The organism is Leptothoe kymatousa TAU-MAC 1615 (assembly GCF_018739865.1).
GTDB classification, from domain to species: domain Bacteria; phylum Cyanobacteriota; class Cyanobacteriia; order Phormidesmidales; family Phormidesmidaceae; genus Leptothoe; species Leptothoe kymatousa.
In genome coordinates this window covers 57672-114940 of record NZ_JADOER010000007.1, presented here as the reverse complement: position 1 = coordinate 114940, position 57269 = coordinate 57672, and the positions used below count along the sequence as shown (strand labels likewise).

60 protein-coding genes (2 of these 60 cut by a window edge) are annotated in these 57269 nt (G+C 48.5%); 28 read left to right on the top strand and 32 right to left on the bottom strand.

What is annotated here, in order from left to right:
* Together IXB28_RS09080 and IXB28_RS09075 are read left to right on the top strand one after the other, a co-directional pair.
* A protein-coding gene (locus IXB28_RS09080; protein WP_215618254.1) for a 5-formyltetrahydrofolate cyclo-ligase crosses the window boundary here: on the top strand, nucleotides 1-647 show its 3' portion. 100 nt of this gene lie to the left of the window's left edge; 647 of the gene's 747 nt are visible here — the last part of the coding sequence; its start codon lies beyond the left edge, outside the window; it ends in the stop codon at nucleotides 645-647.
* 43 nt (nucleotides 648-690) lie between these two features.
* Complete coding sequence (locus tag IXB28_RS09075; protein ID WP_215618253.1) at nucleotides 691-1671, top strand: glutathione S-transferase family protein; 981 nt, start codon at nucleotides 691-693, stop codon at nucleotides 1669-1671.
* Nucleotides 1672-1761: 90 nt separating this feature from the next.
* Here IXB28_RS09075 and IXB28_RS09070 read toward each other — a convergent pair whose 3' ends face one another.
* Nucleotides 1762-2280 (bottom strand): LabA-like NYN domain-containing protein, encoded by a 519-nt coding sequence (locus tag IXB28_RS09070; protein WP_215618252.1) that lies wholly within the window; start codon nucleotides 2278-2280, stop codon nucleotides 1762-1764.
* An 878-nt stretch (nucleotides 2281-3158) separates the two neighbouring features.
* On the opposite strand from IXB28_RS09070, the gene IXB28_RS09065 reads away from it, so the two are divergent.
* Nucleotides 3159-5591: a serine/threonine-protein kinase gene (locus IXB28_RS09065; protein ID WP_215618251.1), complete on the top strand. Its 2433-nt coding sequence runs from the start codon at nucleotides 3159-3161 to the stop codon at nucleotides 5589-5591.
* A gap of 67 nt (nucleotides 5592-5658) precedes the next feature.
* On the opposite strand, the gene IXB28_RS09060 is transcribed toward IXB28_RS09065, so the two are convergent.
* Nucleotides 5659-7152 carry a FecR family protein gene (locus IXB28_RS09060; protein WP_215618250.1) on the bottom strand — a complete coding sequence of 498 codons (1494 nt, stop codon included), beginning with the start codon at nucleotides 7150-7152 and terminating at the stop codon, nucleotides 5659-5661.
* A 540-nt stretch (nucleotides 7153-7692) separates the two neighbouring features.
* Between IXB28_RS09060 and IXB28_RS09055 the strand changes: the two genes are divergently transcribed.
* A complete protein-coding gene (locus IXB28_RS09055) occupies nucleotides 7693-8910 on the top strand; it encodes a hypothetical protein (protein WP_215618249.1) in 1218 nt (405 codons plus the stop codon).
* A gap of 278 nt (nucleotides 8911-9188) precedes the next feature.
* On the opposite strand, the gene IXB28_RS09050 is transcribed toward IXB28_RS09055, so the two are convergent.
* The 4 genes from IXB28_RS09050 to IXB28_RS09035 all read right to left on the bottom strand — a co-directional run bounded on the left by IXB28_RS09050 (nucleotide 9189) and on the right by IXB28_RS09035 (nucleotide 11750).
* Nucleotides 9189-10259 (bottom strand): 3-deoxy-7-phosphoheptulonate synthase, encoded by a 1071-nt coding sequence (locus IXB28_RS09050; RefSeq protein WP_215618248.1) that lies wholly within the window; start codon nucleotides 10257-10259, stop codon nucleotides 9189-9191.
* Between the two features lie 126 nt (nucleotides 10260-10385).
* Nucleotides 10386-10676, bottom strand: coding sequence for a DUF7734 family protein (locus tag IXB28_RS09045; protein WP_215618247.1), 291 nt, complete (start codon nucleotides 10674-10676; stop codon nucleotides 10386-10388).
* Between the two features lie 23 nt (nucleotides 10677-10699).
* The gene (locus tag IXB28_RS09040) at nucleotides 10700-11296 is read right to left on the bottom strand and encodes a DUF3177 family protein (RefSeq protein WP_215618246.1); all 597 of its coding nucleotides are present in this window, start codon (nucleotides 11294-11296) and stop codon (nucleotides 10700-10702) included.
* A gap of 229 nt (nucleotides 11297-11525) precedes the next feature.
* Nucleotides 11526-11750, bottom strand: a complete 225-nt coding sequence (locus IXB28_RS09035; RefSeq protein WP_215618245.1) for a Calvin cycle protein CP12 — start codon at nucleotides 11748-11750, stop codon at nucleotides 11526-11528.
* Between the two features lie 457 nt (nucleotides 11751-12207).
* Here IXB28_RS09035 and IXB28_RS09030 point away from each other — a divergent pair, with 457 nt between their 5' ends.
* Nucleotides 12208-13455, top strand: a complete 1248-nt coding sequence (locus tag IXB28_RS09030; protein WP_215618244.1) for an FIST signal transduction protein — start codon at nucleotides 12208-12210, stop codon at nucleotides 13453-13455.
* Nucleotides 13456-13466: 11 nt separating this feature from the next.
* Here the strand turns inward: IXB28_RS09030 and IXB28_RS09025 are convergent, their stop codons facing one another.
* Nucleotides 13467-13901, bottom strand: a complete 435-nt coding sequence (locus IXB28_RS09025) for an anti-sigma factor family protein (RefSeq protein WP_215618243.1) — start codon at nucleotides 13899-13901, stop codon at nucleotides 13467-13469.
* Between the two features lie 744 nt (nucleotides 13902-14645).
* On the opposite strand from IXB28_RS09025, the gene IXB28_RS09020 reads away from it, so the two are divergent.
* Nucleotides 14646-14975, top strand: coding sequence for a hypothetical protein (locus tag IXB28_RS09020; RefSeq protein ID WP_246559711.1), 330 nt, complete (start codon nucleotides 14646-14648; stop codon nucleotides 14973-14975).
* A gap of 61 nt (nucleotides 14976-15036) precedes the next feature.
* Here IXB28_RS09020 and IXB28_RS09015 read toward each other — a convergent pair whose 3' ends face one another.
* The gene (locus tag IXB28_RS09015; RefSeq protein ID WP_215618241.1) at nucleotides 15037-16965 is read right to left on the bottom strand and encodes an ABC1 kinase family protein; all 1929 of its coding nucleotides are present in this window, start codon (nucleotides 16963-16965) and stop codon (nucleotides 15037-15039) included.
* 419 nt (nucleotides 16966-17384) lie between these two features.
* Between IXB28_RS09015 and recN the strand changes: the two genes are divergently transcribed.
* Both recN and IXB28_RS09005 read left to right on the top strand, forming a co-directional pair.
* Nucleotides 17385-19103 (top strand): DNA repair protein RecN, encoded by a 1719-nt coding sequence (recN, locus tag IXB28_RS09010; protein WP_215618240.1) that lies wholly within the window; start codon nucleotides 17385-17387, stop codon nucleotides 19101-19103.
* Between the two features lie 407 nt (nucleotides 19104-19510).
* Nucleotides 19511-21364, top strand: coding sequence for an EAL domain-containing protein (locus IXB28_RS09005; protein WP_246559710.1), 1854 nt, complete (start codon nucleotides 19511-19513; stop codon nucleotides 21362-21364).
* A gap of 39 nt (nucleotides 21365-21403) precedes the next feature.
* Here IXB28_RS09005 and IXB28_RS09000 read toward each other — a convergent pair whose 3' ends face one another.
* Nucleotides 21404-23416, bottom strand: coding sequence for a mechanosensitive ion channel domain-containing protein (locus IXB28_RS09000; protein ID WP_215618239.1), 2013 nt, complete (start codon nucleotides 23414-23416; stop codon nucleotides 21404-21406).
* Between the two features lie 293 nt (nucleotides 23417-23709).
* On the opposite strand from IXB28_RS09000, the gene IXB28_RS08995 reads away from it, so the two are divergent.
* Nucleotides 23710-25788 carry an NAD(P)H-quinone oxidoreductase subunit 5 gene (locus tag IXB28_RS08995; RefSeq protein ID WP_215618238.1) on the top strand — a complete coding sequence of 693 codons (2079 nt, stop codon included), beginning with the start codon at nucleotides 23710-23712 and terminating at the stop codon, nucleotides 25786-25788.
* 138 nt (nucleotides 25789-25926) lie between these two features.
* Here IXB28_RS08995 and IXB28_RS08990 read toward each other — a convergent pair whose 3' ends face one another.
* Entirely contained in the window at nucleotides 25927-26886 is a 960-nt protein-coding gene (locus IXB28_RS08990) for a LysR family transcriptional regulator (protein WP_215618237.1), read from the bottom strand.
* 96 nt (nucleotides 26887-26982) lie between these two features.
* On the opposite strand from IXB28_RS08990, the gene chrA reads away from it, so the two are divergent.
* Nucleotides 26983-28158 carry a chromate efflux transporter gene (chrA, locus tag IXB28_RS08985; RefSeq protein ID WP_215618236.1) on the top strand — a complete coding sequence of 392 codons (1176 nt, stop codon included), beginning with the start codon at nucleotides 26983-26985 and terminating at the stop codon, nucleotides 28156-28158.
* A 152-nt stretch (nucleotides 28159-28310) separates the two neighbouring features.
* Nucleotides 28311-29369 (top strand): DUF1611 domain-containing protein, encoded by a 1059-nt coding sequence (locus IXB28_RS08980; protein WP_215618235.1) that lies wholly within the window; start codon nucleotides 28311-28313, stop codon nucleotides 29367-29369.
* Nucleotides 29370-29408: 39 nt separating this feature from the next.
* Here the strand turns inward: IXB28_RS08980 and infA are convergent, their stop codons facing one another.
* From infA to rplC, 21 genes are all read right to left on the bottom strand, one after another.
* Nucleotides 29409-29633 (bottom strand): translation initiation factor IF-1, encoded by a 225-nt coding sequence (gene infA, locus IXB28_RS08975; protein WP_006276978.1) that lies wholly within the window; start codon nucleotides 29631-29633, stop codon nucleotides 29409-29411.
* A 149-nt stretch (nucleotides 29634-29782) separates the two neighbouring features.
* Entirely contained in the window at nucleotides 29783-30337 is a 555-nt protein-coding gene (locus IXB28_RS08970; protein WP_215618234.1) for an adenylate kinase, read from the bottom strand.
* Nucleotides 30337-31659: a preprotein translocase subunit SecY gene (gene secY, locus IXB28_RS08965; RefSeq protein WP_215618233.1), complete on the bottom strand. Its 1323-nt coding sequence runs from the start codon at nucleotides 31657-31659 to the stop codon at nucleotides 30337-30339. Before secY ends, IXB28_RS08970 begins: the two co-directional genes overlap by 1 nt.
* An 83-nt stretch (nucleotides 31660-31742) precedes the next feature.
* A complete protein-coding gene (gene rplO / locus IXB28_RS08960; protein ID WP_215618232.1) occupies nucleotides 31743-32189 on the bottom strand; it encodes a 50S ribosomal protein L15 in 447 nt (148 codons plus the stop codon).
* A 34-nt stretch (nucleotides 32190-32223) separates the two neighbouring features.
* A complete protein-coding gene (gene rpsE, locus IXB28_RS08955; protein WP_215618231.1) occupies nucleotides 32224-32748 on the bottom strand; it encodes a 30S ribosomal protein S5 in 525 nt (174 codons plus the stop codon).
* 22 nt (nucleotides 32749-32770) lie between these two features.
* Nucleotides 32771-33130, bottom strand: coding sequence for a 50S ribosomal protein L18 (rplR, locus tag IXB28_RS08950; protein ID WP_215618230.1), 360 nt, complete (start codon nucleotides 33128-33130; stop codon nucleotides 32771-32773).
* 5 nt (nucleotides 33131-33135) lie between these two features.
* Nucleotides 33136-33672, bottom strand: a complete 537-nt coding sequence (gene rplF / locus IXB28_RS08945) for a 50S ribosomal protein L6 (RefSeq protein ID WP_215618229.1) — start codon at nucleotides 33670-33672, stop codon at nucleotides 33136-33138.
* Nucleotides 33673-33734: 62 nt separating this feature from the next.
* Nucleotides 33735-34136 carry a 30S ribosomal protein S8 gene (rpsH, locus tag IXB28_RS08940; protein ID WP_215618228.1) on the bottom strand — a complete coding sequence of 134 codons (402 nt, stop codon included), beginning with the start codon at nucleotides 34134-34136 and terminating at the stop codon, nucleotides 33735-33737.
* A 20-nt stretch (nucleotides 34137-34156) separates the two neighbouring features.
* On the bottom strand, nucleotides 34157-34702 hold the full coding sequence (rplE, locus tag IXB28_RS08935; protein ID WP_215618227.1) for a 50S ribosomal protein L5: 546 nt from the start codon (nucleotides 34700-34702) through the stop codon (nucleotides 34157-34159).
* Nucleotides 34703-34746: 44 nt separating this feature from the next.
* Nucleotides 34747-35058, bottom strand: coding sequence for a 50S ribosomal protein L24 (gene rplX, locus IXB28_RS08930; protein WP_215618295.1), 312 nt, complete (start codon nucleotides 35056-35058; stop codon nucleotides 34747-34749).
* Between the two features lie 33 nt (nucleotides 35059-35091).
* Nucleotides 35092-35457, bottom strand: a complete 366-nt coding sequence (rplN, locus tag IXB28_RS08925; RefSeq protein ID WP_215618226.1) for a 50S ribosomal protein L14 — start codon at nucleotides 35455-35457, stop codon at nucleotides 35092-35094.
* Between the two features lie 12 nt (nucleotides 35458-35469).
* Nucleotides 35470-35721: a 30S ribosomal protein S17 gene (rpsQ, locus tag IXB28_RS08920; protein WP_215618225.1), complete on the bottom strand. Its 252-nt coding sequence runs from the start codon at nucleotides 35719-35721 to the stop codon at nucleotides 35470-35472.
* A 9-nt stretch (nucleotides 35722-35730) separates the two neighbouring features.
* Nucleotides 35731-35982, bottom strand: coding sequence for a 50S ribosomal protein L29 (gene rpmC / locus IXB28_RS08915; RefSeq protein ID WP_215618224.1), 252 nt, complete (start codon nucleotides 35980-35982; stop codon nucleotides 35731-35733).
* Nucleotides 35983-35985: 3 nt separating this feature from the next.
* Entirely contained in the window at nucleotides 35986-36405 is a 420-nt protein-coding gene (gene rplP, locus IXB28_RS08910) for a 50S ribosomal protein L16 (protein WP_215618223.1), read from the bottom strand.
* A 39-nt stretch (nucleotides 36406-36444) separates the two neighbouring features.
* Nucleotides 36445-37176, bottom strand: a complete 732-nt coding sequence (gene rpsC / locus IXB28_RS08905; protein ID WP_215618222.1) for a 30S ribosomal protein S3 — start codon at nucleotides 37174-37176, stop codon at nucleotides 36445-36447.
* Between the two features lie 42 nt (nucleotides 37177-37218).
* Nucleotides 37219-37581, bottom strand: coding sequence for a 50S ribosomal protein L22 (rplV, locus tag IXB28_RS08900; RefSeq protein WP_215618221.1), 363 nt, complete (start codon nucleotides 37579-37581; stop codon nucleotides 37219-37221).
* An 11-nt stretch (nucleotides 37582-37592) separates the two neighbouring features.
* Entirely contained in the window at nucleotides 37593-37871 is a 279-nt protein-coding gene (gene rpsS, locus IXB28_RS08895; RefSeq protein WP_163661956.1) for a 30S ribosomal protein S19, read from the bottom strand.
* A 71-nt stretch (nucleotides 37872-37942) separates the two neighbouring features.
* Nucleotides 37943-38806: a 50S ribosomal protein L2 gene (gene rplB, locus IXB28_RS08890; protein WP_215618220.1), complete on the bottom strand. Its 864-nt coding sequence runs from the start codon at nucleotides 38804-38806 to the stop codon at nucleotides 37943-37945.
* A 40-nt stretch (nucleotides 38807-38846) separates the two neighbouring features.
* Nucleotides 38847-39152, bottom strand: coding sequence for a 50S ribosomal protein L23 (locus tag IXB28_RS08885; RefSeq protein ID WP_215618219.1), 306 nt, complete (start codon nucleotides 39150-39152; stop codon nucleotides 38847-38849).
* On the bottom strand, nucleotides 39145-39777 hold the full coding sequence (gene rplD, locus IXB28_RS08880; protein WP_215618218.1) for a 50S ribosomal protein L4: 633 nt from the start codon (nucleotides 39775-39777) through the stop codon (nucleotides 39145-39147). Before rplD ends, IXB28_RS08885 begins: the two co-directional genes overlap by 8 nt.
* 18 nt (nucleotides 39778-39795) lie before the next feature.
* Nucleotides 39796-40440, bottom strand: a complete 645-nt coding sequence (gene rplC, locus IXB28_RS08875; RefSeq protein WP_215618217.1) for a 50S ribosomal protein L3 — start codon at nucleotides 40438-40440, stop codon at nucleotides 39796-39798.
* A gap of 589 nt (nucleotides 40441-41029) precedes the next feature.
* Between rplC and ndhN the strand changes: the two genes are divergently transcribed.
* From ndhN to IXB28_RS08790, 17 genes are all read left to right on the top strand, one after another.
* Entirely contained in the window at nucleotides 41030-41503 is a 474-nt protein-coding gene (gene ndhN, locus IXB28_RS08870; RefSeq protein WP_215618216.1) for an NAD(P)H-quinone oxidoreductase subunit N, read from the top strand.
* 87 nt (nucleotides 41504-41590) lie between these two features.
* Nucleotides 41591-42721 (top strand): circadian clock protein LdpA, encoded by a 1131-nt coding sequence (gene ldpA / locus IXB28_RS08865; protein ID WP_215618215.1) that lies wholly within the window; start codon nucleotides 41591-41593, stop codon nucleotides 42719-42721.
* 97 nt (nucleotides 42722-42818) lie between these two features.
* A complete protein-coding gene (locus IXB28_RS08860; protein WP_215618214.1) occupies nucleotides 42819-44618 on the top strand; it encodes a R3H domain-containing nucleic acid-binding protein in 1800 nt (599 codons plus the stop codon).
* 130 nt (nucleotides 44619-44748) lie between these two features.
* Entirely contained in the window at nucleotides 44749-45156 is a 408-nt protein-coding gene (psb27, locus tag IXB28_RS08855) for a photosystem II protein Psb27 (RefSeq protein ID WP_215618213.1), read from the top strand.
* A 239-nt stretch (nucleotides 45157-45395) separates the two neighbouring features.
* Entirely contained in the window at nucleotides 45396-45509 is a 114-nt protein-coding gene (gene rpmJ, locus IXB28_RS08850) for a 50S ribosomal protein L36 (protein WP_006515920.1), read from the top strand.
* 105 nt (nucleotides 45510-45614) lie between these two features.
* Nucleotides 45615-45995 carry a 30S ribosomal protein S13 gene (rpsM, locus tag IXB28_RS08845; protein ID WP_215618212.1) on the top strand — a complete coding sequence of 127 codons (381 nt, stop codon included), beginning with the start codon at nucleotides 45615-45617 and terminating at the stop codon, nucleotides 45993-45995.
* Nucleotides 45996-46153: 158 nt separating this feature from the next.
* Nucleotides 46154-46546, top strand: coding sequence for a 30S ribosomal protein S11 (gene rpsK / locus IXB28_RS08840; protein WP_215618211.1), 393 nt, complete (start codon nucleotides 46154-46156; stop codon nucleotides 46544-46546).
* Between the two features lie 66 nt (nucleotides 46547-46612).
* Entirely contained in the window at nucleotides 46613-47560 is a 948-nt protein-coding gene (locus IXB28_RS08835; RefSeq protein WP_215618210.1) for a DNA-directed RNA polymerase subunit alpha, read from the top strand.
* A 90-nt stretch (nucleotides 47561-47650) separates the two neighbouring features.
* The gene (rplQ, locus tag IXB28_RS08830) at nucleotides 47651-48001 is read left to right on the top strand and encodes a 50S ribosomal protein L17 (protein WP_215618209.1); all 351 of its coding nucleotides are present in this window, start codon (nucleotides 47651-47653) and stop codon (nucleotides 47999-48001) included.
* 8 nt (nucleotides 48002-48009) lie between these two features.
* Nucleotides 48010-48888: a tRNA pseudouridine(38-40) synthase TruA gene (gene truA, locus IXB28_RS08825; RefSeq protein ID WP_215618208.1), complete on the top strand. Its 879-nt coding sequence runs from the start codon at nucleotides 48010-48012 to the stop codon at nucleotides 48886-48888.
* A gap of 87 nt (nucleotides 48889-48975) precedes the next feature.
* Complete coding sequence (gene rplM, locus IXB28_RS08820) at nucleotides 48976-49407, top strand: 50S ribosomal protein L13 (protein WP_215618207.1); 432 nt, start codon at nucleotides 48976-48978, stop codon at nucleotides 49405-49407.
* A gap of 34 nt (nucleotides 49408-49441) precedes the next feature.
* Nucleotides 49442-49852 carry a 30S ribosomal protein S9 gene (gene rpsI, locus IXB28_RS08815; protein ID WP_215618206.1) on the top strand — a complete coding sequence of 137 codons (411 nt, stop codon included), beginning with the start codon at nucleotides 49442-49444 and terminating at the stop codon, nucleotides 49850-49852.
* A 51-nt stretch (nucleotides 49853-49903) separates the two neighbouring features.
* Complete coding sequence (gene rpmE, locus IXB28_RS08810) at nucleotides 49904-50137, top strand: 50S ribosomal protein L31 (RefSeq protein ID WP_215618205.1); 234 nt, start codon at nucleotides 49904-49906, stop codon at nucleotides 50135-50137.
* A 105-nt stretch (nucleotides 50138-50242) separates the two neighbouring features.
* On the top strand, nucleotides 50243-51346 hold the full coding sequence (gene prfA, locus IXB28_RS08805) for a peptide chain release factor 1 (RefSeq protein WP_215618204.1): 1104 nt from the start codon (nucleotides 50243-50245) through the stop codon (nucleotides 51344-51346).
* Nucleotides 51347-51509: 163 nt separating this feature from the next.
* Entirely contained in the window at nucleotides 51510-52784 is a 1275-nt protein-coding gene (locus tag IXB28_RS08800) for a metallophosphoesterase family protein (protein ID WP_215618203.1), read from the top strand.
* A gap of 61 nt (nucleotides 52785-52845) precedes the next feature.
* Nucleotides 52846-55359 carry a M48 family metallopeptidase gene (locus tag IXB28_RS08795; RefSeq protein WP_215618202.1) on the top strand — a complete coding sequence of 838 codons (2514 nt, stop codon included), beginning with the start codon at nucleotides 52846-52848 and terminating at the stop codon, nucleotides 55357-55359.
* A gap of 880 nt (nucleotides 55360-56239) precedes the next feature.
* Entirely contained in the window at nucleotides 56240-56692 is a 453-nt protein-coding gene (locus tag IXB28_RS08790) for an RNA recognition motif domain-containing protein (protein ID WP_215618201.1), read from the top strand.
* 121 nt (nucleotides 56693-56813) lie between these two features.
* Here IXB28_RS08790 and crtB read toward each other — a convergent pair whose 3' ends face one another.
* Nucleotides 56814-57269: the 3' end of a 15-cis-phytoene synthase CrtB gene (gene crtB / locus IXB28_RS08785; protein WP_215618200.1), read on the bottom strand. It continues 474 nt past the right edge of the window; only the last 456 of its 930 coding nucleotides appear in the window; its start codon lies beyond the right edge, outside the window — the gene reads right to left on this strand; the stop codon is at nucleotides 56814-56816.

Sequence of the window (57269 nt, the reverse complement as noted above, 5' to 3'; positions counted from 1 at the left end):
CGGTCGGGCATATTCCCAACTTTGTGGGGGCAGAACGGGCGGCGGAGCGGTTGGCCCAAACCGACCTGTGGCAGCAAGCCCAGGTGGTGAAGTGTAACCCTGATTCTCCCCATGCGGCGGTGCGGCTCCAAGCGCTGGCTGCGGGTAAGACGTTGTACATGGCGGTGCCGCGCCTTGCTCGGCTGCAGTGTTTTGTGGAGTTAGTGGCTGCGGAGCTGCATGGGGTTTCCTTGGGTGAGGCGGCGACCATGGAGGGGGCCATGAGCCATGGCAAATTGGTGGCATTTGAAGCTATGCAGCCGATTGATGTTGTCGTCGTTGGGTGTGTGGCGGTGGCGATGAATGGTGGCCGGACAGGCAAAGGTGCGGGGTTTGCCGATTTAGAGTTGGCCATGTTGCGAGAGCGTGGGTTGGTATCGGCGACCACACCGATTGTGACGACGGTTCACGATTTACAGGTAGTGGCGGCGGCTGACTTACCCATGCAGCCCCACGATTGGGGGTTGGATTTAGTGGTCACCCCCAGCCGGTGTTTAGTTACCGAGAATCATCACCCTAGACCCGGTGGCTTAGATTGGTCGATGATTCAGCCGGAGCAACTAGAGACTATTCCCGTTTTGCAGATGTGGTCGCAGCTGCGCCATTAGTGGATTTTTTACTGACTAGTATGTGTGTCTTAAGGTGATATCTATGGCATTGCCCCCGAGTCTGTTAATTCGTACGGCAAAAACGATTTGGACCACGCTGTGGCGGACGATGATGTCCCAAATGGCTCCTAGTAGTAAGGATGGGGCCTACCAGCGGCCAGAGAGCGTGTTTTGCGATCTCATCCCCTCTGACTCATTTCCTGCGGCCACCCAACGCTATCGACTGATTGTGGGCATGGGCTGTCCCTGGGCCCACCGCACCCTAATTGTGCGGACGCTCAAGGGCTTAGACGATGTGATTCCTGTGACCGTTGTTTCACCCTCCGGTGACGAAGGCTGCTGGGTGTTTGATCAACCCTCCCCAACGGACTCTCGAGGATGCCGCACAATGCCGCAGTTTTATCAGCATTTGCATAAGACCTACGCAGGTCGAGCGACGGTACCCGTACTGTGGGATACCCACAAAAACGCCATCGTAAATAATGAAAGTGCCGAAATTATCGAAATCTTAAATGCCGCCTTTAACGATTGGGCACAGCAGCCCCACCTCAATTTATATCCTGCCGCATTAAGCGATGACATTGAACAATGGAATAGCCGTATCTACGCGGCTGTCAACAATGGTGTCTACCGATGTGGGTTTGCCCAAACCCAGACGGCTTATGAAGCCGCCTGCAATGAACTGTTCGAGATGTTAGACCGGATCGAGCAAACCCTAGGGCAGTATCGTTATCTTTGTGGCCAAACATTAACCCTGGCAGATATTCGGCTATTTACAACCTTGATTCGATTCGACGTTGCTTACCATGGCCTGTTCAAGTGCAACCGCCGCCGCATTGCAGACTACACACATCTGAGCGGCTATGTGCGAGATATTTATCAAATGCCTGGCGTCGCAGCTACCTGTGATGTAGACGCGATTAAACGGGACTACTTTGGCAACCTATTTCCCCTGAATCCAGGCGGGATTATTCCCCTCGGGGCAGATTTAAAGTCGCTGGAGGCTCCCCATGGCCGCGGGTGAAACCCTAGACGGCACGATAATGGTGCACGGGGGATTTACAGCCCCCTTAGCCAGTAAACTCTCGATTTTACCGATCCTGACCCTTTGAGCCTAATCCTTCTCAATGTAGCGTTTCACCGAATTTAGATCGATATATCGATCCGTAGCATTACGGAGTTCTCGGGCAATCATGCCTTCAGTGGATACAACGGTAATATGCGTATTTTTGGAGCGCAATAGCTCTATGGCACGTTCAAAATCACCATCACCACTAAACAGCACCACCCGATCATATTGGGCTGCCGTATTAAACATATCGATGACGATTTCGATATCTAAGTTCGCCTTTTGAGAATAGCGCCCAGAATTATCGTCATAATATTCTTTCAGAATCTTTGTACGCACCGTATAGCCCAGGCTAATTAACGCATCACGAAAGCCCCGCTGATCCTGTGGATCCTTCAGACCCGTATACCAAAAAGCATTAATGAGAGTGGATGGAACGGTTTCTTTTGTGAAATACTCAAGCACACGTTTAGGGTCAAAAAACCAGCCATTTTTTTGCTGGGCGTAGAACATGTTGTTCCCGTCTACGAATATAGAAAGTCGACTTAACGGTTGCGTATGCATAGAAATTAAAAAATAAAAGAAGTGGACCGCTAGAAAGCTTCCATTAACTACGAATTGCTGACAAAACTAGCTAGAAATGGTCCAGAAGGTAAATATAAGAACAAAAAAGCAACTAAATACAACGTTGGATGTAATCCAAAAGCAGCTAAAAAATCGCAAGATTTACATAGCAAAATCAATTGAACTTAATAGCTAAGTAGGGATTACACCTAGGTCACATAGAGGCTGATGATGACGATATATAAATAATCAAAATTGGTAAATGTCCTAAGGTTTTACTGGAAAGATTAAACGAGTTAGATAACGAATGTGGACTTTATGTCAATAAAGCACATATAAAAGTCAATAGAGGTTTGCATCCATAACTTTTCAGCTTGAATGTAAGATTTCAGTACACAAATGACTTGTTTTGTGTGACTTACAACCTATTAAATCAATAGTTGGTATTTGAATTAGAAACTATGATCGTAAATACCAACAGTTTCTACTTCGGTTTACATCCACTGACCTTAAGGTCAAGTTACTACTATACGGCAGATCTGATGATCGTGTAGGTATGACAGCGAATTCTATGGCCCCTGGGTAAACTTCCACAGTGAAATAGGCTGGGGAAGAGGGGATGATTTTCTGATCAAACTTGATTGAAACCTTGTGGCGTCGCTATTTCTCTGTCTAATATTGCTCCAGGCTATGATGGAAATAAGCCAGGGAATATAGTCACAACGCTATTCCACAATTTGTGTAATTTTATATACGCTGCTGTATATGCACTGAGGAAATTTGGTTGCTAAATTTTTTCAGGGTAAGGCTAACTTGCTAAGGGTTGCATCATCCACTGCTTTGATTAATAAAGTATCTAACTACGCGTCTTTATCCGGATGAAACAAGATGGTGCCGACATCACAGCTACGCTCACATCGCAAGATCGTTTACGTAGCCGGCTTACGCCCACGGTGAATCTTGCCAAGCGTTGGCGGGCTTACCTAAATGCCTTTTTAGTTGGCACAGCTGCACTGATTACTGGCAGTAATATAGGGGTTGTTCGTTCCTTGGAATATCAAGGGCAATCGCTGATGTGGGAAGTGCGGGGTGCCTTGTCAGCCCCAGACGACATCGTGATTTTGGCGATTGATGAAGAGTCATTATCCCAAGGGCAGCACTATTTGGATCAGCCAGATGCCTATCCAGAGTTGGCGGCCATTAGTTCATGGCCTTGGCCTCGCCAAACCTATGCCGCGGCGGTGGATAAGCTTTTGGATGCAGGCGCGAAGTCGATTGCCTTAGATATTGTGTTTGCCCAGCCTAGTAGTTATGGGCCTGAAGACGATGCGGCGTTTGCCCAAGTGCTAGCTCAAAAAGGGGCGCAGGTAGTATTGGCGGCGCAGTATGGAGATGTAGATTTGCGCCAGGGTTCTTTACTACAGCCAACGCTGCCCTTGCCAGATTTTCGTGACACTCCGGTGAAAATTGGTGCAATTAACTTTCCCATAGAGCCCAACGGTAAGATTCACCGCTTGAGTAGAGAGTTTTTAGAAGACCGGCGAACATTAGAAGCCAACTTGCTGGGGGATGACTTGTTCCTCGAGGATGATTCTGACCCTTCCATTTTGAGCTTTTCCGAGGCGGCACTAGAAGCAGCTCAAACTGAATACACCCAGAATGCTAAGGACCATATTTTCTTTCATGGTCCGTCTAAAACGTTTGAACATGTTCCGTTTTGGTACATCTTGGATGACGACCTGTGGAAAACTCAGCTTGATAGTGGTCGCTTCTTTAAGGACAAAATTATTTTGGTGGGGGCTACCGCGTCCTTATTGCAAGACTTTCATGCGGCTCCATTTTCTAAGAGCTTGCTTTATTCTGAGCCCATAGCTGGGGTGGAAATTTTAGCGAATACCGTGGCCAGCTTAAGGGATGACTTAGTTTTGTATTCTGTCGCTCAGAATTCATGGGTCAGTGCGTTGCTGGTGGCAGGTTGGCTCGGGGGAATGGCGATCGCAAGCAGTCGAGTATCTGCACGTAAACCCATACGACGATTAATGTGGGCGGCTATTGGTGCGGTTGCTTGGGGCGGAGCGAGCTTTATTATCTTTGTCGTAGGCGGCATTATCATCCCCATCGCGGTCCCGATTTTAGGGATTCTAGGGTTTGCAACCGCTGATTTTGCCATTGGTTTATTTAGTGAGCAGCTACAGAAAAAAAATCTGCGCAATACGCTAGCGCGTTATGTCACATCCCCCATCGTCCAAGAAATTATCAGCCAGCAAGACGACTTTAAAGATCTCCTAGCGGTTCACGAAAGTGAAATGATCGGTACGGTACTTAGCGATCGCTATCGCATTAGCAAAATTCTGGGTGCTGGCGGCTTTGGTGATACCTATTTGGCAGAGGATACCCAACGTCCTGGAAATCCGATTTGTGTCGTTAAGCAACTGAAAATTGTTAGTGATAATCCCAGAGCCCACATGCTCGCCCAGCGTTTATTTGCCTCAGAAGCCGCAACGCTAGAGCGTTTGGGTGAGCATGATCAAATACCTCGTCTGTTGGCCTATTTTGAGGCAAACTATTCGTTTTATCTAGTCCAAGAAATGATTGATGGCACGTTGCTGAAGGAGCGACTAGACCCTCAATCTCCCATGTCCCAGCGTGAAGCGGCCGAATTTTTAATGGATTTGTTGCCAGTTATTCAAACTGTGCATGCCCAGGGAGTGATTCATCGTGACATTAAACCCTCAAATATTATTGTCCGCCATCACGATGGTCGTTACGTACTGATTGATTTTGGCGCCGTCAAGCAAATATCTAATCGCTTAACCGATACTAACGCTCGGATTACTTCCACCGTGGGTATTGGTACCCAGGGCTATATGCCAAGTGAACAGTCTGCTGGATTGCCTAACTTTAGCAGTGATCTATATGCCCTAGGAGTGACTGCCATTGAAGCCATGACGGGTTCTCCTCCCCACGCGCTGCATAGAGATGCGAATGGAGAAATCGTCTGGACCCATAAGGTGCCAGATTTGGATCCTGGCTTAGCTAAAGTGATTGAAAAAATGGTCCGCTATGACTTTAACCAGCGATATCCCAATGCAAATTTGGTGATGCAAGAGTTGCGGCAATTGAAATTAGATATTCTTTCTACCGAAGTGCCTGAAAAATTTGGGGTTGAGCCCGAGCCCGTTGCTGATGCTGAAGATGCCAAGCTATCGACCGTAATTCTCCCTACGGACTGGGATAGGGACTATAAAATGCCTGACGCTACTACATCCATTGATGATAAAGAGGCCAGTGATAATGAAGAAGCGAGCTAGTTACTGCCCAACGGACACTAGCTCGCTTTAATCGCTGCAATATGACAATGTGACCAGTTTTGAAAACCTAGTTTCCAGTAAGACTCGGTACAGAGTCTTCTCCGCCACCGGTCACTTGGCTGACATCAGTGGTTGGTGGCAGGTCAGTGGGAGTGTTGGCCCCAGGTACATTCAAGTTAAAGTCGTCTGCGGATGCTGGGTTACGAACCGGTGTATCCGCGACAGTCGGCACCGTGGGAGTATCTGGGACCGTCGTCGGCACCGTGGGTGTCTCCGCAACAGTGGGAGTGTCCGCGACGGTCGGTACCGTGGGCGTATCTGCGACAGTCGGTATCGTGGGCGTATCTGCGACAGTCGGCACCGTGGGTGTGTCCGCAACAGTTGGTACTGTGGGCGTATCCGCGACGGTTGGCACAGTGGGTGCGTCCGCAACGGTTGGTACCGTAGGCGCGTCCGCGACGGTTGGAACAGTGGGCGTATTCGCAACGGTTGGTACCGTGGGTGTGTCCGCGACAGTTGGCACCGTGGGAGTATTCGCGACGGTGGGTGTCGTCGTCGGTGCCGCTGCAGTGGGTGCCGTGGGCGTTGTATTAGCAACCGTGGGCGTTGCTGCTGGGGACACTACCTGGGTTGTCGCTGCTGGACTAGGTTGTGAAACTGGACCTGTTGAAATCGCAGCAGCACTATTGCTAGCCCCTGTAGTTTCTGATGCCCTAGCGTTTGTCACTGGATCAGCTAGATCAATGCCCGCTGCATTAGTTCCACCTTGCTCGATGGCAGTCGGTGAGGTGTAGGTTCTGGTGCTTTGCCCTGTCGCCACCTGGGTAATAGCATTGTGGAAAATGGCTGCTGGAGATGAAGCAAATGTTGGAAAGCCATTAAAGACAACGAGTTCCGCATCGTCTAGCTCAGTGGATTCACCATTGGCTAATGCTGGTGCTGGGGCAAGAAAGCCTGGATTGCTGACAATTTCTTCTGAAGAACCTTGGCTGTCAAAATCACCCTGCAGTTCTAACGCATCTTGAATTTCTGTCCAAACTTCCCGTAGCTCTTGGGGTAGAGTTTCTGGCGCTGTTGGATGATCTAAACCTAAACCTTCCACAAGACCACTGGTTTCGTAGAAGGTGCGTAAATCAAATTCTAGACTTTCGACTATGTTGTTTTCTTCAATGACAACCATTTCACCAGCGTAGATAGGCTGTTGCTGTGAGCCAGTTTCATTAAATGCCATCATGGCACCGGCTGGGTTATTAGTCAGGGCCCCAACAATAGTCACCGGAGCACTACAGGAACCATCAGCGGAAAGGGCGACCGTACATCGAACTCGTACAAACAGTGCAGAACCCTGAATGCCAGTTACGGCATTGGGGGTTTGAATCGTAGTGCGACCATGGCCCGGTGGTATTAGTAGTAAAACCGTACCATTGGAAAGCTGAAAATTACGAGTATCTGGTGTAAAGCGGAATGTTGCTTGTTCGCCAACCCTTGCGAGGGAGCCATCATTGAAACGAAGTTCAGCACGCGCCGATGACGATGTGCGTAAGGCATCTCCGATGTTCATAAAATCGGAAACCCTGGCTAATCGCGCTCGGCGACCACTAGGGATCAGATGCACTCGATTACGAAGAGTTTCAACTTTAGCCCAACTCAATGGGGTTTGCGCTAACGCTACTCCGGGAACACCGAAAGCAGTTATTGCGCCTAAGAGAAATGAGTACCAGCGGGCAGAAACTTTGCACATACTAAATAGAGGGGTCATGGGCAGAAGTCTGGGTAAATGCACCGAGCAGGTACTTTTACTCTGCTCCATTAGTAATATTACCTAACTTTTCTCCATCGTGACCATGGCTATATTTATGCTTTCTTTAAGATGGCTGCTAGATATATGTACTTTGGTCGGAAGTTGGGGCGATAATTCAAGCTTTTTCCACTTTTAGTAGAAAAATTGAATCATTTGAATTTGTAAAGTAATTGCCGTGCTTTTTCTGAATTATAGTTACAACGGTCTGTTTCTGAGGAAATAGCGCCATTCAGCGGTTGAGTTGCGATCCAAGTGTTGATAGCAATTGTGTAAGCGTCTTAGAGATATGGAACGTTGATAATGGGGCTGTTTTCTAGGCCAGAATGGGTGCTCAAAATTTTGGTCATCGGCTTTGGGAGCTGGGTGTTGCCACAGCATATTGCGGTTGCTCAAAGTAGCAATCTGCCGAGTGTTGACGCGGCTCAATCTGTGTTGGATTTGAATTCAAGTCAGGTTGCGGCGGCCTCTGTTACTGGGGTGATAGCTCAGCCAAAATCGAGGTATCAAGATGATTCAGGGGCTAAATGCCATCAGGATACTTGTGCGCTGCGTTGGCTCACCCATGTTGCGTCTGATGTTGTTTTGGATAGTGATGCATCGGAGGATGACTGCGAGGCATGTGAGTCTGATGTAGAGGATGCATCTGAGCCCACCACACAGCCCAACTATCGGGGTGATTTTGAGCCGGTTATCGATGATGAGCTCGGCATTTTGCGTGTGCGATCGCAGCCTGTTGGCATTGATGGTGAGCTTGGCATGTTGCGGATTAGGACCACCGAAGATGTCCCCCTAGAGTCGGAGCCTGAGCCCACACCTCAGCACACGGTTTTTCTCACAGCTAGAACCAATCTATACAGTGGTAACAATTTGTTTCGTACCCCAGATGCCATTAGTGACCGTATCTATCAAGCAGGGATAGGGCTATTTGCGTTTCCTGAATTAGGTCCTACCACGAACTTGCTCTTCAGTGTCGAGGCTAATTTAGCCCGTTACGAAGAACTATCCGGTGTTGACTACGACGAAATTCAACTCCAGGCGGGGATTCGGCAACGACTCGGCAGCAAGAGCTACGGCCAGCTCAATTGGCGGTATCAAGATCTCAGTACCCCAGGGCGAGATTCGTTTTTTACGGCTAATTATATAGAGCTACTCTTGAGCCGCCGTGATATCTTGAGCAATCGCACATGGGCAGATTCCTATTATCAGGCTCGTCTGAGCTTGAGCGATCCAGATGAATTTAGTCGAGTGAGTCAAATTGCCACTGGTTCGCTTAACTACGGCTTCGATCCGGAGACTCGGGCTAGCCTCATCTATCAGTTATTTATTGACGACTATATCGAAACATCTCGCTACGATACCTACCATCAGATATTGGCTCAGCTTAGCCACGATCTATCTAGTACAACGCGTTTAAGCGTCTTTACCGGTTTTCGCTTTGGGAGTTCATCTCGCTCTAGCGTAGATTTTGATGACACCATCTATGGCGCAAGTATTAATGTAAACTTGCCTCTGTTTTAGAAAAAATGGACCGATGCTTTGCCAGTAAACAAAGCATCGGTCCATTGCTCTTTTTTTATGCAGTGCCTTGTTAAAAGGCCCCTAGGAATCTAATCGGCCCTATTCCATGCTCTTAAAGAGGTGCCTCTTAGGAAAACGCAATCAATTCCATAATTGTCACCGCTAGCCACAGGGGACTGAGCGGAGTCTTATAGCCCTATGGGCATCGGTAAACCCAACGTGCAACGTCTCCCTCGGAGTTAGTCCGGCAAAATTGGAAGTTATTTAATCGTCATTCCTTAGAGAGGGGCCGTCGCCGACAGGTGAGGTTTGATGGCTGTAGCCAATTGTTGCAACATGTCTTCGGTTGTTTCAAAGTCAACACAGGCATCTGTAATACTTTGACCGTAGACGAGGTCGTCTAAATTTTCAGGAATGGCCTGCCGTCCAGCGCGAATGTGACTTTCAATCATCACACCGAGGATGTTGCGGGAGCCAGATTTCAATTGGTTAGAAATTTCTTCTAGGACGACGGATTGCTGTTGGTGCTTTTTGTTGGCGTTGGCGTGGCTACAGTCCACCATTAATCGAGGATTGAGGCCAGCTTTGGATAGTTGCTCAACGGCTTCTTTAACATTTTTGGCATCATAGTTCGGTCCATGCTTGCCGCCGCGCAAGACCAGATGGCCATCGGGATTGCCTGTGGTGGCTACGATACTGGCTAAACCGCTGTGGTTGATGCCTAGAAAATGGTGGGGACGACTGGCCGCTACCATAGCGTTGGTTGCCGCCTGCAAGCTACCGTCCGTATTATTTTTGAAGCCGATGGGCATGGATAAACCAGACGCCATTTCCCGATGGGTTTGGCTTTCCGTTGTACGAGCTCCGATCGCTGTCCAGGAAATTACGTCCGCAATATATTGAGGCGTAATGGGGTCGAGCAGTTCTGTGGCTGCGGGGAGTCCCATTTCTGCCAAATCGATCAGTAGCTGACGCGCTAATCTCAACCCTTGGTTGATGTCATAGCTGCCGTCCAGGTGGGGGTCGTTGATTAAGCCTTTCCAGCCGATATTAGTACGGGGTTTTTCAAAGTAAACCCGCATCACGATTTCGAGCTCAGAAGAAAGACGTTCTCTTAGTTTGACTAGGCGTTGGCCATAGTCCCGTGCTGCTGCAATATCATGCACAGAGCAAGGACCGACAATCACTAGGAGCCTGCGGTCTTCGTTGTAGAGAATATTACGAATGCGATCGCGCGTTTGAGCAACGAGAGCGGCTGCCGCTTGAGTCAGAGGAAGCTCTGCGTGCAGGAGTGCTGGACTAATCAGAGGTCGGGTTTCAACCACGTGTAAATCGTGTGTTTGATGCATGGCAGAAGAAGAAGCGCAATAGACAATTACCGAGACCTCCGGCCTAAGGAGGCGGATTAAGACAAGCGACAGCTAGTAACTATTGTGACAGGTCTTGAACGTAACAGGTGTAACCTCAAGAATGAGTTAATCGCCTAATCGTTGTGAAAATATTTCCCAGCGGATGTTTTTCTCTAAATAGTCAGGGGCGTCAGGATTGTAGGGGCCCGCTAGCCGATCCACCGTGACGATGACTGCTCGATCAGATAAGACAGGAACATCGGGGTCAAAAGAGGTAGGACGCATCAGGGAGCTGGAAAATCCTCGAAATATCAATATCTGATCTGCCTCATCGTCGATTTCAATGGAAACCAATAAAACCTCTTGAGGATGTTCAATCGTATAATTTTCGAGGCGTTTTGCCACTGACATTGCCATTGCTCAGGTAACTTAGCCTACAACTATTGATTTAGGGCAGAACGACCCTGACGACCTAATTTGACAAATACGAAATAACTCAGGGTTAGAACGTAGCTGATCAATGCCAAGAGCGCCCAAAACCCTAAAAAACCTGGTGTGAAGCCCGCGTGGAACATTTGTCTGAATAATTTAGGTGCCTCTAACCACACCTGACAACTGTCACTGGCAAAGGTTGCTTGGGAAAATGCGCAGCGCAGGAACGGGATCTGCAGGATGATGCCCAGACCACAATATACGGAGACACCCCATCGCCACGCCGTAAATGCTAGTTTCAACAGCGAGAAGGGTTGTTCTCGAATTTCTTCGTTTAGATCGGCCCAAAACCATAGGGAGATAGGAATGAGTATCCTAGCGATCGCAGCGGTCAAAAAGCTAAAAGGCAGACCTGCAATCATCAGATATAGCGTGATTGCCAATAGGCTAGATACCTTCCAATAAATAATTAGCAGCAGCTGTAGTACTTCGGCACGGGCAATGAGTGCCCATACTAAAAAGACCAACGGGAGCAGCACAGTAAAGACTACTGCCAGGCGATAGTCAGTCCAAACCAATGACTGTAAGAACGAAGAACTAGGCATAAACGTTATGGCGGGCCATCGAAACGCTCTCTAGATTAACATCGTGGGGCTTGATAGCTAGCCCATCTGCCAGGCGTCGGCAATATAGTTAGCCCCGGCCTGGTGTGCACCGATCATAAAGGCCAGGGTCCTGAAAATAGGAGCCTGGCCTTTAATTTACCCAACTTGCTAGACTTTTTGCGCCATGGTCCAAGCGAAATCTAGCGATGGATTAGGTTAAACAATGGACTTAGTCTTCGTAAATACGGCATTCATCCGCTTCTGGATTTTCATCGCAGTAAGTTTCAAAATTGGTTTTGGGTTTAGCATCAGCTTTCTGATGTGAAGCTTCAGCTTGAAGTTCTTCTACGGCATCCCAGGCGGCAGCGCAAGAATCAGCGCTATTACCATCGGTGCTGCAGACATCACGGGCTGATTTGATTTCTTCAGAAATTTTTTCTTGAATATCGCTCATAATTTATAGGCTGCCTTGACTTTCAACGAAAATATGTAATCGATAGTTTGGGTATGATTGCTCTAACTCGTTAGTTGAACCTCAACGTAGTCTGTTAGCGCATTGCAGCCTTTCGATTTAGGCTACAGCCTTATGGTAGCCTCGAAATTTTAAAATCAGTTGTATCTAAAGAAGCATTTTGTAATTTAGATTATCGAGCTTGTCGGACGTCGAAACTGTAAGCGATGGGATGTCTTGAAATAGCCGTTTTCGATGCAATTAGCATGGATATAGCGCCCCATGTCTCCTTTATGAAACTACACCCTTTTCTTGGTGAGGCCATGGTCAACCCTTTAAAATCGAATTATCCGATTTCTGAAGAAATTGCTCTGAGCCCGAACGTCGGGACCTAGACTGTTAGTATCTAAGCTTGAGTTTTTATAGGGGATTGAGTTTGTCGTCACCTTCACCAACTGCTATGAAATGGGCCAGTGCTGTTTCTACTCATCCTTCCCTGGAATTGGCGCTGCGAGAGGTGATTGAGCGGGTATTAACTCAGTTGGAAACGGCCCCCAATTTGGCCATAATTTTTATTTCATCGGCCTTCGCTAGTGAATATTCCCGTGTGTTGCCTTTGCTGAAAGGTCCTTTGGGGGGTGCCCACATCATTGGCTGTAGTGGCAGTGGCGTCATTGGTAGAACCAAGGTGAACCAACTGGCTGAGGTCGAAGATGCGGCTGGTATTAGTTTGACGGCAGCCTATTTACCCAATGTAGATATTCAAGGGTTTCATCTATCTATTGAGGAGCTACCCGACTTGGACAGTCCGCCGAGTGAGTGGACTGAAATCATTGGAGTTGCCCCTGTGGATCAGCCCCATTTCCTGCTGATGGCGGATCCGTTTGCCTCAGGCATGAATGACCTGTTGCAAGGCTTGGATTTTGCCTATCCAGACTCGGTCAAGGTGGGCGGGCTGGCAGGCATTGAAAGTATTAGTCGTAGCTGTGGGCTATTTTGTGGCCAGCAGCTGTACCGGCAAGGGGTGGTGGGGGTAGCCTTGTCTGGCAACATTATGATCGATGCGATTGTGGCCCAGGGCTGTCGCCCTATTGGCCCGACATTTCGTGTGGTAGAGGGCGATCGCAATGTTGTCACGAAGGTCGCGGCGCAAGGAAACACAGACGATGACCTGGAGCAAACACCACTAGAGGCGTTACAGGAATTATTTCAAGATTTGGATGAAACGGATCGTCAGTTGGCCCAAGAGTCTCTATTTATTGGGCTCGCACAAAGTGGATTTAAGCAGTCCCTAGGACAAGGTGATTTTTTGATTCGTAATTTGGTGGGGGTGGACCCTAAGGTTGGTGCCATTGCTATTGCCGATCGGATTCGCCCTGGCCAACGCATTCAGTTTCATTTAAGGGACGCAGATACGGCTAGGGATGACCTAGCCACGCTCCTGGCTGCCTACCGTTTAGAGAGTAAGAAAAGAAGCGATGTTGCGCCTTCTGGTGCGCTGCTATTTGCCTGTAATGGCCGTGGCACCAATCTATTTGATATGCCCGATTGTGATACTGAGCAGTTTAGTCGTGAGTTAGGACCCATTCCGTTGGGGGGCTTTTTTTGTAGCGGGGAAATTGGCCCGGTGGGTAACACGACGTTTTTGCACGGTTTTACCTCCGTCTTTGGCATTTGCCGTGCCCTTAATGATGCGGAAACTGCCTAAGTTTGTGCCCCCTAGGGCACAGAATTGTTAGAGGGCAATTCTTTCACCGTTGATGCAAACTCCCATAGGGTTTCTTGGGGCAGCGATTTGAGCCATTGCCAGGCTTCATATACATTCTGACGCCCCTGGGGACTCCTTAACTGGCTGAACCCACTAAAGAGTGCGATCGCAGTGGTGCAGACCAGGGTCCACCGAACGCCACTGGATAATGCCCTTTGCCATGCATTGGGGGGTGTGGGCACCTCGAGGGGCGGTGGCGGTGGCACAGGAGCTGTGCGAATCGCTTGGCGCAGCATAAGTAATTGTTGATACATCTCCTGCATGGCGGGCTCATCCCTGAGCCACTGGCCAACCAGCTGCCGTTCCTGTGCGGTCACTTCATTGTCTACATAGGCACTTAACAGTTCAAACCGAGCTTCCTCATCATCAAGATCGACTATAGCCATGTTGAGATCTTCGTTCTCTTTGGAGGGACTGCTGTTCTCATGATGATCATGACTATGATGTTCAGATTCAGCCAGGGGCTCACAATTATTGGATAAGTCACCTTTGCAAGGCTGATCATGATGAAAGGACATAACGTTTGGACCTGATTTACTGATGCCACAGCCCCAGAAACACTTGCATGAGGCCATCCTACGCAATTTATGGCTGTAGCCTTTGGTGATTCAATCAAAGACAACTGCCATTAGCTTAGCCACAGGTAGTTGCCACCTGAAAAAGCGAGTGAAATAATTTGCTTGGCAAGATCTCAGACGTTAGATCTAGCAAAAAGTATCCGGAAAACCAAGACTTTTTTGCCTCAATTTCAACCAGATCCAATGCAATACCCTGATTGGCTTAATATTAGTGCCGCTAATTAGCACCGTTTCCCCATAGCCTCAGGCTAGACGGCCAATCTATGGTTGATTACAAAAATCAATTATTTTTGAATATTCTGGGTGTTACAACCCTCTTTCTTTGTGTCCCTTGATACCATCTAGTGGAGAAATCTAGTGGAACCTCCCCGACAGGATGCATAACCACCGAAGAGGGTAAGGGTATACTGGTTTTAGCCGTTTGCTTATCCAACCATGCAGCACTTGGCCAAGGTTTGCCATACAACCTCTGAGGGGGCTCTCGTTTTACAGTTTCTTGCACGTCAGCTGGAAGACTACTTATGGGAATTATCCATAGGTGATCAGGAGGTTGTGTCTACATTGCCGGTGACCTTTAATGAAGGCACACTAGTTCTAGTTGAGCTAGATGCTTCAAATAAAGTGGTTGCTCTTCAAGAAGCAACGGACTGGATTTTAGACCTAGTATCTCAATTCCTGACCCAAGGAGTGACGCCACAGTTTTTCCACCAAGAAGTGGAACGTGCAGAACAGTGGCGCCAATCTCTGACGTTACAAAGTCAAGAAATCCGCCGCCGTGCCCTAGAGACGGCAGCGCGTCGAGACGAGATTCAAGAATTAGAAAAGAAACTACGGTTAGAGCAAGAAGAACTAGAACGCCAAAATCAAACTCAAATCCCCTAAACTTAGGAGGTTTGAGCCTTTTTAGGCTAAGTGATTTAGCGCTTGTCGATTTGGGGGCTACCTAGGCTGGTTTCGATGCTGGTAGGGCTGGCCCAGATAAGTGCTGGTTTTGGGCTGGTGCAGTGTGCCCTAGAAACAAATTACGCAGCAGTCTAGCCGCTGCTCGTTGGGCTAGGTTATTAGCAACGCGCTGTCCCATTTGGCGGGTTTCTGGCTTGATCAATACCTGCGGCATCAGTCGGACAACGGCAGTACCGTCCATGCCTTTTGTGTCTCCCAGCAGCCCTAGAATACGACTGATGTGTTCCCATTCCTTCCCGCCAAAGCTGGATTGAGGAGCTTTTCCTGCTGTGGGCGTACTCCCCATGGTTGCCTGGAGTCGCTGTACTAACCCATGGCCAAATTGGTCCAGGCTTTTGGCAAGCTCATCGGCAATGTGGTCACGAATGTGGTCGCCACGTTCTGAAAATAGATAGTCGATGGTTTGCTGTAGGACTTTCTCCAGGTCATAATCTTGGCTATTGCGAGCATTGCGCAGGAGATTCTCAAGGCGATTCCAGCGAAAGTCCCCATCCTTGAATAGTAGTTCTTGGAGGGATTGACGTAGCTCCGGGGCCGAATCGGTGAGGAGGCGTTTGGCTACGTAGGGATAGGCTTTGCTCAGTACTTTGAACTCGGGATCAACGCTGATGGCGATGCCGTCTAATGTGACCAATGAGCGAATGATCAGCGCGTAGTAGGCGGGCACGCGGAAAGGATATTCATACATTAGGGCTGAAAACTCATCCGTAATGCTTTTCAGGTTAAGTTCTGCGACTGTCGCACCGAGGGCGTTGTTGAAGACGCTGGCCAGTGCCGGAATGATTGGGCTGAGGTCGGTATCCGGCGTGAGGAATTCTAATTTGACATAGTCGTTGGCTAAGCCTTCAAAGTCGCGGTTGACCATGTGCACGATGGCTTCAATTAAACCGTATCGCTGGTAGCTTTCGACCGTGCACATCATGCCAAAGTCTAGGTAGGCCAGTTTGCCTTCATCGGTGACTAACAGATTGCCAGGGTGAGGATCGGCATGGAAAAAGCCATGTTCTAAAAGCTGTCTCAGGGAGCACTGAACTCCGATTTCAACGATGTCAGTGGCTTTTAATCCCTTGGACTCTAGGATTTCTGGCTCAGTTAGCTTGGTGCCGTTAATCCACTCCATGGTCAAGACCCGACGGGCTGTCAGATCCGTATAGATCTGCGGCACGATGATTTCAGGCAAATAGCCATACAGGGTTTCAAACCGTTGGGCATTTTCCCCTTCGTGGGTGTAGTCCATTTCCTCAAAAATGCGGGTGCCAAACTCGTCCATGATGCTGACGAGGTCGCTACGTACCACCTTGAGGTTATTGCAGGTCCATTGGGCAAAACGGCGTAGTAAATAGATGTCGCGGGTGATCTGTGCCGTGAGCCCTGGCCGTTGCACTTTAATGGCAACGTCTTCACCGGTTTTGAGTTTGCCTTTATAGACTTGGCCCAGGGATGCTGCTGCTACGGGGTGGGAGGAAAATTCCGCATAAATATCATCTGGAGTTGCGCCTAAATCTTCTTGAATCAGGCGAAAGGCAATTTCATTGGGAAATGGAGGAATCTGGTCCTGTAATTTCACCAGCTCTTCCATGTATGCCGGGGGGACTAAGTCGGGTCGTGTGGATAGGGCCTGACCGATTTTGATGTAGGCAGGACCAAGTTTCGTTAGCACGTCTCGTAACTGAATGGCCCGTTTAGCTTCATTCTTTGCTGCGCCGCCGGTTTGTCGATCCCAAAGCAGGCCCAGGCCAAACCCGAGAAAGGTCCATAGGAGTTCCACCAGCCGTAGAAAAATTTGGACGGGGCGAGAACGGTAATATTGAGCGATCGCATCGGGATCGTAGGTCAATAGTTCTTCCACCGACTGGACTGGAGCTTGATATTGGTCATTCAAACTAGGGGATGCTGGCGCAGCATGCATGGGCTATATCCTTAATCTATAAAGCTTTTCAATAGATATGACCGTACATTCTGGATCTCCATCCGCACCCGTTGGGAATTGGTCAGGTACTCCAAGTCGGTTCATTTGTTAACTATTGTAACAAGTTAAGCTTGCTATCTTATTGATTCGCCAATAAGACCACAATAATTGTCTTCTCCTTGCCTCGTCAGTCGCAGAAACCGAATCTTGATCCCCTCTTTGTTCCGATTTCGACTACGTTGAAGGTGCAAGATTCGCTAAATAGCTTGTTTAGAGGATTCCCTTAATTTTTATCGGAAAAAAACCACAGTAAAATTGACTAGCTCACTGTCCATTGATGCCGTTATTGGATCCTCCTGCACTGTGCTTTGGTTTAGTCATATCTGCTTTTACCTTCCTGTGGTGAGGAGGCCATGGCCATGCTGACCTCCCTGAAAATCGATAACTTTACCCTGATTGATCAGTTAGAGTTATCCCTGCAACCCGGACTGAATGTTCTCACTGGAGAAACTGGGGCTGGAAAATCTATCATTCTTGATGCTATCGATACCGTCTTGGGTGGCAAAGCTAGCGGCAAGTTAGTGCGTACGGGCGAAAAGAAAGCACTGATTGAAGCCATATTTCATACCCCGCCACCCGTGGCAGACTGGCTCAATGCTAACGATATCCCCTTCAATGGCGATGGTTTACGCTGTAGCCGAGAATTGACGACTGGTCGAGGCAGTGTGCGTAGTCGCAGCCGTCTCAATGATGTTGTAGTCAAAAAAAATCAGTTAGAAGAACTGCGGCAGCTCTTAGTGGAAATTACGGCTCAAGGGCAAACCGTGCAGTTGGGCTCCATCGATGCTCAGCGTGATTGGTTGGATGGATTTGCCGGGAGTCAGCATGTGAAGCAGCGGCAGGCGGTTGCTGCTGCCTATGGGGCGGCCACCGATGCCCATCAGGCTTTGGACCGTCGTCGTCGGGCGGAGCAACAGCGGCAACAGCAGTTGGATTTATTCGAATATCACGCCCAAGACCTCAGCGGTGCAGATTTGCAGGATGCGGATGAATTAGATCGGTTGAAACAAGAGCATCAGCGCCTGAGCCATAGTGTTGAGTTGCAAAAGCAAAGCTATGAGGCCTATCAAGTTTTGTATGAAAGCGATGGTAGCTTTGACAGTTGCTCCGATTTGCTAGGCCGAGTCGAGCATCTATTGAGTTCGATGCAGCGGTTTGACGATCAGGTGACGCCGGTGCTCGATTTGGTGAGCGATGCGTTGGCTCAAGTCGAGGAAGCGGGGCGCCAAATTAATACCTACGGCGAAAATTTAGAGACGGATCCCTCCCGTTTGGCCGAGGTGGAATCCCGCATGAGCTTTCTGAAGCAGCTCTGTCGCAAATATGGCCGTGATTTGCCCGAGTTGATTGAGTACTACCAGGAAATACAGGTTGCTTTAGATGCTCTTAACGGCGACGGGCAGTCGATTGAAACGTTAGAAGCTGTTTACGAAGAAGCCCAGGCTGCACTAATTGATCAATGTTCTAAATTGACGAAGCTGAGGAAAAAAGCGGCTAAGCATCTGGAGGCCCAGCTGGTGGCGGAACTAAAACCCCTGGCCATGGAGCGAGTGAAGTTCAAAGCGGAATTGCGCTCAGCCTCTCCCCAGGTGCATGGCGCTGATGTGGTGGAATTTTTATTTAGTCCTAACCCTGGTGAACCCTTACAACCGCTGACGGAAATTGCGTCCGGTGGCGAGATGAGTCGCTTTTTGCTGGCATTTAAGGCCTGTTTTAGCAAGGTGGACCCCATTGGCACGTTGATTTTTGACGAAATTGATGTTGGCGTATCTGGTCGTGTTGCCCAAACAATTGCCGAAAAGCTTTATCAGCTGAGTCAGAGTCGTCAGGTGCTCTGTGTCACCCATCAACCGCTGGTGGCGGCCATGGCCGATGCCCATTTTCATGTGGATAAGCAGGTGGTTGTGGCGGGTAAGAAAAAGACGGATGAACGAACTGTCGTTAGGGTAACGGGGTTAGACGATGATGCCCGTAGGGAAGAACTTGCGCAGTTGGCCGGGGGACGTTCTCATCAGGAAGGGATCGCCTTTGCTGAATCGTTGTTAGCCCAAGCCGCTACGTTGCGTCAGGCTGAGTAAGCCAATTGGCTAGAGTCTTGGCCTTTCGACGGTTTGCTGCTTTTAGGTCTATAACTTTTGGTGCTACTTTGGGTACTTTTAGCAAGGGTTCTAGACTTGTTTTAGTTGCATCTAGAAGGGGTTAGGCGCTGTAAGGCTAAGAAAGTGGCCGAACAGACTGGCGTCTAGCAAGGAGCAGATTTGTTACGTATTTGCTCGGCCCTGGCCATTATTTGCTTGAAGCTGTGATTAATCGTCCTGTTAATTTACGACATACTCTCAATGTTAGTTTGACTGCGATCGCTATCCTGGGTACGTGGTTCTTGCTACCAGTAGACTCTATCAATCGGCTGATGATGCGGGGATACGGGGCACTGGAAAAACAGTTATGGTATTTGCAAACCAGGATAATGACAGATGCAGAGGGTATGAGTAGTTTTCAGATCGATGCGATCGCAAATCTCCCTGACCTGTTCCATAGCCGCCCAGTTATCGCCCAAGCTCCGGGGCAGGCCCCAATGCTCTGGTGGATTCTCCTGTGTTGTTTAGCCCTGGCAGGGACGGCCATCATTGGATTGTTGCTCCAGATGCGCCGATTTAACCGATATCAGGTCAATCTGCTTAAAGACAATGAAGAGCGTTATCGCGACTTAGCCTATCTGGGTAACGATTTATTTTGGGAACTCGATCGAGATCTAAAATTCTCTTACGTGTCGGGCCACTTACACACACTGCAGCTAGAAGACTTAAAGGGGAAACGCCCCTACCAAGTATTAACCTCAATTCCCAATTTGGATGCCGATTGGGACTCGCTACAAGATTTATTAGATCACCGTCAACCCTTAGAAAATTTCATTCTGCGGCTGCATACATCGAATACTACGCTACGAATATTTAAGCTTAATGCCCGTCCCCTATTTGATAAACACAAGCGATTTAAGGGATATCGCGGTTTACAACGGGAGATGACCGAAGAATATAACTTGACCCAAACCATTGCCTATCAAGCTACCTATGATCCACTCACAGGGCTGATTAATCGCAATGAATTTGATACTCGGCTCCATCAGGCTGTTAAGCGTGTGCGCGAACGGGGCATTCCATCAGTTTTAGGCTATTTGGATTTAGATCAGTTCAAAATTGTGAACGATACGGCGGGGCATTTGGTCGGTGATCAGCTGCTATCTGAACTAGCCCAGCTATTGCAAAAAAATATTCGCCATTCCGACAGTTTGGGCCGGTTAGGGGGAGATGAGTTTGGTCTGTTGTTAGAAGGCTGTTCTCTCCAGCAGGGGCAACACATCTCGCAGGTACTGGTCGATAAAATAAAAGACTATCAATTTACTTGGCGAGGGCGTCAATTTCAGGTGGGTGTGAGCATTGGCCTGGTGCCTATTTTAGGCGATGCCTCCAATGTGATCGAGCTCCTAAGTCGGGCCGATTTAGCCTGTTACAAAGCGAAGGATTTAGGGCGGGGGCGAGTGTATTTGGCCGACCATGATGATTCGGAACTCGATCGCCAGCATCTGGAATTGGTACATATTGCCAACATCCCCCAGGCCATTGAAGAAAAACGCTTTCAGCTCATGGAGCAGCCGATTGTTTCATTGTTAAACGAGAACAGCCACCATGTGGAAATTTTGTTGCGTTTAACCGATGAGGATGGCAAAGCTGTGCCCGCCGATTTGTTTATTCCCATGGCCGAACGCTATGGCATGATTGGCCTGATTGATCGTTGGGTTGTAAAAACTGTTCTGACCAACTACCACCGGTACTATCCCCAAGGCAATACGCTTGTTGCCATTAATCTCTCTGGCAGTAGTTTAAGCGATGAGAAATTTATAGAGTTTGTGCTAGAGGTTTTGCACCAGTCATCGATGCCCCCGCAAAAACTCTGTTTTGAAATTACGGAAACAACAACTATTTCCCAGTTAGACCAGGCCTTGAAATTTATTACTACGCTGAAAGAGTTAGGGGTGACATTCGCCTTGGACGACTTTGGCAGTGGCGTTTCTTCCTTTGGCTACTTGCGGCGTTTGCCAGTGGACTATCTAAAAATTGATGGCGACTTAATTCGCAATATTGGCACAGAGGACTATATCCGCACCATTGTGGATATGGTGAATCAGGTGGCTACCATGATGGGCATGAAAACCATCGCTGAATTTGTGGAAAATGACGAAATCTTAGAGAGTTTGCGCCATCTAAATGTGCCCTATGGCCAGGGATATGGCATTGGTAAACCCCGTCCGTTACCGTCGATTGCTGACGACTCGTATTAGGTGGGGCTAGGGGGAGTGGGCCACATATTTGGTTGCTCGCTACTGTTCGTCTTCATAGAATCGGTAAAACAAATACTCATCCTTAAAGGGATGTTCATCGGTGACGTGGTGGCATATTCCCTGCTCAATCAGGGCTTGGCCAAGCCGGACTGCCGCTTCTCGGGTGGCGTTCTGGGTGCGTGTTAGCCAGGTGACGGCTTCGCTGCCAATAAAACAGTTGGCATATACCGTTAAACGAAAGCGTCGATCTTGGATGTCTATTCCACCGTCTGAGCGCATCTGTGTCACCAACCGTTCCAGCAGTAGGGTTTCTATTGGTTGACGATTTTGTAGCAAGCTTGAGTAGGGGTTAACCTCGGCCAATAGTTTTTGAGGTGTGGTTTGCTGAGGGGGGTTGGCCGGTGTTTTGGGGCGCTCTGGTGACGGTTGTGCCCAGTTCTCCAAATCAAGCTGGGGCGAACGTAGGTTTACATCTTGCTGGGGAAATGGAATCTCGATATTGTATCGGCGGAAATGGGCATAGAGCATGTAGTACAGGTCGCTTTTGAGATCAAATTGCTGCCGTGGATCTCGCATCCACACTAAAAAGTCAAAATCTAACGAGCTATCGCCAAATCCTAAGAAGCGGAGCCTGGGCTGGGGATATTGCAAAACATTGGGATGAGCTGTCGCAACTTCGAGCACGGCTTGATGGACCTGGGGAATGTTTGAGTTATAGGCCACACCGATGGGTAAATGCAGCTGAGATACGGGGTGGCCATGGCTCCAATTAATTACTTTGTTTTCTAGCAGCTGGGCGTTGGGGACAATAATGGCGACCCGATCCAATGTGCGGATTTCTGTGCTGCGCATGCCTATGCGCTCTACCGTGCCAGCTAAATCCCCTACGTTAATGAAGTCTCCCACTTGGATGGAGCGCTCAAAGAGCATGACGCCACCGCTGACCACATTGTTGGCAATGTTTTGTAGGCCAAAGCCCAGTCCGACGCCGAGCACACTGGCTAAAATGGCCAATGCACTCAGGTCTATGCCCAGGACCTGCAAAATGATGAATACGCCTAACCCCGTGAGGAGGACCTGGAGAATCGTTGCGATTGCATCCTGGGTGCCCCGATCCGGGATAGTAGCTTGTAAAAATTTTGATTTTACCGTTGAGGTAATGACCCTTACCCCCATCCATAGGGCTAGTGTGAGCAGCACCAGTTGGAATAGGTTTAGAAGCGAATATCCTTGACCATCGCCATCGTTAAATAGTGGGTTGGTGAAGATGCGTGCTAAAAACTGAAAGACTCGATAGCGGGTGGCGCGTGCCCTGGGAAATAATTCGCATATGTATATAGCTGCTGCTAGCCAGGCTAATATGGGCGCGCACAATAAGGCTGGCGAAATCCAGAGGGGCAATTTTTGGCCAGTGCGGTTTTGCCTGCGCCAGAGCCAGCGGCGCAGGTTATGAAATACAGCCCAGCAAAGGGTTGCGATCGCAAATACGCCTGCACTGGTCCAGGCCATTTGTCTGCGATACATGGGCTGTCGTTCGCGCTGTGCCCTATCTAGGGCAGTTTGCAATTGCCCTGCCCACTCTTCCGCCCTTTCCGTGGCATCGATCCCGGCCATCAAGTCGCCCCTGGTGACCGTCAGCACATGGCGACGGTTAGCCCGCACCGTGACCAGATCATTGCGCGATCTCGTAATCACTCGAATGGACTGAGGTGGGGTTTGGTTATTTGCGTTTGCTAAAACTTGCCGCAGGGCTTGGTTGGCCACATTGGCTCGAACATCGGCACTAACGGTATCAATGCGGCCCAAGGTAAACAGCACTCGGCCATCAATAATGACGTTCGCCCTTTCCGCAGTTGCGTCTGTTTGGGCATAAGCGGGTAGACCCAAGAATACTCCCCAGCACAGGAAAACTACCAATACGGCTTTGGCCATGTGGGTTTTCCAGGGATGCATCCCGGTCCATCGTTCTGGCGGTTGAATAGTGTGCCATCCAGGCATCCATTTGGTTTTAGTAACGCCTGAAGCGCTATGGCTATTTTTGCAATGACCCATGTCGCCTCATCAATGCTTGACGTTATTTGTTTCATCCAACATCAAGAAACTTAAACCGTAAAAGGCTGTCGCAAAAAATAACCTTTTTCTCAGGATCGCTAAGGCCGCCTAAAGTCCCTGTGACAAGAGTCCCCAGTGGGCTTGATTTTTATCCATTGGCAATGAGTATTTGCTCAAGGAAAAATCAATGTCTCGCAAGAAAGCCCGTTTAAAGTCGGAGAGCGGGTCAGCTCGCATGTGTCACAATGTAGGCGGTTTTGCCAACTTGAGTGGGCAGGCACCAAACACGCATTATGGAATCCTTCGAAACTCTCTATTCTTACGCTTGGCTCATCCCAGCGCTGCCACTCCTCGGTGCAGCGATTGTGGGGGTGGGTCTGATTAGCTATAGCGACGCGACCAGCAAGTTGCGCACGCCTAGCTCGATATTTATCGTCAGCCTGATTGGGGCGGCGATGGTGATGTCCTTTGGTTTGTTCTGGAGTCAGTGGAACGGCCATGAACCCTATTCATTTATGTTTGAATGGGCGTCGGCTGGAAGCTTTAAGCTCCAGATGGGATACACCATCGATCATTTAGCCTCGCTGATGTTAGTGATTGTGACCACCGTGGCCTTCCTTGTGATGGTGTACACCGATGGTTACATGGCGCACGATCCTGGCTATGTCAGGTTTTATGCCTATTTAAGTCTATTTAGCTTTTCCATGTTGGGCTTAGTTTTGAGCCCCAACCTGGTGCAAATTTATGTGTTTTGGGAGCTAGTGGGCATGTGCTCCTACTTGCTCATTGGTTTTTGGTACAACCGCAAACCGGCGGCGGATGCTTGCCAAAAAGCGTTTGTGACTAACCGAGTGGGGGACTTCGGTCTACTCCTTGGTATGCTCGGCATTTTTTGGGCCACTGGCAGCTTTGAATTTGACATCATGGGTGAGCGCCTCACCCACATGGTAGAGGTGGGCACCTTGCCCGGTGCCATCGCGGCGCTATTTGCCATCCTTGTGTTTATGGGGCCGATGGCCAAGTCAGCTCAGTTTCCACTCCATGTGTGGTTGCCTGACGCGATGGAAGGTCCCACTCCCATTTCGGCCCTGATTCATGCGGCCACCATGGTTGCGGCTGGTGTATTTCTGATTGGTCGGATGTACCCGGTGTTTGAAGAAATCCCCATTGCAATGAATACCATTGCCTATGTGGGTGCCTTCACGGCATTAATGGGAGCCACCATTGCCATTACCCAGAACGATATTAAGAAAGGCTTGGCCTATTCCACCATGTCCCAGCTGGGCTACATGGTTATGGCCATGGGGGTGGGGGCCTACAGTGCGGGTCTTTTCCACCTGATGACCCATGCTTATTTCAAGGCCATGCTGTTCCTCGGCTCTGGTTCTGTGATCCATGGCATGGAAGGTGTGGTGGGGCATAACCCAACCTACGCCCAGGACATGCGCCTGATGGGTGGCCTGCGCAAGTATATGCCCATGACGGCAATTACATTTTTGATTGGCACCCTGGCAATTTCTGGAATTCCTCCTTTTGCTGGTTTCTGGTCGAAGGATGAAATTCTAGGGTCTACATTTCAGGTGAGTCCTTTACTTTGGGCCATTGGCTGGGTGACGGCCGGGATTACGGCGTTCTATATGTTCCGCATGTATTTCTCCACATTTGAAGGGGAGTTTCGCGGTACTAATGAATCCATTAAGGAGCAGTTGCGCATCGAACATTTACAGTCGATGGGCGCTTCCCTAGGTCCTGGTGCCATGAGTACTCAGGAATTGCCCACCTCTGAAGAAGCCCATGGCCATGACGATCATCACCATGCTTCTGAGCCCCATGAGTCGCCATTAACAATGACTCTGCCACTGATGATTTTGGCGGTGCCTTCTATGTTGGTGGGTCTGATGGGTACGCCCTTTGCGAACTACTTTGAGGCGTTTATTTCAGCGCCTGGTGAAGTGGTTACGGTGGCTGAACTGGCTGAGGAGTTTGACCTCCATGAGTTTGTGGTCATGGCGGGTAGCTCGGTGGCAATCTCCGTTGTGGGGATTACCTTGGCGGTGTTGATGTATGTGGTGAAGGTGGTTGATCCGGGTGCGATCGCAGCTAAAATCAAGCCTCTTTACAACTTCTCCCTCAACAAGTGGTACGTCGATGACATCTACGATGTCGTGTTTGTCCAAGGTAGCCGGAAGCTGGCTAAGGTCGCCCTCATCACAGACATCAAATTAGTTGATGGCATTGTCAATCTAACCGGGTTCCTCACCCTGATTACGGGGGAAGGTCTGAAGTATCTCGAAACAGGTCGCGCGCAGTTCTATGCACTAATTGTGTTTGGAGCTGTATTAGGTTTGGTGTTGCTATCCGGTCTCACCTAATTCTGCTGATAAAAGCGGGGGCTTACGCCTCCCTTTTGCGAACATAGGTTTTCGACTATAAAAGGACAGGCAAAACTGCCTGTCCTTTATTTTTTTCAATATTGAATCTGTTGCCAGACAACGACAGCTTGATGCGGCTTAGCCGACAGGGGCTGCCTCTTTGCCAGACATGGGCTGCCCCAAACCTGGCAGGAACTGCTTGGCGAGGGCGGGGCTTTCCTCTAGTAAATACTTTAAAAAGCTTTCAGCAACTACAGATAGTTGCTTGCCAGCCAAATGGCCAACATACCACTGTCGAGGGATGGGAAATCCCTCTATATCGAGGATGGCAAATTCCCCACTGGTGCCTTCTGAAATAATCGTATGCTGCGACAGAACAGAGACTCCCAATCCACCCGCAATACCCTGTTTAATCGCTTCATTGCTACCCAACTCTAGACGGACTTTCACGTCGACATCATTAGCGGCAAATAATTTTTGCACAGCCTCGCGGGTACCCGATCCCGGTTCGCGCATAATAAATGGCTCATTATTCAAAGCGCTAATGGGAATATTTTTCTTGCTAGCTAGGGGATGATCGGTGGGGGCAATAACCACTAGCGGATTATCTAGGAACGGATAGGTTTTGAGATCTGGTTGGCTGGGCAGTTGGCTAAAAATAAACAGGTCGTCCTGGTTATTGATCATTCTTTCTTGAATGTTCTGGTGATTAGTCACCTTGAGGGAAATATCAATGCCAGGGTATCGCTTACAAAAAGGCCCCAGTAGCCTGGGCACAAAGTATTTTGCAGTTGTAATGACCGCAAGGCTAAGTTTGCCTTGCTTCATTCCCTTCAGGTCCGCAATGGACATTTCGAACTGGGCTAATCCCTGAAAAATTTCTTGGCAGGTTTCCAGCAGCTTTTTACCTGCCTGGGTTAGATACAGACGCTTGCCAATTTGCTCAAAAAGTGGAAGTCCTACGGCTTTTGTAAGCTGCTTGACTTGTATAGAAACCGTTGGCTGGGTTAAATAAAGTTCTTCAGCTGCCCGGGTAAAACTACCGTGGCGCGCAGTGGCTTCAAACACCTTAAGTTGATGGAGCGTCGCATGAATCACGGCTGAGTCCTCGTTGCAGCGGTTGTTTGTAAATCGTACCCTTCTCTTTTATAGACTCTATTCTATCAAAGAAACCTATTAGAGTGGATTTTTTCTATGAATGCCCAATTAATGAGGCTTCAAGAGCTAGCGTTGTTATTTCTCAAGCTTGGGCTAATTGGTTTTGGTGGACCTCAGGCTCACATTGCCCTGATCAGTGACGAAGCTGTCGACCAAAAGGGCTGGTTAGATACGGATGAATTTAGTGATGGCCTGGCCATTTGTGAAATGTTGCCGGGGCCAGCCTCTACCCAAATGGGCATTTACACCGGCTATGTTTATGGGGGTTGGCTCGGTGCATTAGTGGCCGGACTCGCCTTTATTACCCCGGCATTTTTTATCGTGGTGGGTTTGAGTTGGGCCTATTTTCAGTTTCAGCAGCTACCTCAGCTACAGGCCCTCTTTTTTGGTTTAGCGCCTGTGATGATTGCGATCATTGTGGGCTTTTGTTACAAGCTAGGTCGCAAATCGATTCAGACTTGGCTCAGTTTTGGGATTGTGATTTTGGCGTTTCTGGCCAGTGTCTTTAGCGACCTCAGTACGCCGATGGTTTTTTTGTTGGCGGGGCTATTGGGCCTGGGCCTATATGGACCTGCGGGGTTACGCCTCCATAGTTTTATGCCTTTAGGATTGGTTGTCAGTGGGCAGACTCATTTTTGGGGTAATGAGCGAATTGTGAGCTATGGGTGGCCGTTGTTTACTTTTTTCCTGCAAGTTGGCACTTTGATTTTTGGCGGTGGGCTAGTCATCATTCCCCTCTTAGAATTCGAAGTGGTGGAGCGGTTGGGGTGGCTCTCCACCACAGACTTTATTAATGGCGTGGCCATTGGCCAGCTCAGTCCTGGGCCTGTGGTCTTAACCGCCGCTTTTGTTGGTTACAAAGTGGCTGGTTTTTTGGGGGCGTTGGTTGCTGCTATTGGGATTTTTACACCATCGTTTCTCTTTATTATGTTGGCGGCACCCTTGTTGGTGCATTTGCGGCGGAATGCTTGGGTACAGGCTGGTTTGAAGGGGATTAAGCCGGCTGTTGTGGGGGCTATTTTGGCCGCAGCGGTTCCCCTGGGGCATGTTGCGTTTGTGCAGATGAACCTAGTCTTGTCAGGACTGGCTATTTTGCTTGCGATCGCATCCCTTGTTGGGCTGATTCGCTTTAAGGTAACGGCATGGAAGCTGATCTTACTAGGGGCAGCCATTGGACTTTTGGGCTATCCATTGTTAGGCGACGGGCCTTAGGTTTTGAGCCTCAAAACTTAAGCCTCAAGTTTTGAGTTTTAAATTTGAGTTTTAAATTGTTCTAAATAGAACGTTATACATAGAACAAAAAAATCAGATAAAAAAACTCATAATTCAGACCTCCCTGTTTCACCTCATATGTCGTACTCCCCATGCACCTAAAATCCCACCATCGCATTGCCATTTTGTTGCACAACGGTATTACTGGAGAAAAGGGAAAAACGGGATTAGCGCTGCTACGCTACAGTGACAATCCGATTGCTGTGGTCGTTGATGAAACCTGCGCGGGCAAATCGGTTCAGGAGTTAACGGGGATTGAGCGTGAGGTGCCCATTGTGGCCACCATGTCAGAAGCGTTGGCCTATGGGGCAGATGTTTTGGCTATTGGGTTGGCTCCATCGGGTGGGCGCTTGCCAGACCCTTGGGTAAATGATGTGCGCATTGCGATCGCAGCAGGCCTCAGCGTTATGAACGGTCTCCACACCTACTTCAACGACGACCCCAGTTTGACGAAGCACCTTAACCCTAATCAATATCCTGAACAGTGGATTTGGGATATGCGCCAAGAACCGCAAGGCCTTTCCGTCGGGGCTGGCAAAGCTCGACATCTGACCTGTCGACGGATATTAGCTGTGGGGACCGACATGGCCGTAGGCAAAATGTCCACCTGCATCGAACTCAATCGTGCGACTAAGGCTAAAGGTTTAACCTCTCAGCTCATTGCTACGGGACAGACCGCCCTAATGCTAGGTGCCCCAGGCATTGCCCTTGATGCTGTACGTGTCGATTTTGCATCGGGGGCAGTGGAGCAGGCCGTTTTATCCCATGGTGAAAATAACGATGTGCTTTATATAGAGGGGCAGGGTTCACTGCTCAATCCAGCTTCGACGGCAACTTTGCCACTCATACGAGGTAGCCAACCAACACATCTAATATTGGTACACAAAATTGGTCTGGGACATATTCAGCACTTCCCAGACTTTATAATCCCTTCCATAGAAAAGGTCATCTCTCTCTATGAATCGGTGGCAGCGGCAGGCGGTACCTTTACCGCACCTCGCGTCGTTGGCATTGCCCTCAATACCTTTAAGGCAAATGAAAATACAGCTAGAGATGCAATTTCCGCTCTGACTAAAACTACCGGACTTCCCTGCACGGACGTAGTTCGCTTTGGACCAGCCCCAATTTTAGATGCAGTTCTTGGCAGTTAAAGTGCGGCTAAAAGCGTATGTTTCAAGTAGCTTAAAGATTTACTTTTTCCTTAAACGGTAAGTAATCCGACCCTTAGTTAAGTCATAGGGAGTGAGCTCAACTTTAACGCGATCCCCTGGCAAAATTTTGATGTAGTTGCGGCGAATCTTACCAGAAATATGAGCTAGTACATTAAACCCATTATCCAAATCAACGCGAAACATGGCGTTAGGAAGAGATTCGGTAACAGTCCCTTCCATTTCAATTAAATCTTGCTTAGACAATTAGCTATCCTCAATTTGATTAAAAGTGCAAACAAAGCGGACGAACTGAAGTAAGCTCATCCGCTGGTGGTGATGATCTAAGAGTAACAAACGATACCCTTGGATATGATCAATCAGTTCCTAAGTATCTGTCTAAGGGGTAGGATCTGTTAAGCCTGCAGAACCTGCTTCAATTCAGCCGCCACTGCATCCATAGGCTGATGGCCATTAATCGATACAAGCTGTTGACGATTCCTAAAATATTCAATCAAAGGCTCAGTTTGCTGGCGATAAACTTCCAGTCGGTTGCGAATAACATCTTCGTTATCATCTTTGCGACCGCGTGCCAAAAGCCTAGATACTAAAATATCGTCAGGCACTTCAAGATTGAGGACGCATTCGCAGGGCTGACTAATTTCAGCCAAAAGCTTATCTAAAAAATTCGCCTGACTGACATTGCGTGGGAAACCATCCAAAATCCAGCCCTTAGATGCATCCTCTTCATTTAGGCGATTGCGAATCAGATCCAAAATCAAATCATCCGGAACCAATTCACCTGCATCCATGTAGGTCGCAGCTTTTTGCCCCAGCTCAGTTTTAGCCGCAACTGCTGCACGCAAAATGTCACCAGTTGAAATGTGAGGAACACTGAATTCCTCGGAAATAACTGCTGCTTGGGTACCTTTACCGGCCCCTGGAGGGCCTAAAAAAATGATTCTGATCACTATTTTTTCACCATACCTTCGTAACGTTGGGAAATCACATAGGTCTGAATCTGCTTAGCAGTGTCGATTGCCACACCAACAAGAATTAGCAGAGACGTCGCTCCTAAACCTTGGAAAACGGTTACGCGTAAACCACTTTCCACCATACTTGGTACCACAGCGACCACACCTAAGAAAATCGCACCAAGGAAGGTTAAACGGTTCAACACCTTACCAATGAAATCGCTGGTAGCTTTACCAGGGCGGATGCCTGGTATGCTAGCTCCCATTTTTTTGAGGTTCCGTGACATATCTTCAGGATCTACGACCAGCGATGCATAGAAATAGCTGAAGAACAAGATCATTACCAAGTACATCAGATTGTAGGGGAGAGATCCTGGACTCAGGAAACTATTCACAAAATCTGACACCCCTTGGTTTTGCAGGGTGTTGGCAATGTAAGGAGCTGCCTGCAGTGGCAGCACTAGAATTGCGGATGCGAAAATGATTGGCATCACACCGCCTTGGTTTAGGCGTAGGGGCAAATAGTTGCTCTTTTCTAGATAGAGCTTGCGCCCAACCTGACGTCGTGCCGAAACAATAGGAATGCGACGCATGCCTTCTTGAACGAAGACAATACCCACGACCATTGCTAGATACACAAGGCTAACAACCACAATGCCCGCCACCTCTTGTCTTGTAGAGTTAGGGTTTTGAGCAACGATGACTGCGCTATTTAGCAGGCGAGGGAGTGAGGAAACAATGTTTAGGAAAATTAGCAACGATGCGCCATTGCCTACACCGCGTTCAGTAATGAGCTCGCCTACCCACATGACAAACATGGAGCCTGCTGTGAGTGCGATCGCAGTTTCCACAATGAAAGGAATCCCAGGCTGATTGGCAAAAGGGCTAAGCAAAAAGCTAGCCAGCAAAGTGCTCTGCAACACAGCCCAGCCCATCGCTACATACCGTGTAATCTGAGAAATTTTACGGCGCCCAGCTTCTCCTTCATTTTTCTGTAAGTCTTCAAGTTGAGGAATTGCAGCCGTTAACAGCTGCATGATGATGGAGGCATTAATATAGGGCAAAATTCCCAGGGCAAAAATTCCCAGTAGGGATAAACCACCCCCGACAAAGATGTCTAGAAATCCCAGTAACCCTCCAGCATCAACCTGTTGCGAGAAAGCAACACGATCAATACCAGGTACCGGTATATACATGCCCAGGCGCACCAGCACTAATAAGCCAAGGGTCACCAATATTCGTCCACGCAGACCGGCTGCTTGAGCCATCTGCAAAAAGGTTTCCTGAGCACTGGGTGTCTTTCCTCGACTGACGACCATAGTTTTAAATTCTCATTAAACACAAGCTGCACCCAGGCGAAAACCCAAAGTACAGCTACGATACGTAAACTTATTTTAGAGGCTTATGCAACGATTTCACAGGTGCCGCCAGCAGCCTCGATCTTAGATTTTGCACTATTGGTAAATGCAGCAGCCTTCACAGTTAAAGCAACCGCAACATCACCATCGCCCAATACCTTGAGGGGACCATCGTTAGACGTAATAATGCCTACTTCCATTAAGGATTCTAACGTCACTTCTGTGCCCGCAGGCAATTCAGCCAAACGTGCAACATTCAGAACCGTATAGACTTTCTGATTAACAATGGGAAAGTGCTTAAGCTTCGGAATTCGGCGATATAAAGGAAGCTGACCACCCTCAAAGCCAGGGCGTGTAGGCCGACCTGAACGGGACTTTTGGCCACGCATTCCAAAGCCACAGGTGGCACCTTGACCTGCCGCAATACCTCTACCTACACGACGACGACGGCGGCGTGAACCAGCTTTAGGTTGAGCATCCTCTAATCTCATTTTTCTAAATCCAATAAATTCCTTTATTTCCAACCTAAGCGTAAAGCTTCTCGAGCGACACCCCTCGCTCTTTGGCTACTTCAGAGAAGGTTCTCAATGCAGCCAATGCATCTGCAGCTGCGCGTGCATTGTTGAGTTGATTGCCCGAACCTAGCTGCTTAGCTAAGACATTTCGGACGCCTGCCAATTCAAGGACTGTACGGACAGCACCACCAGCAATTACACCAGTACCAGGAGCTGCAGGACGCATAAATACTCTTGCACCACCGGCTTCACCCGTTGAAGGATGAGGTAATGAATAGGATTTCGTTAACGGTACATCCACCAGGTTCTTTTTGCCATCGGCTACGCCTTTCTTCACGGCACCAATAACATCGCTAGCTTTGCCAACGCCTACACCCACCTGGCCTTTCTCATTGCCAATAACCACGATGGCTCGGAAGCTCAGCTTTTTACCACCTTTCACAACTTTGGTAACGCGGCGGATTTGCACCACACGTTCCTGCCATTCTGAATCTTTCTCTTTGCCCTTATTACCTTTACGACGCTCTTTTGCCATGATTTAAACCTTTTAAAAAGTCCTAGAAATCCAGACCAGCTTCGCGAGCCGCTTCTGCTAAAGCTGCAACTCGACCGTGATATAAATTACCGCCGCGGTCGAAGACCACTTGCTTAATGCCCTTTTCTAAAGAGCGCTCAGCAACTAGCTTACCAACCTTAGCGGACGCATCCTTAGTAGCTCCACTAGCATCATCTTTGATGTCCGCATCTAATGTAGATGCAGCTGCTAAAGTGTGATGCTTATAATCATCAATAACCTGAGCATATATATGGTTATTGGAACGATAGACAGCTAATCTAGGCCGATCAGCAGTGCCTTTGATCCGGCGACGAATGCGTGAGTGGCGACGTTGGGTAGATTGCTTACGTGTAGCTTTCATGTCAATTATTTCCCTGCCTTACCAGCCTTACGTCTAACCATCTCACCGAGATAGCGTACGCCCTTACCCTTATAAGGTTCAGGCGGCCGCGCATCGCGAATCTTTGCGGCAATAGTGCCAACCAATTCCTTATCAATTCCACTAATAATTACATTAGTGTTGCTTTCGACTTTAAAGTCGATGCCGGCTGGTGGTTCGAACTCAACGGGATGGCTATAGCCCAGATTCATAGTTAAAGTTTTACCCTTAACCGCAGCACGATAACCTACACCTTTAATCTCAAGGCGTTTTTCAAACCCCTTAGAAACGCCCTCAATCATATTGGCAATTAAGGTGCGAGACAAGCCATGATAAGCCCGTGACGGACGTGAATCATCCTGGCGAGTTATAACAATCTTTTCCCCATCTTGGGCAACACTCACTTGCGCAGGCAATGTGCGAGATAGCTCTCCCTTGGGCCCCTTAACAATCACCGATTGACTATCAATAGACACGGTTACACCTGAGGGGACAGGCACTGGCTTTTTACCAATCCGAGACATTTTGAATCCTTCCCTAACAGCCAGAAACGGCTTTGAAAACAACTAGTACAAACACAAATGTATTACCAGACGTAACAGAGAACCTCGCCTCCTACTCCTTTAGTTCTGGCATCCCTATCGGACATAATGCCACTCGAAGTAGAAACGATAGCAACGCCAATACCTCCTAATACCCGAGGTAGGTCCTTACAGCTGGAATAAACGCGCAAACCTGGCTTACTAACCCGAGTTAAGTTACGGATAATAGGCTGCTGAGTTTTGCCTTTATACTTCAGCTTCACAGTAATCATTTGAGCGACACCTTCAGTTGACTCGTCAGTGTCTCCAATAAACCCTTCTTCCTGAAGCACCTTTGCAATATTGCGGGTAACTTTGGTAGATGGAATTTGGACAGTCCTATGCCGCGCAAGATTTGCATTTCGGATGCGCGTCAGCATGTCTGAAATCGTATCGTTAGACGCCATATTTCTCTCTCGTATAAACCTTAGCTATCCCGGAACGGCATTCCTAGTTCTTTCAGAAGGGCCCGCCCTTCCTCGTCTGTCTTGGCAGTAGTGACAATTGTGATGTCCATACCCCGAACTTGATCGACACTGTCGTAGTCAACTTCAGGAAAAATTAACTGCTCTCGTAATCCCAAGGTATAGTTGCCGCGACCATCAAAACTTTTAGGACTTACCCCTCGAAAATCTCGGATACGAGGCAGTACTAAATTGATTAAGCGATTTAGGAATGCGTACATTCGCTCTGCGCGAAGAGTAACCATAACGCCTACTGGCATGCCCTGACGGATCTTAAATCCAGCAATCGCTTTCTTTGCGCGTGTGATGACAGGTCGCTGACCCGTAATTACACCCACCTCGCTCACCGAGGCCTCTAATGCCTTCGCATTTTGGGATGCTTCCCCTAAGCCACGGTTGACAGTAACTTTGAGCACTTTCGGTACTTCGTGTACGTTTTGATACTCAAACTGTTCCATAAGCTTGGGAACAACTTTAGTGTTATAAAAATCTTTGAGCTGTTCGGCCATGTTTTCTTTCCTTTCCCTGGGCTTGGTCAGGGACAACGGTTTGTCTAATCAATGATTTCGCCTGTCTTTTTCAAGATGCGAACTTTACGGCCGTCGTCTGTGAAGGTATGACCAACACGACTAGCTACTTTTTCCTTTTTGGAATAAAGCATTACATTCGAACTATGAATAGGGAATTCGGATGTAACAATTTGGCCTGATTCACCTTCTTGTCTAGGCTTAACGTGCTTTGTGCGAATATTAACGCCTTCCACAACTACCTGACTTTTCTTAGGCAAAACATCTGTAACTTCACCGACTTTGCCCTTATCTCTGCCGGTGATAACTTGTACAGTGTCACCCTTTTTGATGTGCATCTTGTGACGCACAGGATCTTTACTAGCCACTACTTACAATACCTCCGGTGCCAATGAAACGATTTTGGTAAAGTTTCGGTCTCTTAGCTCACGAGCTACTGGCCCAAAAACACGTGTGCCTTTGGGATTATTGTCGGGGTTAATCAACACAGCTGCGTTGTCATCAAAACGGATACTCATGCCACTGCTGCGACGAAGATTTTTCTTGGTTCGTACGACAACAGCGCGCACAACATCTGACTTTTTCACAGCCATGTTGGGTAACGCATCTTTTACAACTGCGATAATCACGTCACCTACGCTAGCGTAGCGGCGATTTCCACCCAGGACACGAATACACATCAACTTACGTGCACCACTGTTGTCCGCTACATTTAAATATGTTTCCTGCTGAATCATTGGTTGGTTCCCTTACACTTTCTCAGAACGACCTAAAATATCGGCAACAACCCAGCACTTTGTGCGACTTAGAGGTCGGGTTTCGCGGATACGAACAATATCCCCGGCCTTGCACTCATTGGTATCATCGTGCGCTTTGTACTTTTTAGTACGAACAACGATTTTTTGATACTTAGAATGGGGTACACGATTCTCAACAGCCACAACGACTGTTTTGTCCATTTTGTCGCTAACAACGCGTCCTGTTAATTCCTTCGCTGCCATAGCTATTTACTACTCCTCGCCACTTGCTACTGTATCTTCACTATTACTGGCCACACTAGCTTTGAGCTGGCGCTCACGCTCGATAGTCATTAGTTGCGCAAGTTTGCGACGAGCATGCTTGAACTGATGAAACCCGGTTTCCATCCGGCGAGTGGCCAAATTGAAACGTAGATCAAACAGTTCTCGCTTCAAACTAGAAATCTCGGTAGAAAGCTCATCATCACTTAGCTTTCTTAGGTCTTTTGCCTTAGAAAGTGCCATTGCTTAGTCCTCCAATCCTTCGCGAGCGATGAACTTAGTTTTGAATGGCAACTTGAAGGAAGCTAAGCGCATCGCCTCACGTGCAATTTCTTCAGGAACACCTGTAATTTCAAAAACTACCCGGCCTGGTTTAATGACAGCGACCCAAAATTCAGGGTTACCTTTACCAGAACCCATACGGGTTTCGGCAGGACGCATAGTCACAGGCTTATCGGGAAATACGCGGATCCAGATTTTTCCGCCACGTTTTACATATCGGGTCATGGCACGACGAGCCGCTTCAATTTGGCGGGATGTCATCCATGAGCATTCGGTGGCTTGCAGAGCGTAGTCACCAAAGGTAATGGTGCTACCCTTGTGGGCCATACCGCGCATTCGGCCGCGATGCTGCTTACGAAATTTTGTTCTTCTAGGGCTCAGCATGGTGCTTAAACAGGCTAAATAGCTACAGACAGATCAGAATTAAGAGTCGTTGGAGCGATCCTCGAACTGCTGCCGACGACGTGGTTGCCGACGACGTGGTTGATTATTTGCAGGTTGAGGCTTTTCTTCCTGCCCTGGGATGATCTCTCCCTTGAATACCCAGACCTTGATACCTAAAATTCCATAGGTAGTTTGTGCGGTCTTGTATGCATAATCAATGTTGGCTCGCAGTGTATGGAGAGGTACGCGACCCTCACGAGTCCATTCAGTTCGCGCAATCTCAGCGCCATTTAGACGACCGCTAACCTGAATTTTGATCCCTTCAACACCGGCTCGCTGAGCTCGCTGAATAGTTTGTCGTACTACACGACGGAAAGAGACGCGGCGTTCCAACTGTTGAGTAATGTACTCGCCAATTAGGGCAGCTTCTGCATCAACGCGGGCAACCTCAATCACGTTGATGCGAATCTGACGCGTATTATCCTTCAGTTTCTTTTGTAATCCGGCCCGCAACGATTCAATGCCGGTTCCACCGCGGCCAACCACCACACCCGGGCGAGCCGTATGTACTTCTAAATCAATTTGGTCAGCCTTACGGGCAATTTTGATATCAGAAATGCCGGCATTGTTGAGGGTCTTTTCAATGAACTGGCGAATAGTATGATCTTCCTGCAATTGGCCAGGATATTGCCTTGAATCGGCATACCAACAGGAAGCATGTTCCTTGGTAATGCCAAGCCGGAATCCAATTGGGTGAATTTTCTGTCCCACAGACTTCTACCTTATACAGAGTTAACAGTGACAAATTTTGCTCTAGCTAGGGGAGCCAGGCGCAACAGCGATAGTAATGTGACAAGTCGGCTTCCGGATTTGGTAAGCACGGCCTTGGGCACGAGGGCGGAAACGCTTTAATACGGGACCTTGATCAGCAAAAGCCTCACTGATGTATAGGTCCACTGGATCCATGCCATTGTTATGTTCTGCATTGGCAACGGCAGAGCGCAGAACCTTCAAAATAGGTTCACAGGCTCTGTATGGCATAAATTCAAGAATGATCAATGCTTCTCTATACGAGAGGCCACGAATTTGGTCAAGCACTCGGCGCACCTTATGGGGTGACATACGAATGTAGCGAGCGACAGACTTGACCTGATTACTACTATCAATTTCAACCATGACAAACCTCCCTAACGTCTCGCTTTTTTATCACTTTTGACATGCCCTCGGAACGTGCGGGTGGGAGCAAACTCACCGAGTTTATGACCCACCATTTGTTCGCTGACATATACGGGAACATGCTGACGGCCATTGTGAACCGCAATAGTGTGACCAATCATCTGTGGAATGATTGTTGAAGCACGAGACCAGGTTTTGATAACCTGCTTGTCTCCTTTTGCATTGAGTTTTTCAATCTTTTTGAGCAGATGATCTGCAACAAAAGGACCTTTTTTGAGAGAGCGAGCCATAATTGCGCCAGTCTAAAAACAATTGGATGAATAACAAGGATTTTTCAGAGCATCACCGCTACATTGCAGCGTTATGAATCGCGACCACCACGACCACGTTTGGAGGAACGACGGCGACGACGAACAATAAGCGATGAACTGGATTTTTTCTTGTCGCGTGTCTTGTAACCCAGCGCTGGCTTACCCCAAGGCGTTACCGGCCCGCTACGGCCAATAGGAGCACGACCTTCACCACCACCGTGGGGGTGGTCAACCGGGTTCATTACACTACCGCGAACCTCGGGACGTCTTCCTAGCCAGCGTTTGCGTCCAGCTTTACCAAGGGTGACGTTGCGAGCTTCGACGTTGCCCACTTGCCCAATGGTGGCATAGCACTCACGGCGTACCATGCGAACTTCACTAGAAGGTAGTTTAAGGGTGACATACCCGCCTTCTTTCGCCATAACCTGTGCAGAGGCTCCAGCGGCACGAACAATTTGTCCCCCTCTCCCTGGATATAGCTCAACATTATGGACTGAAGTACCCAGGGGCATCTTATGTAGAGGTAATGCATTACCTACTTCCAAAGGTGCCTCAGGACTAGCAATAATGCTTGAACCTACAGCTAATCCAACTGGGTGAAGGATGTATCGCTTTTCCCCGTCTTCGTACTGAACCAATGAAATACGAGCATTTCTATTGGGATCGTATTCAACCGACAGTACTTCAGCGGTCATTTCTCGCTTATCACGCTTAAAGTCGATAATGCGATAAAGCCGTTTGTGTCCACCTCCGCGATGACGGCAGGTGATTACACCACGATTATTTCTGCCTTTAGGACGGTGAATCGAGCGCGTTAGTTTCTTTTCCGGCTTACTCCGAGTGATTTCTGAAAAGTCAGAAACACTGCGCTCACGAGTTCCTGGAGTTAGAGGCCGATAAGTACGAATTCCCATGATTTAATCTGCAAACTTATAATTAGTGCTAAGGCCGTTATTAGACATCTGGGAAGAGGGGAATGCTATCTCCCTCAGCAAGGGTTACAACCGCTCTCTTGTATGTAGCCTTATAACCGATGAATCGACCAAGACGCTTCTTTTTACGAGGTGGGTTCATGGTGCTAATACCAGTAACCTTGACCTCGAATAAAGCTTCAACAGCTGCCTTTATTTCCGGTTTGGTTGCTTTAGGTGCAACATCAAACGTGTATTGGTTATTTTCCAGATTCAACGTTGCTTTTTCGGTGATGATAGGCCGACGCACAATATCTGGTAAATCTCTGGAGTCAATTGCTTTAGGCACTGTATACCTCCTGGATTTTCTCTAGAGCTGCAGCTGTGACTACTAACTTATCGGCTAGCACAATGTCGTATGCATTGAGGTTTGTAGCCAAAATGAGTTTGATCTTTTCTACATTGCGTACGGAACGATAAACAGTTTCGTTCTTCTCGGCTACGATCATCAAAACCTTATTGCCTGATTCGATGCCCCAACGTTCCATGGCTGAAAGAACCTCTTTTGTTTTGGGTTCTGACAACTGGTCTGCAAAGTCTTGAACGACGACCATGTCATCAACTCTGCTCTGAAATGCTGTGCGAAGAGCTAGACGACGCTCCTTGCGGTTCATTTTGATCTCGAAATCGCGGGGTTTGGGGCCAAAGATGACACCACCACCACGCCATAGAGGAGAACGATTCGAACCAGCGCGTGCACGACCAGTGCCTTTCTGACGCCAAGGTTTACGTCCACCACCGCGCACTTCGGAACGTGTCTTGGACGAAAGCGTGCCCTGACGAGAATTATGCATTTGGCGCAGAATTGCCCGGTGCACAATGTGAGCAGCGTTATCTTCCTGAGCGACTTTTAGATCCAGGGTTGCAGTGCCTGAATCAGAGCCTTGCCAATCTTTTACTACGCAATCAACCATGATGAGTGTTTCGCCCCCTTACTTCTTTTTATTGCCAACAATATTTGCAGGGGCAATATTTAACAATGCGCCTGGTTTTCCAGGGACAGCGCCTTTCACCAATAAGACGTTGCGATCGCTGTCAACTTTGACAACCGATAACTTGCGTACTGTGACTTGCACATTACCCAGTTGCCCTGCCATTTTCTTGCCAGGATAAACACGGCCTGGAGTGGTTCCTGGACCGATTGAACCTGGAAGACGGTGGTTTTTGGAACCGTGGGTCATAGGACCCCGCTTAAAGTTGTGACGCTTTTGGTTGCCCGAAAACCCTTTACCAATGCTCTTACCGGAGACATCTACCAATTGCCCGGCTTCGAAGATGTCCGCTGCTAAGGTTTGACCGAGTTCAAATGATGAACTGTCATCCAGGCGATACTCGCGTAAATGACGCAAATTAGGCGCACCTGACTTCTTTAGGTGACCCAATTTCGGCTTATTCAATGATTTTTCTGCTACTTCCTGATAGCCAATCTGCACGGCGCAGTAGCCATCGGTTTGCTGTGTTTTGACTTGAGTAACAACACAGGGACCGGCTTGAATGACTGTAACTGGCACAGCGTTGCCATCGTCATCAAACACCTGAGTCATTCCCAGCTTTGTCCCGAGAATACCGACAGACACAATCAATCTCCAACTAACGTCAATTGCTAACTAAATAGACAGCCAGCAATTTTTGCTCCTTGTTTTTTCACAGCGGGAGCAAGAACCCAGAGAAACCAGAACACAAGATCCCATGATTCTCTGGAAATTCAACCGTATTTGATTGAATACTTCACTGAAATGGCTAGGGTGCACGTTGCAGTTGAAATATCTATGCAACTGTGGCTAATCCTTTTGAGCCCAATTCGATGCCTTAGACTTAAGCAAATTGCTCAGTTTCTAAATTAGCAACGGTCTCTAATCCTACAGAGATTCGTTGCGATTGTCCATTGTTTTTTGAAAATAACTTTTAGCTTGATTTTTCGAGTAGTGCATTCGTGCCCTGGCTAACGTAGAAGCACCTACACATTGGGCTTGGTCCGTTTGATGTGCTTGCGTAGATTTAGTGACGGGCCATATCTTGACGATTTTTGGACGGCTTTTGGAGGACAGTACCCCGAAGAGGAGTAACTTCGTTCAATTAATTCTTTGCTTTTTTATAGGAGGTGGCTGATAACGGCATTACTATATTTAGTGAATGAGTTAGTTATGGCGCTGTTCGCATAGGTCTATGGGATTACTTGTACTCGGCAATCGATTTGTTCGCGACTTAGAAAGTAATGGCGCATTAGCTGTGCGGGTGCCTTTAGAAGGCGGTTTTGAAGGTCGCTATCAGCGACGTATGCGAGCCACTGGTTATGAGAGTCTGCATCTCAGTGCTCGTGGGTTAGGGGATTTGTCGGCCTACCTGCGCGATGTGCATGGTGTTCGGCCACCCCATCTCGGTAAGAAGAGCAATGGCCAAGCAGCGGTCGGGGATCGTTATTTTGTGCCGCCGGTGCTTGATTATCGGTTAGAGCGCATGGCCCCTGGCATGAAAGGTATTGTTCTGTGGTTGATTGAAGGCCATATTCTGTCTAGCCAGGAGTTGGCTTATTTGGTGGCCCTATGCGAGGCAGATACTCGGATCAAGGTTGTGGTTGAACTGGGTGGGGAGCGCGTCTTCAAATGGTTTCCACTGAAGGACTCTGTTCAGTCTGCCTAATGGCCACCGGCCAAGAACATCTGTTCTATAATAAATAAAGTTTTAGACTCAGTTATTTGCTGGCTCTATTGGCGAAAGTATAGGTGGGTGACTATTCCTCACGATTCTGTTAGATCCCTCAGGTTAGGGCAATGGTTCAAGCTTATTTGTGGCGCTAGCTATCAAGATATTCCGCGGGTGCGAAATTTAGCCCTGGTTTATAGCTTGGCTGGTGTGGATTGTATTGACGTTGCTGCTGACCTGGCCATTGTGCGTGCGGCTCGTCGGGGTATTGCTGCCTCAAGGGGCTTGCTCAAACGAGCTGCCCCTTTGCTGATGGTGAGTTTTAATGACGGGCAAGACCCTCATTTTCGCAAGGCTTGGTTTGATGTGCGGCAATGCCCAAGCGATTGTTTAAGACCGTGTGAGCAGGTCTGCCCCGCTGAGGCAATTTTACCCTTAGCGCAACTTCGGGAAGGTCGGTTGGGGGTCTTGCCAGAGCGTTGCTACGGGTGCGGTCGTTGTTTGCCCGTTTGCCCCCATGGTGCTTTGGAAGAACATGCGTTTCAGGTTTCTGTGGATGCAGTGCTGCCTGATTTGGTACCCCATGTTGATGCCGTTGAAATTCATACTCGTGTGGGTCGACAGGCCGAATTTCAAGCGTTATGGCGTCGATTGGCTGGGTATATCCCGCACTTCCAGGTGGTGGCGGTGAGTTGCCCCGAAAGCGATGTCTGTGATGTAAGTGTTGCAGACTATTTGAGGGATTTGTATCGAGCCATGGAACCTAAGCCCAAGTGTTTGATCTGGCAGACGGATGGTCGCCCGATGAGCGGGGATATTGGACGGGGGACCACCCACGCTACGATTCGTCTGGCCCAAAAAGTTTTAAAGGCTGGTTTACCTGGCTATGTTCAATTGGCGGGTGGCACCAATCATTACACGGTCTCTAAGTTGCGATCGCTCGGTTTACTAAAGCATCTGCACGGGGCTGATGCGGTGCCTACAGTCGCTGAAAGGATCCATGGCATTGCCTATGGCAGCTATGCCCGTAGCTTGGTAGACGTTGGTGATGAGCCCTTGGAAACTTGCCCGGAAAAGTTATGGCAGCAAGTTGGGGTGGCTTGTGACCTTGTGGGTCAAATTAAACCAGGTGCGCGGCATCGCCCAGAGATTGTGCAGTCGTTGCATCACTACGGCTACAGCTCTCAAGTGGCTGCGGCCCCCCTGCCACCTTGACGGCTGAGGTGTGAATTGATCGGTTAAGGGACCTGGCTGCAACCTGCTGCCACAAAATGCTTCCCGTTGCTAAGTTTTCTGTTTCATTGCTGACTCTATGGTTCGTTCAGACGACTATCAAGCTGTGCCGCCCTCAACGTCTTCTAACGTGTCTGAGAAAAATTCCTCTGGGTATGACGATTTGGAGCAGCTCCTGAGCATTTTGCCTGCTCAGTTGAGCCAACCATTGAGCAATCATCCTCAACGCCATCAGCTCATCGAAGTGATTCTTGACTTGGGGCGATGTCCTGAAGCTCGCTTTCCGGGGAAGGCCGATTATCTATCGGATCAGGTGATTTCTAAGGCAGATTTAGAGCATTGCATCGAGCGTGTAGGAGCGTTTGGTGGGGATAATCGCGCTGGCATTGAAAAGACGCTACATCGCATCAGCGCTATGCGGAATCGAGCTGGAGACATCATTGGCTTAACCTGTCGTGTGGGCCGTGCTGTTTTCGGGACAGTGGAAATGATTCGCGATTTGGTGGAATCTGGGAAATCAATTCTGCTTTTGGGCCGTCCTGGTGTGGGGAAAACCACTGCCCTGCGTGAGATGGCTCGGGTATTAGCCGATGATCTTGACAAACGTGTGGTGATTATTGATACGTCCAATGAAATTGCCGGGGATGGTGATATTCCTCACCCTGCCATTGGCCGTGCTCGCCGGATGCAGGTTGCGAAGCCCGAATTCCAGCATCAGGTGATGATTGAAGCCGTGGAAAACCACACGCCAGAAGTGATCATCATTGATGAAATTGGCACTGAATTAGAGGCGTTAGCAGCGCGTACGATTGCTGAGCGGGGCGTGCAATTGGTCGGCACTGCCCACGGTAATCAATTGGAAAACTTGATTAAAAACCCCACATTAGCTGACCTGGTGGGGGGCATTCAGACGGTGACCCTAGGAGATGATGAGGCTCGCCGCCGTGGGAGTCAGAAGAGTGTGCTCGAGCGCAAAGCTCCGCCTACGTTTGATATGGCTATTGAAATGCTAGAGCGGCAGCGATGGGTGGTCCATGAGGATGTTTCGACTACGGTGGATCACTTGTTAAGGAGGCGGTTGCCTGAAACTCAAATTCGCACCGTGGGCGAAAATGGCAAGGTTTTGATTACCCATGAGCTACCTGAGGTGCCGAGTCAGCGTCGTACAACGGCCAGACGGCCTGCAAAGCGAGGGTGGCGAGAAGCCGGGCATATGAAGCCAGTGCAGACAGCAGCTCCTTTAGCTGGCACCTTGACGGGGCCAACCTCTTTGACGAGTGCTCCGGCTGCAACAGATGACTTTCAAGCTCTGTTAGATCAGCAGTTAGATACGTCAGATTTAGAACTGTCTACGCCTGTAGGGCCTAATGGTGAGGATTTGGTGCCCATTTACCCCTATGGGATCAGTCGGGAGCAGTTACATCATGTGATTGATACCTTGAAGCTCCCGGTGTCTGTGACTAAAGAGCTAAGTGTTGCGGAGGCTGTTTTGGCACTGCGATCGCACGTGCGCAATCACTCCAAACTCAAAACCATCGCTAAATCACGTCAGCTGCCGATCTACACCGTCAAGTCCAATACCATTCCGCAAATTACCAGAGCTCTTCAGCGGTTGTTAGATATTGATCCGCGAGACCAGGCCGAAGCCATCGATCTATCTCTGTTTACGCGTCAAGGTGCAGATGATGAGCTGGAAGCGTTGGAAGAAGCTAGATTGGCGGTCGAACAGATTGTGATCCCCAAAGGTCAACCCGTAGAGCTATTGCCTCGCTCCGCCAAAATTCGCAAGATGCAGCATGAGCTAGCTGAGCACTATCGATTGAAGTCTTTAAGTTTTGGCGATGAACCTAACCGCAGACTGCGTATTTTTCCAGCTTAGTTGTTTGGTTAGTTAGACAGCTCTCCAGTGAAAATTTCTGTCTTGGCCCCCATTCAGATAATATGAACAACAGTGGCCCATGGGCTATACACACAGAAGTGGAACCCTCTTCAATTGGGATATAGATTTTATGAAACGTATTCTGTCTCGTTTGTTTGCCTTCACCCTGGTGGCGCTTTTAGGCCTCACCGGCTGCGGTGGTGATGGGATGGGAGCCGACGGTTTGAGCGGTAACTATCGTCAAGATGCTATAGACGTAGTTGCGACGTTGAGAACGGTGATTGATTTACCAGCCGATGCTCCGAACCTGCCCGAAATGCGTTCTCAAGCAAGACAGACAATCAACTCCTTCTCTGCGCGCTATCGTCGTTCTGCTTCCGCTTCCAGCCTGAGTTCGTTTGCGACTATGCAAACCGCTCTGAATGCCTTGGCTGGTCATTACAGTTCCTATCCCAATCGTCCCATTCCTCAAAAGCTCAAAACCCGTTTAGAGCAAGAGTTTAAGCAAGTAGAACTGGCACTCCGCCGAGAAGCCTAACCTAATATCCATTAGGCCTAATGGATATTAGGCCTAAGCGCTAACAATCACAACACAAAGCTGCGGTAATTAATTGCCGCAGCTTTTTTGTTGTGGCTTGCCCATATGCGCCTTTAGCTAAAGGGGGCTAGCAAAGGTATAACGAGCTATCAAATGTTCGCAATGAAAATTAATTGACTGCTTGTGAATCTATTTGCTACGATTACACTTCTGTAGGCAATTTTTATTACATTTTCAGCATGAAAGTACGGGCATCCGTCAAGAAGATGTGCGACAAGTGCCGGGTGATCCGTCGGCGCGGTCGTGTAATGGTGATTTGTTCTAACCCTAAGCATAAGCAACGTCAGGGTTAGGCGCTGTAACAGGTTTGACTGATTATTTCGATTCAATTCAGTGATTGGCAATTGGTTCAATTGCAGCAGTTTGACTGCAAAACAATAAGCTAGGGAGAAAGCACGGTGGCACGTATTGCGGGCGTTGACCTACCCAGGGATAAGCGCATTGAGATTGGTTTGACCTATATCTACGGTATTGGTCCTAGTCGATCTAAGGAAATTTTGGCAAAGACTGGGGTCAATGCCGATATTCGCGTTAAAGATTTGGCAGATAGCGATGTCGCCAAATTGCGCGAAGTTGTAGAAGGCGACTATCAGATCGAGGGTGATCTGAGACGTTGGGAAAGTATGAACATTAAGCGGCTAATGGACATTGGCTGCTACAGAGGACGACGTCACAGGTTAGGTTTGCCTGTTCGTGGTCAACGTACTCGCACAAATGCCCGTACGCGCCGTGGTAAGCGCCTAGCTATTGCCGGTAAAAAGAAGCCAGCTAAGAAGTAGTGTTTACATGGTCTGTGGGTGAGGTGTTTGCTTTTCTCTTGGAAGTTAAGTGTCGCTTTGCACGCAGAAATTGGCGTGAAATGCAGTACCGGTAATAAATCTGTATTTCTGGTGCTGAGTGAAAGTTTAAGAGTTAACGTTTTCGGAAGACACGAATTATGGCAAAAGGCGTAAAACGCTCGGGTGGGCGTAAGCTCAAGAAAAATGTCCCCAATGGTGTTGTTCATATTCAATCAACATTCAACAACACCATTGTGACCATTACCGATACTAAAGGTGATGCGGTTTCATGGGCTTCAGCGGGTTCTAGCGGTTTTAAGGGGGCCAAAAAAGGCACTCCTTTTGCGGCTCAAACTGCGGCTGACAGTGCTGCCCGTAGAGCTATGGATCAGGGGATGCGACAGGTCGAAGTAATGGTTAGCGGCCCTGGTGCTGGCCGTGAGACGGCTATTCGTGCGCTTCAAGGAGCGGGTTTAGAGATTACGTTGATTCGTGATGTCACCCCGATCCCTCACAATGGCTGCCGCCCACCAAAGCGTCGCCGCGTCTAAACAATCGGAGTCTGTTATCTGACGGAGTCGCCGTGAGGCACTAGCGATATAAGAGAGGTTACTGCAGTGGGACAGTTTCAAGTTGAATGCGTAGAGTCAATTGTTGAAGATGACCAGAGCCAATTTAGTCGGTTTGTCATCGAACCCCTGGAGCGTAGTCAAGGTATTACGGTTGGTAATTCCCTAAGGCGGGTTTTGCTATCCAACTTAGAAGGGGCGGCGATCACGGCAGTGCGGATGGCAGGAGCAAATCATGAATTTGCGACTATTCCGGGCGTTCGTGAAGATGTGTTAGATATTATTCTCAACCTTAAGGAAGTCGTTCTTAAGACCTATACCAATCAGCCGCAAATTGGTCGTTTGGCTGTGCAAGGTCCTGCTACAGTAACTGCTGCGCATTTTGAGCTGCCGGCTGAAGTTGAACTTATAAATCCAGATCATTACGTTGCATCCGTAGCCCAAGGCCATACCCTCGAAATGGAATTTCGAGTAGAAAATGGTCATGGTTATCGTTCGGTTAGGAATAATCGTGACGAAGCGACTGCATTAGACTTTATGCAGATCGACGCTATTTTCATGCCTGTCCGCAAGGTAAATTATTCTGTGGAAGAAACGATTGTGGGGGCCGATCAGCCCAAGGATCGTTTAATCATGGAAGTGACTACCAATGGGAGTCTGACTCCCCAGCAGGCTATGAGTCAGGCGGCTGACGTGTTGGTGGATCTGTTTAGCCCGCTTAAGGATGTAACGCTTGAGCCTAAGCGCGATGAGGACGTTAAGGAAGAAGATACAACGTATCAAATTCCAATTGAAGAGCTTCAGCTTTCTGTTCGTGCTTACAACTGTCTGAAGCGTGCCCAGATCAATTCTGTATCTGACTTGCTGGATTACAGCCAAGAGGATCTTTTAGAGATCAAGAACTTTGGTCAGAAGTCCGCAGAAGAGGTTGTGGAAGCTTTGCACTATCGCTTGGGAATTACCCTGCCGTTAGAAAAGCCAGCTAAGTCTTCCTAGATTTTTTGTTGGCCTCGAATTTTTTCAGGCCAATTTTTTCCGGAGCCCCAGGCTTCGGTTTTTTCTTGTTTAACTAACCGAGGAGAAGTAATGCGTCATCGTTGTCGTACGCCCCATTTGGGCAAACCTGCTGACCAGCGCCGTGCTTTGTTGCGATCGCTAACGACTGAGCTTATTCGTCATGGTCGGATTAAAACTACCCTGACTCGCGCCAAGGCTGTTCGTTCTGAAGCAGAACGGATGATTACCCTGGCTAAAGAAGGGTCTTTGCCAGCCCGTCGTCGTGCCATGGGATACATGTATGACAAGGATCTTGTTCATGCCCTATTCGAGCAAGCTCCTTCCCGTTATGCCGAGAGAAAAGGTGGCTATACACGCATTGTGCGTACTGTTAGTCGTCGTGGGGACAACTCCGTAATGGCCATTATTGAGCTTACTTAATTATCTCAATGGCCGATCGTACGCTTGCCAAACAGCTTTCAGCTGTATCCAAAGATGCTCAAGGAACTCAGCGAGTAGCTATTGTTGTTCAGTATCAAGGCACCCACTTCTATGGCTGGCAACGTCAGCCGGAGAAGCGTACGGTACAGGGAGAAATTGAAGCCGCTATAGAGTTGTTGCTTGAATATAAAGTAACTATTCATGGCGCAGGGCGAACAGATACGGGGGTGCATGCCGCTGCTCAGGTGGCTCACTTTGATGCTCCTAAGGTAATTCCCGCATATCGCTGGGCTGCGATTCTCAATCATCGCTTAAGTGAAGATATTGTGATTCGAGCTTCAGCACATGTCCCGGATGATTGGCATGCTCAGTATTCTGCCCAATGGCGACGGTATCGATACACCATCTATACCGATACCTATCCCAACCTTTTTATTCGCCCCTATGCATGGCATTTTTATCATGAACCTTTGGACGAACAGCTAATGCAGGCAGCATTAACCCCAATGGTGGGGTATCATGATCTAGCCGCGTTTCACCGTGCGGGCTCTAGCCGTTCCCATTCTTGGGTTGAGTTGCAGGTGGCTAAGTGCCTTCGCCGTGGACCGTTTGTTCAAGTTGAGCTGCAGGCTGCTGGTTTTCTCTACGGCATGGTACGTCTGGTAATGGGCTTGCTAGTCATGGTGGGCCGGGGCCGTATGAGTCCTGTGGCCTTTACAGAACTTTGGCAGTCAAGACGTCGTGACTTGGTAAAACATGCTGCTCCTGCTCGTGGACTTTGCCTGTTGCGGGTAGGTTATGACCACTTTCCCTTTGCATCGGATGCTTGGTTTGATACCCAACCCCAGCTAACGCTGCATTCTAGTGCCAAGGATATGGCTGTCTAAAATGCTGTGAGTATTTGTAAGATATAGCCTGACAATTTTCCTGAATGGCCGCCTTTTTATCCAGTTCATTGATATCAAAGCCTAAGCATGTTTAAGACTTACATTCCTCCTGTTCAAGAGATTGAGAAAAAGTGGTACATCGTCGATGCTACTGATAAGCGCCTTGGTCGTTTAGCGACTGAGATTGCTAGCATCCTGCGAGGTAAAAACAAGCCTACCTTTACCCCCAATATGGATACAGGGGATTTTGTCATTGTTATCAATGCTGAAAAGGTGAGTGTTACTGGAAGAAAGCGAGAGCAAAAGCTTTATCGCCGTCATTCTGGACGTCCCGGCGGTATGAAAGTTGAAACGTTTGAGCAGCTACAGGCTCGTATCCCTGAGCGCATTATTGAAAAAGCAGTAAAAGGCATGTTGCCTAAGAATGCCTTAGGCCGCAAGTTGTTTACCAACTTGAAGGTGTATGCAGGTCCTGAGCATCCGCATCAGGCTCAGCAACCTGAGACAGTTAATCTTTAATCTATTTCGCAGCTTTGAAGGAGTATAAAATCAAATGTCAGAAGGACAATCTGATCGCGTTGTTTACTGGGGTACTGGTCGTCGTAAGGCCGCTGTTGCTCGTGTTCGTCTAGTGCCTGGCGACGGCAAGCTGATGGTGAATGGTAAGCCCGGCGAAGAGCATTTACAGAATAATGCCGCTTATCTGTCTGCTACAAAAGCCCCTTTAGAGACACTGGGCTTGGAGTCTGATTACGACGTTCTCGTGAATGTTCGAGGCGGTGGTTTGACAGGTCAGGCCGATGCCATCAAGTTGGGTGTGGCTCGCGCACTGTGTGAGTTAGATCCTTCTAACCGGTCTCCCCTCAAAATTGAAGGTTACTTAACTCGCGATCCTCGTTGTAAGGAACGTAAGAAGTATGGTCTGAAGAAAGCCCGTAAAGCTTCTCAGTTCTCTAAGCGTTAAGTCGATTTTCAAAACAAGCTTTTTTATTTTTTCACTACCCGGATAAGAACAATGCCAAAAGCTGATATTCATCCCGAGTGGTATCCCGAGGCAAAGGTGTACTGCGACGGTAAGCTAATTATGACAGTGGGCTCTACTAAGCCCGAGCTCCATGTGGATGTTTGGTCTGGTAATCATCCTTTCTATACTGGTACCCAGAAGATCATTGATACGGAAGGTCGTGTAGAACGATTCCTCCGTAAATATGGCATGGCTGACGATAGCAACAAGAGCGACGAAGGTTAGCCGCTAATAATGTCATTGAAATCCGAGGGATGGTTATGTCCCTCGGATATTTTTTAGTTGACTTATATTCCTAGCGTAAGTCTCCCGTATAGTTGAGCGAATTCCATGGCTGAGCAATACCTTCTCGATAAGTTAAAGTCGGTTGAACAAACGTTTGAAGAGCTTACTCGTCGTTTAGCGGATCCAGATGTAGCCAAAGATCCAGATGAGTTTCAAAAAATTGCTAAGGCGCGGGCATCGTTAGAGCCCACAATTCTTGCCTACGATGATTGGAAAAAAGCTCAATCAGACTATGAAGGTGCTCAAGAGGTTTTGAAGGAGGCGGCTGGCGATGAAGAATTGCGGGAAATGGCAGCTGCTGAAATTAAAGAGTTGCAAGGCACTATTGGCGCTTTGGAAACGCAGCTGAAAATTCTATTGCTGCCGAGGGATCCCAATGACGATAAAAATATCATGTTGGAGATTCGCGCCGGTGCCGGTGGTGATGAGGCTGGGATTTGGGCTGGTGATCTGCTGAGGATGTATTCGCGCTATTCCGAAAGTCAGGGATGGAAAGTGCAAACCGTTAGCCAGTCAGTGGCTGACATGGGTGGATGTAAGGAAGCGATTCTAGAAATCACTGGGGATCAAGTCTACAGTAAGCTCAAGTTTGAGGCTGGAGTCCATCGGGTGCAGCGGGTGCCTGCCACTGAGACCAGTGGGCGTGTTCATACCTCTACGGCAACGGTTGCCGTGATGCCTGAGGTGGATGACGTGGAAGTTAAGATTGACCCTAAGGAGATTGAGCTGACAACGGCTCGGTCTGGTGGCGCGGGTGGTCAGAATGTGAACAAGGTTGAGACCGCTGTCGATTTGTTCCATAAGCCGACAGGGATTCGCATTTTTTGTACTGAGGAGCGATCGCAGCTACAAAACCGGGAACGTGCCATGCAGATCTTGCGGGCTAAGTTATATGAAATGATGCTGCAGGAACAGCAGGCTGAAGTAACTGACATGCGCCGCTCCCAGGTTGGCACGGGCTCTCGCTCTGAAAAAATCCGCACCTATAACTACAAAGACAACCGAGTCACCGATCACCGCTTGAGTCAAAACTTTAGCCTTTCCCCGGCGTTAGAAGGTGATATCGAAATTATGGTGCAGTCTTGCATTACCCAAGATCAGCAGGCAAAGTTAGAACAACTGGCGGCCGAAATTGACTCGCCGGTTTAGGGCTGAGTCTCTATTATTTTTGCTTTTGGGATGGTTGTATTGGGGCTATCCATGCCATTGGCCGACCTTACAGATCGTTGCATCCTCTACATCAGCAACGGCGGTTGGCTGAGTTTTCGCTAAACTTTACTGGTGTAATTTCCCGTGGGGGCGTTCTAAACCAATGGCGAAATTTTTGCATGTTGCTGATGTCCATTTAGGATTTGACCGTTATAACAGCAAAGTTCGCACTACCGATTTTTTTCACACCCTTTGGGATGTATTTGAACGATATGCCATTGGTGAGGGGGTGGACTTTGTGGTGATTGCTGGCGATTTGTTCGAGCAGCGGATGATTCAGCCAGCGGTTTTGAATCAGGCCCAGTTGTGTTTACAGCAATTGCAGGCTGCTAATATTCCTGTGATTGCGATTGAGGGTAACCATGATAATTGCCCCTATGGGACAAAAACTAGCTGGTTGAGGTACCTATCGGATTGGGACCTGTTAAAGCTGCTGGAACCTGCTGCCGGAGAACAATTTTATCTGCCCTGGGATGCTGAAACCCGCCGTGGGGGGTATATCGACCTTGACTGTGGTGTGCGCGTTTTGGGGTCTAGCTGGTATGGGGCTGCCGCACCCAAGGCCGTGGAACAAATTGCAGGGGCTGTCTCTGCGTTGCCCCCGGGGCCTGGTTCCACGGTGTTATTGTTTCACCATGGGTTAGAAGGGCAAATTGCTCGCTACTCTGGGGCGTTACGATATAGCGATCTATTGCCTCTTAGGGAAGCGGGGATAGATTATTTGGGGCTAGGGCATATTCATAAGTATTATGCCGTTGATAACTGGTTGTTTAATCCGGGCTCTTTGGAAGCTAATAATGTGGAAGAAGGGGCATTTGAGCGGGGAGCGCTATTGGTAGACCTGGTGGATGGTCAGGTTAACGCCCAGCTACAAACGGACTATCGTCAGCGGCCGATTGTGCGACTTTCTCTGAAGCTGCGGGGACAAGAGGCGCTAGAGGATATCGAAAAATTAGCGATCGCACTGCTGGATGGGGCGATTGCCGAGACGCGTTTGATTCCTGACCAGCAGCCGATTGTTGAGCTTCGCATTGAAGGCCAAGTGGGATTTGACCGTTTAGAGTTGGATACTAAACAGTTGCAATCGCGATTACACGAGCATTGTGGTGCGCTTATTTTTCTTCTGAAATATGACGTAGATGCTATGGCCTATGGAACGCCTTTGATGGATGATGCAGACCGCCATCAGGTAGAACGAGAGATTTTTACAGATTTGCTATCCGCCCACAATGTATATAAAAAAAAGGCTCAATCCCTTGCCACCGGTCTAGTCGATCTTAAGGACCGTCATTTGGTTGGAGATAGTGACGAGAGTCTTTACCGTTTGGTCGAGCAAATGCTGAATGTACCCAATACACCCACTGAGCATTCGCGCTAAGATTGCGGCACTATAAATCGTGTGCCCTGTACTGCCGTTCGTGACATCAGAGGATATCTGTATGGGTATAGAAAAATCCCCAGAGCAGCTGATTAAAGCAGGGCTGACTGCGTTTAAACAGAAACACTACGGCCGGGCGATCGCAATATTTCAAGGCCTACGTCAAGATAAAGCCATTGCCATGGGCTATCGCCTCAAGGCACAGATGGGGTTGATCCGTACCTACGAAGCACAGGGGGATGCAGCGAAGGCTAAGCAGCTTTGTCAATCACTCCTGCAAAGTAAGAGTCAATCAATTCGTCAGTGGGGGCAACAAACATTAAATCGGTTATCTGTTGACGATATTTCCAAGGGTCCCCTTGAACAAGCCGGACATCCAGCGGGTGAAGAGATGTCTACTGCATCCAGTGGCTTTGTTCCGTTAGAACAGCCTGCAGCGATGCCAAAGGCTTCTATCCCAAAGGGTTCAGTCGATGAAAGTCCGGCATCCATAGATGTGTCTTCGTCAGAAGAATTGGAGAACTCTTCCGCTGTTTTCGAAGATAAAACAGATCTATCCACAGGGGCCTCGTCATCCACGATTGAGGCATCAGCCGAGCATAAAAGTCTTTCTAAGAATGATGAATTGGCGGCAAATGGGGCGTCTTTATTTCATTATCAAACCTTAAATAGTCCCCAGACCACGCAGGTGGATGCGGCCCAAACATCGGTTCAGACGGATGGGACTGAAGATTCTCATGAGCCTGTCGTCAGTTCTCTAAGGCCAGAGACAGAGGTTGCACCTGAGCAACAATCCCCAAAGAATGGGCGACAACGGTCATCGGACAAGGCGCCCAATGGTCCTGATACTTGGCCCGTCGGAGGGCGCTTAAATCAGCTCAAGTCGTTGGGCAAAATCGGCATGGGGCGACTATGGCTGGCCCAAATCTTCACCCTTGGTCTGTTCTTTTGGGTAGTGCGTGGGTTGGTGCAACTGGTGTTGTGGGGGATTCGGAGTTATTTTCAATTTCTAGACCAGTTGTTGCCCTTGCATTTGCGCTTGTCACCTTTATTGTGGGAGCCGCACACCTGGACCGTGATTGTTGGCTTTGGGGTATTGGTCTTAGCGTCCCCATGGCTATGGGGCTTTTGCTTGAGTTCGGGTAGGCGCCTGTCGCTGCAACAATTGCAAGAGTTTAGTCCAGAAGCGGTGGAATTATTTCAGCGATTTTGTGCCAAACGCCGGTGGCAGCAGCCCACTATCGATTTGTTGCCTACAGAGATTCCGTTAATTTTTTCCTACGGATGGTGTCCCCGTTATGGCCATTTAGTGATTAGTCAGGGGCTATTAGATGACTTGGCGCCTGATGAGATCGCGGCTCTGATGATCTACGAAATGAGCCATTGGTCTAAGTGGGATTGGGTATTCTTCTCGGCCCATGGTTTGCTGTTGCAGGGCCTACATCGCGCATATTGGTTTTTTGCCCGTTGGGGAGAGGCGCGGCCCATGTTGCTAAGAGCTGCGGCTGGAGTGCTGTCAACCCTTAGTTATGGCGTGTTTTGGCTGTTGGTTAAGGTCGGGGCGACGTTGTCGCGCATCCGTGTGCCCTATCGCGATCGCACCGCTGCCGAAATTACGGGTAACCCCAATGGTTTAATTCGGGGGATGGCTAAACTGGCTAGGGCAATGGAGCAAGCAATTACGGCCCAGGGATATACGCCTCCCCTGCTAGAGAGTTTGGAGTTGATGCTACCTGTGGCGGCTACTAATGCCATATCTGTAGACCATCTAGCCTGGGGAATGTTAAATCCCCTACGCCATGGGTTGTCTATTCATCAAGGCCATCCACCCCTTGGCGATCGCCTATATACCCTGGGGGCCTATGCTCGCCATTGGCGACTCAAGCCGAGTCTGGATATTTCTCGATTTCGGGCTGGGTATGGCAAACGTTCGTTGTCGGCCCAAGATTGGTCCACCCTGATTCTATGGGGCGGTTTGTGGTCAGGCCTATGCCTTGGTTTTGGCATCGCTTTATTGATGTGGGTCGTTGGGGCGATTGCAGCGGCCCTGAATATTGAATTCCTAAGCTGGCTATATCGCGATCGCAGTGTGCTTTTGAGCATGCCACTGATTGTTGCTGCTACGGTGCAGTTGTTGCGAATAAATTTATTCTTTCCAGAAATTGCGAGCTCTTTGCCCATAAACGCAGCGAAACTTGAAAATTGGCAAAAAGACACCCAACTTACCCCACTCAATAGCTTGCCGCTCAAAATCAATGGCACCTTAACAGGGCGACCGGCCTTAGCCAATTGGTTGGGGCAAGAGTGGCGACTCAAGACGCATTTGGGCAGCCTGAAACTGCACTACATCTCCTATGGAGGGGTCTTGAGTAATTTCTTGGGTCCTTCACCATGGCTAAATCAGTCCTTACAGGTGACCGGCTGGTTTAGACGTGGGCACTACGCCTGGGTTGATATTCAACACCTGCGGACCGAGGATAATCAGATCAAAACTGCCCGATATCCGATCTGGTCAGCCATTGTCAGTTTCGTGCCCCTGGTGTATGGAGTCTGGCTACTGATGAGTGGCGGCTAGTGGTCCGTCAAGACTAAAATTTGGGATCGATGAGAATCGCTTACAACGTGGCTGAACCTTATCACGATTCACAACTCACGATTCACGACTCACGACTCACGACTCACGACTCACAATTTTTAGCTTTGACGCTGCACTAGTCAAAATATTGCTCTACAACACCATTCACTAAACGCTTGAAAATACTTAGAGTTGCAACCCTCAATATAAAATGTTAAATTTTATTAACGAGTACTGATTGTCTAAATCTATCTGCAAAGTATATCGCCGCAGTTGGTGTTAGGCATCGGGTTCTCCTACTCTCAACACAGCAAACCAGTCACCTTTTTGGGACTGGTTTTTTATTAAGTATCTTTGCCATAGTTTTTAGGAAAATTGATTGAGATTTCTAGATACTTTGATGTGGCCGAAAACTCGCTTTCAAAAGCAGAATAATATGGCGATTAAGAGTGAGTTGACATGTTGTAGTTACCTTGCAGCACTCTACGTGAACTTTAGGGAAGCCTATCAAAAAAATACCTAATTGCTTGGCTTGGTATCAGACAGCGTGATACCTTGATGGTATAGGGATACATTCCATTTTTTATCTCATTTAGTGAGACACCTCTGATGTAATAAGGAGTATGTAGTTTTAGTTGATCACAATCAGGGGGTGGAGATAACTTTGCAGACCTTTCACATGAGGTTAGTTATCTCATTTAGTCAATCTTGCTAAAGGTGGTCAGCCTATTTTTGCTGCGGTTCCTATTCTGTTGAATTAATTTGAAGCAATCGCTTTAAACTTTCTTCTAGAGATGTTGGGCTTTTGGAATAAATTAGCTCAGTTCTTCACTGCTTAACCGTCGCAACTGTTTTTTAGATTTGTTTAAGAGGTATCTCCATGTCAGTGCGTTTATATATTGGCAATCTACCCCGCGATTTAGAGCGTGAGGAATTTGAAGCCGTTTTTGCAGAAGACACCGAAAATATTGTTTCAGTCAAGTTGATTGCTGACCGTAAAACTGGTAAATGCCGTGGGTTCGGCTTTGTCACTGTAAAAACGGATGAAATTGCTGATGCACTGGTGAGTAAGTACAACGGTCAAGCATTGCAGGATGCAACCTTGAAAGTTGAAAAAGCAATGCCTCGTGCTAAGGAGAATGAAGGTGCTGCGGCTACCGGTGGTGGTGGCGGTGGCCGTGGTGGTAAAGGCAATGGTAAGCGTAATGGTGGTGGCCGTAAGCCAGCCACTTACTCTTCTCCAGAGCCTGAAAATAACCAACCTGATCCTCGTTGGGCTTCTGACTTAGAGAAGTTGAAGGAAATGCTAGCAGCCCAAACCACTGCATCCTAAGACCGCCTAATCTTCGGTTTTTATAACCCATAAAAAAGAGCTGATGCGATTATCGCATCAGCTCTTTTTTATGGGGCAATTAGCATCAACTCGTTAGGATTGTGAGTCTTAATTTAATGCCCTAAAGAACGCGTGCGCGCAGCAAAGCAGGGGGTAAACACAGAAGCTTGCGCACCGTTGGCACAAATGCTCTGCGGTTGAAAACGTCGTATTGGTTTTCTGCAATGACATCCAGGATTTTACGATAGAGCATCAAAGCCGACCAAACAGGCCAGCGAGCGTCTGGACTCAGAAGGGTAATGCCGCGTTCGGCTTCGCGGTAGAACTTTAGAGCACGCTGAATCTGAAAACGCATTAGGGCACGCCAGCGCTCGTCAATGACTCCATTAATTAAGTCTCGCTCGCTGTAGTTAAATAACTCGAGATCTTCTAAAGGAAGATAGATGCGGCCACGTCTCGCATCTTCACCCACATCTCGCAAAATGTTGGTTAATTGATTGGCAATACCTAAGGCAATGGCTTCATCTATGGGGCAGGGAATAGTCGTGGCCCAGGGCGCGGTACCGTATTCAGGATC

Excerpts from the sequence above, each read along its gene's own strand:
- IXB28_RS09075 (WP_215618253.1), top strand. The coding sequence starts at position 691 with ATGGCATTGCCCCCGAGTCTGTTAATTCGTACGGCAAAAACGATTTGG.
- IXB28_RS09070 (WP_215618252.1), bottom strand. The coding sequence starts at position 2,280 with ATGCATACGCAACCGTTAAGTCGACTTTCTATATTCGTAGACGGGAAC.
- IXB28_RS09065 (WP_215618251.1), top strand. The coding sequence starts at position 3,159 with ATGAAACAAGATGGTGCCGACATCACAGCTACGCTCACATCGCAAGAT.
- IXB28_RS09060 (WP_215618250.1), bottom strand. The coding sequence starts at position 7,152 with ATGAACATCGGAGATGCCTTACGCACATCGTCATCGGCGCGTGCTGAA.
- IXB28_RS09055 (WP_215618249.1), top strand. The coding sequence starts at position 7,693 with ATGGGGCTGTTTTCTAGGCCAGAATGGGTGCTCAAAATTTTGGTCATC.
- IXB28_RS09050 (WP_215618248.1), bottom strand. The coding sequence starts at position 10,259 with ATGCATCAAACACACGATTTACACGTGGTTGAAACCCGACCTCTGATT.
- IXB28_RS09045 (WP_215618247.1), bottom strand. The coding sequence starts at position 10,676 with ATGGCAATGTCAGTGGCAAAACGCCTCGAAAATTATACGATTGAACAT.
- IXB28_RS09040 (WP_215618246.1), bottom strand. The coding sequence starts at position 11,296 with ATGCCTAGTTCTTCGTTCTTACAGTCATTGGTTTGGACTGACTATCGC.
- IXB28_RS09035 (WP_215618245.1), bottom strand. The coding sequence starts at position 11,750 with ATGAGCGATATTCAAGAAAAAATTTCTGAAGAAATCAAATCAGCCCGT.
- IXB28_RS09030 (WP_215618244.1), top strand. The coding sequence starts at position 12,208 with ATGAAATGGGCCAGTGCTGTTTCTACTCATCCTTCCCTGGAATTGGCG.
- IXB28_RS09025 (WP_215618243.1), bottom strand. The coding sequence starts at position 13,901 with ATGGCTATAGTCGATCTTGATGATGAGGAAGCTCGGTTTGAACTGTTA.
- IXB28_RS09015 (WP_215618241.1), bottom strand. The coding sequence starts at position 16,965 with ATGCATGCTGCGCCAGCATCCCCTAGTTTGAATGACCAATATCAAGCT.
- recN (WP_215618240.1), top strand. The coding sequence starts at position 17,385 with ATGCTGACCTCCCTGAAAATCGATAACTTTACCCTGATTGATCAGTTA.
- IXB28_RS09005 (WP_246559710.1), top strand. The coding sequence starts at position 19,511 with ATGAGTAGTTTTCAGATCGATGCGATCGCAAATCTCCCTGACCTGTTC.
- IXB28_RS09000 (WP_215618239.1), bottom strand. The coding sequence starts at position 23,416 with ATGGGTCATTGCAAAAATAGCCATAGCGCTTCAGGCGTTACTAAAACC.
- IXB28_RS08995 (WP_215618238.1), top strand. The coding sequence starts at position 23,710 with ATGGAATCCTTCGAAACTCTCTATTCTTACGCTTGGCTCATCCCAGCG.
- chrA (WP_215618236.1), top strand. The coding sequence starts at position 26,983 with ATGAATGCCCAATTAATGAGGCTTCAAGAGCTAGCGTTGTTATTTCTC.
- IXB28_RS08980 (WP_215618235.1), top strand. The coding sequence starts at position 28,311 with ATGCACCTAAAATCCCACCATCGCATTGCCATTTTGTTGCACAACGGT.
- secY (WP_215618233.1), bottom strand. The coding sequence starts at position 31,659 with ATGGTCGTCAGTCGAGGAAAGACACCCAGTGCTCAGGAAACCTTTTTG.
- rplO (WP_215618232.1), bottom strand. The coding sequence starts at position 32,189 with ATGAGATTAGAGGATGCTCAACCTAAAGCTGGTTCACGCCGCCGTCGT.
- rpsE (WP_215618231.1), bottom strand. The coding sequence starts at position 32,748 with ATGGCAAAAGAGCGTCGTAAAGGTAATAAGGGCAAAGAGAAAGATTCA.
- rplR (WP_215618230.1), bottom strand. The coding sequence starts at position 33,130 with ATGAAAGCTACACGTAAGCAATCTACCCAACGTCGCCACTCACGCATT.
- rplF (WP_215618229.1), bottom strand. The coding sequence starts at position 33,672 with ATGTCTCGGATTGGTAAAAAGCCAGTGCCTGTCCCCTCAGGTGTAACC.
- rpsH (WP_215618228.1), bottom strand. The coding sequence starts at position 34,136 with ATGGCGTCTAACGATACGATTTCAGACATGCTGACGCGCATCCGAAAT.
- rplE (WP_215618227.1), bottom strand. The coding sequence starts at position 34,702 with ATGGCCGAACAGCTCAAAGATTTTTATAACACTAAAGTTGTTCCCAAG.
- rplX (WP_215618295.1), bottom strand. The coding sequence starts at position 35,058 with ATGCACATCAAAAAGGGTGACACTGTACAAGTTATCACCGGCAGAGAT.
- rplN (WP_215618226.1), bottom strand. The coding sequence starts at position 35,457 with ATGATTCAGCAGGAAACATATTTAAATGTAGCGGACAACAGTGGTGCA.
- rpsQ (WP_215618225.1), bottom strand. The coding sequence starts at position 35,721 with ATGGCAGCGAAGGAATTAACAGGACGCGTTGTTAGCGACAAAATGGAC.
- rpmC (WP_215618224.1), bottom strand. The coding sequence starts at position 35,982 with ATGGCACTTTCTAAGGCAAAAGACCTAAGAAAGCTAAGTGATGATGAG.
- rplP (WP_215618223.1), bottom strand. The coding sequence starts at position 36,405 with ATGCTGAGCCCTAGAAGAACAAAATTTCGTAAGCAGCATCGCGGCCGA.
- rplV (WP_215618221.1), bottom strand. The coding sequence starts at position 37,581 with ATGGTTGAAATTGATAGTAGTAATCAGGTCAAGTCTGTCGCTCGCTAC.
- rpsS (WP_163661956.1), bottom strand. The coding sequence starts at position 37,871 with ATGGCTCGCTCTCTCAAAAAAGGTCCTTTTGTTGCAGATCATCTGCTC.
- rplB (WP_215618220.1), bottom strand. The coding sequence starts at position 38,806 with ATGGGAATTCGTACTTATCGGCCTCTAACTCCAGGAACTCGTGAGCGC.
- rplD (WP_215618218.1), bottom strand. The coding sequence starts at position 39,777 with ATGGTTGATTGCGTAGTAAAAGATTGGCAAGGCTCTGATTCAGGCACT.
- ndhN (WP_215618216.1), top strand. The coding sequence starts at position 41,030 with ATGGGATTACTTGTACTCGGCAATCGATTTGTTCGCGACTTAGAAAGT.
- IXB28_RS08860 (WP_215618214.1), top strand. The coding sequence starts at position 42,819 with ATGGTTCGTTCAGACGACTATCAAGCTGTGCCGCCCTCAACGTCTTCT.
- psb27 (WP_215618213.1), top strand. The coding sequence starts at position 44,749 with ATGAAACGTATTCTGTCTCGTTTGTTTGCCTTCACCCTGGTGGCGCTT.
- rpmJ (WP_006515920.1), top strand. The coding sequence starts at position 45,396 with ATGAAAGTACGGGCATCCGTCAAGAAGATGTGCGACAAGTGCCGGGTG.
- rpsK (WP_215618211.1), top strand. The coding sequence starts at position 46,154 with ATGGCAAAAGGCGTAAAACGCTCGGGTGGGCGTAAGCTCAAGAAAAAT.
- rplQ (WP_215618209.1), top strand. The coding sequence starts at position 47,651 with ATGCGTCATCGTTGTCGTACGCCCCATTTGGGCAAACCTGCTGACCAG.
- truA (WP_215618208.1), top strand. The coding sequence starts at position 48,010 with ATGGCCGATCGTACGCTTGCCAAACAGCTTTCAGCTGTATCCAAAGAT.
- rplM (WP_215618207.1), top strand. The coding sequence starts at position 48,976 with ATGTTTAAGACTTACATTCCTCCTGTTCAAGAGATTGAGAAAAAGTGG.
- rpsI (WP_215618206.1), top strand. The coding sequence starts at position 49,442 with ATGTCAGAAGGACAATCTGATCGCGTTGTTTACTGGGGTACTGGTCGT.
- rpmE (WP_215618205.1), top strand. The coding sequence starts at position 49,904 with ATGCCAAAAGCTGATATTCATCCCGAGTGGTATCCCGAGGCAAAGGTG.
- prfA (WP_215618204.1), top strand. The coding sequence starts at position 50,243 with ATGGCTGAGCAATACCTTCTCGATAAGTTAAAGTCGGTTGAACAAACG.
- IXB28_RS08800 (WP_215618203.1), top strand. The coding sequence starts at position 51,510 with ATGGCGAAATTTTTGCATGTTGCTGATGTCCATTTAGGATTTGACCGT.
- IXB28_RS08795 (WP_215618202.1), top strand. The coding sequence starts at position 52,846 with ATGGGTATAGAAAAATCCCCAGAGCAGCTGATTAAAGCAGGGCTGACT.
- IXB28_RS08790 (WP_215618201.1), top strand. The coding sequence starts at position 56,240 with ATGTCAGTGCGTTTATATATTGGCAATCTACCCCGCGATTTAGAGCGT.